Origin of the sequence: Amycolatopsis bullii (assembly GCF_014654205.1) — a bacterium.
Classification (GTDB): Bacteria; Actinomycetota; Actinomycetes; order Mycobacteriales; family Pseudonocardiaceae; genus Amycolatopsis; species Amycolatopsis plumensis.
On record NZ_BNAW01000057.1, the window covers coordinates 1 to 56783 of the forward strand.

Sequence of the window (56783 nt, forward strand, 5' to 3'; positions counted from 1 at the left end):
CGGTGCTCTACCGATCTGTCGTTCGCGGCGGCGGGGCCCGCGGGCTTGCGGCCCGCGCCGCCGGAGAGCAGCGGCGGCGACGCCGTCATGCCACCCGGCTCGGTGCGGGCCAGCGCGGCCAGCCGCTCGCGGGCCTCGGCCATGCTCGGCCGCTCGCCCGGCTCGCTGCGCAGCAGGCTCATCAGCAGCGCGGTGGCCGCACCCGCCTGCACCGGCGGGTTGATCTGGCCGTTCGCCGCCGCGTAGAGCAGCGCGAGCTGGTTGGTCGTGTTGCCGTACGGCGTGGTGCCCTCGATCGCCTGGTAGAGGGTCGCGCCGAGGGCGAAGACGTCGGAGCTGGGCACCGGGTCGGCGCCGCGGGCGAGCTCGGGCGCCAGGTACGCGGGCGTGCCGCCGATCAGGCCGGTCGCGGTCAGCGTCATGTCACCGGCCGCGCGGGAGATGCCGAAGTCGGTGATCTTCGCGGTGCCGGTCCGGTCGATGAGGATGTTGCCCGGCTTGACGTCGCGGTGCACGATCCCGGCGCGGTGGGCGGCCACCAGCGCGGACGCGACCTGCTCGCCGATCCGGGCGACCCGCCCGAGCGGGAGGGTGCCCTCCTCGGCGAGGATCGTGGAGAGGCTGGGCCCGTCGAGGTACTCCATCACCAGGCACGGATCGCCGTTGTGCTCGGCGATGTCGAACACGACGATGGCGTTCGGGTGCTGGAACCGGGCCGCGTTCTTCGCCTCGCGCATCGCGCGCTGGCGCATGTTGTCGCGTTCGGTCTCGGAGACACCCGGCTGCGGGAGGATCTGCTTGATCGCGACGGTGCGTTCGAGGCGCACGTCGGTGGCGCGCCACACGACACCCATGGCACCGCTACCAATGTGCTCGACGAGGCGGTAGTGCCCCGCGATCAGCTGACCGGTGTCGATGGCGACTGCTCCTGACGAAATTCCCGGTGGTGGTGGCCCTGCTCAGCGCGTTACCGCTTCGCGCACCCGATCGAGTGTAGCGGTCGGGCCTGTGCTGTTCTCGTCAGCCAGCCGGTGCGGCGGGCTGCGGTTCGGCCGGTGCCCGCTTCTTGAACACCTTGACCAGCCCGATCGCTCCGGCCAGCGCGAACACGCCGTAACAGGCGAGCAGCGCGGGCGGCGTGTCGCCGGTCAGGGCGTCGCCGAGGACCACCACGGCGACCGTGCCGGGCACGCTCCCGAGCAGCGTACCGGCCAGGTACGGGGCGAGCCGCACCGAGGACACCCCGCAGAGGTAGCTGAAGGGCGCGAACGGCACCACCGGGATCAGCCGCAGCGACGTGACGGCGAGGACGCCGCCGCCGGACAGGCGGTCGTCGACCGTTTTCACCGCGGACCGGTGCAGGTGCCGGGTGACCAGGTCGCGGCCGAGCAGGCGGGCCAGCCCGAAGGAGAGGCCGCCCGCGACGGTGGTGGCGACCAGGCCGATCGCGATCCCGGCCGCGGTGCCGACGAGCAGGCCGGCGGCGAGGTTGAACACCGTCCGCGGGATGGGGACCACGGTGAGCAGCGAGTACGCGACGAACAGCACGAGCGGGGTGGCGGGGCCGGTGGCGGCGGCCCAGGCCCGCAGTTCGGCCGGACCGGGGATCGGCAGCAGCACCGCGGCCGCCGCGAAGACGGCGAGCACGGCGAGCGCGACGATCAGCTTGGTGCGGCCGGACACCGTTCGAGACTACCGGCGGCATTCTCGCGGGCGCCGCGGAGGCGCGATCACCGCTAGCGTGGCCGCATGCCCAAGCACGGAGACCCGGTGGAGTACGAGGTGGGCGGCCGCACGGTCCGCGTCTCGAGCCCGGACAAGGTGTACTTCCCCCAGCGCGGCATCACGAAGCGGCAGGTCGTCGAGCACTACATCACGGTCGGCGGGCCGCTGCTGCGCGCGATCGGGGAGCGCCCGACGACGCTGAAGCGCTACGTCGAGGGCGACTGGTTCTACGCCAAGCGCGTGCCGAAGGGCGCGCCTGCGTGGGTCGACACCGCCGAGATCACGTTCCCCTCGGGCCGCAAGGCGGACGAGGTGTGCCCGACCGAGCCGGCGGTGTTCGCGTGGGCGGCCAACCTGGGCACGTTCGACTTCCACCCGTGGCCGGTCCGCCGCTCGGACGTCGACCACCCGGACGAGCTCCGGATCGACGTCGACCCGCCGGACCGGGCGGGCTTCGCGGACGCGGTCGAGGTGGCCGTGGTGGTCCGTGAGGTCCTGGCGGACGCGGGCCTGACGGGCTGGCCGAAGACCTCGGGCGGCCGCGGGGTGCACGTGCTGGTCAGGATCCGGCCGGAGTGGGACTTCGTGGCGGTCCGCCACGCGGTGATCGCGCTGGGCCGCGAAGTGGAGCGCCGCATCCCGGCCAAGGCGACGATCTCCTGGTGGAAGGAGGAGCGCGGAGGCCGGGTGTTCCTCGACTACAACCAGGCGGCCCGCGACCGCACGGTGGCCTCGGCGTGGTCGGTTCGCGGCACCCCGCGCGCGACGGTGTCGACCCCGCTGACGTGGGACCTGCTGGGCGAGGTGGGCGCGGACGACTTCGACGTGCTGACGATCCCGGCGTTCCTGGTGGAGCACGGGGACCTGCACGCGGGGATGGACGAGGAAGCGTTCGGTCTGGAGACGGCGCTGGAGTGGTACGAGCGAGACCTGCGTGACCACGGGCTGGGGGACCTGCCGTACCCGCCGGACTACCCGAAGATGCCGGGGGAGCCGAAGCGGGTCCAGCCGAGCAAGGCCCGCCCCGAGTGACCGTCACGGCTTGCGGCAGCTGACCGCCGTCACGGTGGCCTTCGGGACCACCTTGGTGCTCTTGGTGGTCATGATCGTGCGATCGACGCGGTAGGAGGTGCCGCCCTGGGCGTAGGCGGTCTCGATGAGGTCGCCGGACTCGTCCCCCGAGATGCTGTAGGTGATGTCGCACTCCCAGAGCAGGGTGCTCGCGCCGAGGAAACTGAGCTTCGGCTCGACGACCACGTTGCACCCCGCCGAACCGAAACACTGCTTGGACTGGACGGCCAGGTCGACCGAGTAGTCCTTCGCCGTGGGCTCGGGCAGGAGCGGCTCCGTCGTGGTCGGAATGGCGAACGCGGGGACCGACGGACTGGTGGTGGCGGGCGCGGCGGCATCACGCGGCCGGGCGGCACCGTCGGCGGAGATCCACGTGCCGCCCGGGCCGACGCACGGGGCGTGCTGCGACTTGTCCTGGCAGGGACTGGTCGAGACCTTGCTGTACGCGAGCGCCAGCACGACGCCGCCCACCAGGGCGGGCAGCACGGCCAGCACGCCCACCACCCACGGCCACTTCCTGCGCTGGCGCTGCGGGGCGACCGGCGGGACGTACGGCATCTGCGGGCCGGGTGAAGCCGGAACGGACATGACCACCTCCGTGACTGCGCTGCGGGGACAGACGCGGCGGCGAAGCCCGGCGTTACGGAGCGACACGAACGAGATCGTCATCCGGCACGAACTGTAATCACGGCCACAGCAGTGGCGGTCATCACCGGATCTCCCGATAGCCGGGAAATGGCTCTCCTCCAAATGAACCAACCGGAACGCCGAGTGATCACACAAGCGCCCGCTGTCGCCTTTCGGGTCACAAAAGTTGCACGGCCGATCGCGATGTCACGATCTTGGTCTCCGACGGCGTAACGTGCGGTCCCGAATCGACGACTCCCCGGGACCATCGGGGAGCGGGTTCGAGGAAGGAGGCCGTCGTGGACGACCTGATCGCTTTCCTCGCGGCGCGCGTGGGCGCGCGGCAGGCGTTGATCATGCAGGCCGTCAACAAGGCGAAGGCCGGCGAGGCGATGAACCGCGGCGAGACCAAGGTCGCCGTGGAGCAGAAGATCCGCGGGCTCACCGATCTGGAGCTCGACGTGGTCAACCAGATGATCAACGAGATCGAGGCGACCCGGCGGATCCTGCTCGCCCACCGCACCACGGTGTCGGAGAAGGTGCCCGGTTTTCCGCTCTACGGCAGCGAATACTGGTGTGACACCTGCCACGTGCCCGCCGACGAGGCCGGCTCCAACTGGTGCCTCACGCTGCGCCTGCTGGCCCTGCCCTACGCCGACCACCCGGAGTACAGCGAGCGCTGGCGGCCCTGACGGGAATCCCGCCGGACGGCGGGCGTTGCACCCGGCGTGAGGTTTTCCGTGCTCGACCGCTCGCCCGTGCGGCGCGACCGCGGCCCCGCACAGGCGCTGCGGGACACCGTCGCCTTCGCCGCCGGCATCGAACGGCTGGGCTACCACCGGTTCTGGGTGTCCGAACACCACGGCGTGCCGGGCGTCGCCGGGTCCGCGCCGACCGTGCTGGCCGCCGCCGTCGCCGGGGCGACCTCGCGGATCCGGGTCGGCACCGGGGGCGTGATGCTGCCGAACCACCGGCCGCTGGTCGTCGCCGAGCAGTTCGGGGTCCTGGAAGCGCTTCACCCCGGCCGGATCGACATGGGGCTGGGCCGGTCCGTCGGCTTCACCGGCGGCGTCCGATCGGCGCTGGGGCACGGCAAAGAGGCCGCCGACGACTTCGGCGCGCAGGTGCGCGAACTGCTCGGGTTCTTCACCGGGGAACACGCCTACCCCGGCGTGCACGCCTACCCCGCCGAGGGGCTGCGCGTGCCGCCGTTCCTGCTGGCCACCGGCTCCGGCGCGGACCTCGCCGCGGAACTCGGGCTGCCGCTGGTGATCGCGCCGGTGCGCGGTGAACGGGCACTGGCCGACGCCGTGACGCGCTACCGGGACGGGTTTCAGCCGTCCGAGTGGGCCCGCGAGCCGTACGTGGTGGTGTCGACGGCGATCGCGGTGGCGGACTCGGCGGCGGACGCGCGCCGCCTGCTCGTCCCGGAGGCCTGGGCCACGGTGTATTCGCGCTCCCACGGCGTCTTCCCGCCGCTGGACCCGCCCGGCGCCGTCCTCGCCGCGCCGATGACCGCGCGCGAGCGCGGGCGGCTCGAGGAGACTTTGGACAGTCAGATTTCTGGTACGCCGGCCGAGGTGGCAGACCGCCTGGGGAAGCTGGTCGCGCTCACGGGCGCCGACGAAATCCTCGCGACGACCGCCGCGTACGACCAATCCGCGCGGCTGGATTCTTTCGCCGCGCTGGCCGAGCTCGCGGGTTTGCGCGTTTCCCTGTCGTGAATTGTCGTCCCGGTGCCGGGTAATCGTGTCGGTTATTGAATGCCGGACAGGGCGAACACCGCGTCAGTCAATTGCGGATCCGTCCGGCAATCCCGCGCGCCACCTCGGCCGGCGTCCGCCCGTCCGTGGGTACCAGCGTCGCCGACCGGCGCAGCCACGGCAGGGCGTCGCCGTAGCGGTCGACGTGGTCGAGCCGCCACTGCCGGGCCACGGTGTCGGCCGACTCTTCGATCCGGCGGCGCAGCTCGGCCGGCTCGGCGTGCAGCACGAAGTGGGCGACCGGGACGCCGCGCTCGGCCAGGCCGTCGAAGATTTCGCGCGCGTACGCCTCCACCAGGAGGGTCTGCGGGATGATCAGCGTGCCGGCGTGTTCGTGCACGCGAGCCGTGTTCTCGACGACGAGCGGGCGCCACAGCGGCAGGTGCTGGAAGTCCCCTTGGTGCTCCGGGAACGCCGTGCGCAGCAGGTAGCCGACGAACTCGGTGTCGAACGTGCGGGCGCCCAGCAGGCCCGCCAGTTCGGCCGCGGTCGTCGTCTTGCCCGCGCCGAACGTGCCGTTCAGCCAGATGATCACCCGAGCACCAGCGGCAGCCGCGCCGCCAGGTCGCCCAGTGCGTCGCGCTCGGCCTCCGTTGCCGCCCGCCGGCCGGTCCCCACCAGCAGGACGTCGGCATCCGAGAACGACGCCGGGAACTTCGCCCCCGCGATCTTCTCCAGCATCAGCCGCGCCCGCGCCAGCCCCTCCGCCGGCGGCCCCGCCACCGAGGACACGTGCGCCACCAGGTCCAAGTGGTGCAGCGTCCACTCCAGTACGTACGCCGACAGGTAGTCGCCCGCGGTCAGGACCATCTCCTGCGTCGACACCCGCTCGCCCGGGTCCACCAGGTCCGCCGCGCGGCCCGCCGCCGCGCCCACGTCGTCCAAGTGGAACTTCAGCAGGTCCGGGTCCTCGTACGCCGCCGCCAGGCGGACGATCAGCGCCGAGAGCGGGTCTTCGCCCGAAGGGAGGGCGGAAGAGACCGCCCAGTACGTGATCGCGTCGTGCGTCAACGCCGAGGACGCCGGCGTTGCGAGGGTGATCAGCACGTCCTGCGCATCGATCACCAGGTGGCAGACCAGGTCCCGGACCAGCCACCCGCGGCAGCCCGAGGGCCGGGAGAACTCCGCGGGGGGAAGGGAAGCGACCGCGGCGCGCAACGCCGCCCACGTGCGCGAAAAGAGATCCACGCGCGCGAAGCTAGCAGCTTCACAACCGCAGCTGCAGCTGAGTTAACAGCCGCTGCGCCGGGTCGTCGAAGTCGACTCCGGACACCTCGGCCGCCCGCCGGACGCGATAACGCACCGTGTTCGGGTGGATGTTCAGCACCCGGGCTGCCGCCCTGACGTCGCCGAACGCGTTCAACCAGGCCAGGACCGCCGGGACCAGGATGCCGCCGTGCTCGGTGTCGTGCTCCACGAGCGAAACCAGCCGGGGGTCGCGGATGCGCGGCTGCGAACCCAGATACGCCAGCACCTCCGACAGCAGCACCTCGGCGCGGACGTCGGCCAGCGAGGCGACGTCCGCCTCCCAGCGGCCGCGGGTCATCGCCGCCAGGACGCGGTCCGCGTCGCCGCGGGAGGCCGCCGCCTCCGACAGCCGGGGGACCACGCCGCCGAGGGCCGCGCGGACCGGGACGTCCAGGTGACGGCGGGCCGTCGCGGTGATTTCGCGGGCCAGCGCCAGCACCGCCGCGTCGGAGTGCTCGGGCAGGTCCGGCAGCAGGGCGTAGACGCGGCCGCCGATCACGCTCACCAGCGCGCTGCGCCGGTAGGCCGCCGTGTGGACGGCGATCAGGTGCACCAGCTCGGCCCGCCGGAGCTGCCGGTTGTCCGAACGCTCCAGGGAGAACGCCAGCACCTGCGCCGGCCGCGCCGGGTCGGCGCCGATGTCGTCGGCGACGGACTCCGCGTCGAGCCGGCCCTCCAGCAGGCTCGCCAGGAGGTCTTCGCGCAGCCGCAGCTCCGGGCTCGGCAGCGTGCGCGCTCGGATCAGCTGCGGCGCCAGGGTGCGGCTCGCCCCGAGCAGCGCCGTCTCGGCCCGTTCGGTGAGCGGCTGCGCGCCCTCCTGGACCCAGATCGTGCCGAGCGGCTGCCGGCCCGCGTGGATGCCCGCCGCGATCCGCCGCCGGATGCCCAGCTCGGGCCGCTCGTCGATCCGGACGATCCCCTCGCCGGCGCGCAGCCGCTGGTAGACGCCCCATTCGCGGAGCATCGCGAGGTAGCGCTCCGGGCCTTCGCGGCCGAGGATCGACAGCCGGCGCAGCTCGTCGACCTCGTCGCCGGCCCGCGAATACGCCAGCACGCGGTTCGCCGTGTCCTCGATGCTGACCAGGCCGCCGGTGAGCGTCGCGATCGTCTGGGCCAGCGCGAACAGGTCGCCGAGCACCTCCCCGCTGGCCGCCTCGCCGCCCGCGCGGGCCGCCTCGACGACGCCGCGGGCCAGCGATTCCACCTGCTCCCACCGCGCCTCCGCGCCGACGGTGAGCAGCGCGACGCCCGCGTCGGCGGCGACGTCCGCACCGGTCGCGCCCTTGACCGCCACCGCGGCCGCCCCGCCGCGCCCGGCCGCGCGGATGGCCGGCGCCGCCGCCCGGCCGCGCGCGCCGATCACCAGGACCAGGTCGCCGGGGGAGGCCTCCAGGGGGTCTTCGGGGTCGAGGATCACGACGTCGGTGACGTCGACGCCGAGGCCGTGCGGCGCCACGACGACCTCGACGAGCGGCTCGCCGAGCGTCGCCAGGACGTGGCGCAGCGACGTCACGAGGGCGTTATTCGATCGGCCAAGATCACAGGCGCGATTTTAGCCGATCGGACAAGCCGCCGAGACGTGTCCGGAGTTACCGTTCGGGGCATCTGGACTACAGAGCAGAGGAGCCGCCGTGGACGCCGTGACCCAGACCCCCGCCCCGACGAACGAGCCGGTGCTGACCTACGCACCCGGCAGCGCCGAGCGCGCCGAGCTCGAGGGTGCGCTGCGTGAGCTGGGCCAGGCGGAACCGGTCGACCTGACCGTCACCATCGGCGGCGAGCAGCGCCCCGGCGGCGGCGAGAAGATCGACGTCGTCCAGCCGCACAACCACAAGCACGTGCTGGGCACCATCCACAGCGCCACCCAGCAGGACGCGACCGACGCCATCGCCGCCGCCGCGAAGGCCGCGCCGGAGTGGCGCGCGCTGTCCTACGACGACCGCGCCGCGATCCTGCTGCGCGCCGCCGACCTGCTCACCGGCAAGTGGCGGGCCACGCTCAACGCCGCCACCATGCTCGGCCAGTCGAAGACCGCGACCCAGGCCGAGATCGACTCCGCCTGCGAGCTCGCCGACTTCTGGCGCTTCAACGTCGAGTTCGGCCGCCGCATCCTCGCCGAGCAGCCGATCAGCTCGCCGGGCGTGTGGAACCGGATGGAGCACCGGCCCCTCGAGGGCTTCGTCTACGCGATCACGCCGTTCAACTTCACCGCGATCGCCGGCAACCTGCCGACCGCGCCCGCGCTGATGGGCAACACCGTGCTGTGGAAGCCGTCGCCGACGCAGTCGTTCGCCGCGCACCTGACCATGCGGCTGCTCGAAGAGGCCGGCATGCCGCCGGGCGTGATCAACCTGCTGCCGGGCGACGGCAAGGCCGTCTCCGAGGTCGCCCTGACCCACCGCGACCTGGCCGGCATCCACTTCACCGGCTCGACCGCCACCTTCCAGCACCTGTGGGGCACGGTCGGCGCGAACATCGCGGGCTACCGCGGCTACCCGCGGCTGGTCGGCGAGACCGGCGGCAAGGACTTCGTGCTCGCGCACGCCTCCGCCGACATCGACGTCCTGCGCACGGCGCTGGTCCGCGGCGCTTTCGAGTACCAGGGCCAGAAGTGCTCCGCCGCTTCGCGCGCGTACATCCCGCGCAGCGTCTGGAACGAGCTGAAGGACGGCCTGGTCGCCGAGACCGAGGCGCTGACCTACGGCGACGTCACCGACCTGTCGCACTTCGGCGGCGCGGTGATCGACCGGCGGGCGTTCACGAAGCACTCCGACCTGTTCGACCGCGTGCGGGGCGACGCTTCGGTGGAGATCCTCACCGGCGGCACCGCCGACGACAGCGTCGGCTACTTCGTGCAGCCGACGATCCTGGTCTCGGACAACCCGAAGCACGAGATCTTCTCGACCGAGTACTTCGGCCCGATCCTTTCGGTGCACGTCTACGAGGACGGCGGCTTCGACGACGTCCTGAAGCTGATCGACTCCTCCGCGGCGTACGCGCTGACCGGCGCGGTCATCGCCAACGACCGCACCGCCGTCGCGAAGGCGTCCGAGGCGCTGAAGTTCTCGGCGGGCAACTTCTACGTCAACGACAAGCCGACCGGCGCCGTCGTCGGCCAGCAGCCGTTCGGCGGCGCGCGGGCCTCGGGCACCAACGACAAGGCCGGCTCGATCTTCAACCTGCTCCGCTGGACGAGCCCCCGCTCGGTCAAGGAGACGTTCGTGCCGCCGACCAGCGTCCGTTACCCGCACCAGGGCTGAGGAGGGAACCGTCATGCTGCGTGCCCCGTTGCTCGCCGCCGCCCGGTCGAAGGGCATCCGGCGGCTCGTGGAGGCCGTGCCCGCCACGCGGTCCGTGGTGCGCCGGTTCGTGGCCGGGTCCGAGACCGCCGACGCCGTCCGCGTGGCCAGGGAACTGGCCGCGGACGGCCGCCGGATCACCCTCGACCACCTGGGCGAGGACACCACCGACGCCGCGCAGGCGGCGGCGACCGTCGCGGCCTACGAGGCGGTGCTGTCGGCGCTGGCCGCGGAAGGCCTGGCCGAGGGCGCGGACGTCTCGGTGAAGCTGTCGGCGGTGGGCCAGTTCCTGCCGTCGAACGGCGAGGACGTCGCCTTGGAGAACGCGCGGAAGATCTGCGCGGCGGCCGAGGCGGTCGGGGCCACCGTGACGCTCGACATGGAGGACCACACCACGACGGACTCGACGCTCGGCGTCCTGCGCGAGCTGCGCGGCGAGTACCCGTGGGTGGGCGCGGTGCTGCAGGCTTACCTGCGCCGCACCGAGCAGGACTGCCGGGAGCTGTCCGGGCCGGGGTCGCGGGTGCGGCTGTGCAAGGGCGCGTACGCCGAGCCGGAGTCCGTGGCGTTCCCGGACAAGTCCGAAGTGGACAAGTCGTACGTCCGCTGCCTGCGCGTCCTGATGGCGGGGCAGGGCTACCCGATGGTGGCCTCGCACGACCCGCGGATGATCGAGATCGCCGCCGCGCTGGCCGAGGAGAACGGCCGCAAGGACGACGACCACGAGTTCCAGATGCTCTACGGCATCCGGCCGGAGGAGCAGGCGCGGATCGCGGCTTCCGGCGCGCGCATGCGCGTCTACGTGCCCTACGGCGACGAGTGGTACGGCTACTTCATGCGGCGGCTGGCCGAACGCCCGGCGAACCTGGCGTTCTTCCTGCGCGGGCTCGCCACCCGGTCCTGAACACGACGAAGGCCGCCCGTGTGGGTTTCCCGGGAGCGGCCTTCGTCGTGTGGTGGTGGTCAGGCCTGGTCGGCCTCGGCTTCGGCGGCCTTGCGCTTGACCTCGTCCATGTCGACCTCGCGAGCCTGCTTGATGAGGTCTTCGAGGGCGGGCGCGGGCAGCGCGCCGGGCTGGGCGTAGATCAGCGTCTTGTCCCGGATGATGGCCAGCGTCGGGATCGAGCGGACGTCGAAGGCCGCGGCGAGCTGCTGCTGCGCTTCGGTGTCGACGCTCGCGAAGACGATGTCGTCGTGCTTCTCGGAGGCCTTCTCGTAGACCGGCGCGAACTGGCGGCACGGCCCGCACCAGCTCGCCCAGAAGTCGATCAGGACGAACTCGTTGTCGGTTACCGTCTGGTCGAAGTTCTCGGCGGTCAGCTCAACGGTGCTCATGTCCTGGTCAACGATCCGCACCCGGCGGGAATTCCCGGGGGCGGGGTAGCGTCTGTCCCCGAGCACCTGCGACAAGGAGGACCAGATGGCCGACGGCGAAATCCTGGGCCGGATCGACGAGCTGATCGCGGAGGAGCACGAGCTCCGGTCGCGCTCGGTCGGCGTGGGGCTGAGCGGCGGCGACAAGGAGCGCCTCACCGCGGTCGAGCAGCAGCTCGACCAGTGCTGGGACCTGCTGCGGCAGCGGCGCGCGAAGACGGAGTTCCACGAGAACCCCGACGACGCCGCGGCCCGCCCGGTGTCCGAGGTGGAGTCCTACCGCCAGTAGGTCCCGGAAATCTCTTCGCCGGCGATGTCGAAACGCCGGAATCGGCTCCGTCCCCGGGGTGCGAGCGGCCAGAATGGGTCGCCACACACCGAGGGAGCACCACGATGGCCAAGTACCTGCTGCTCAAGCACTACCGCGGCGCGCCGGCCCCGGCGAACTGCGACACGACCATCGACCAGTGGACGCCGGAGGAGGTCACGGCGCACATCCAGTACATGCGGGACTTCGGGGACAAGCTCGTCGCCACCGGCGAGTTCGTCGAGCACCAGGCGCTCGCCCCGGAGGGCACGTTCGTCCGCTACGACGGCGAGGGGCGGCCGCCGGTCACCGACGGCCCGTTCCCCGAGACCAAGGACCTCATCGCCGGCTGGACGGTGATCGACGTCGACAGCTACGAGCGCGCCCTCGAACTGGCCGCGGAGCTGTCGGCGGCGCCCGGCCCGAACGGGGAGCCGATCCACGAGTGGCTCGAGCTGCGCCCGTTCCTCGCCGCGCCGCCGACCATCACCGAATGACGGGGAACGCCAGGGGCGAGGGGGTCGGCTGAGCCGTGGACGAAGCCCTGCTCCGGAGCCTCACCCCGGGTGTGCTGGCTGTCCTCGTCCGCCGCGGAGCCGAATTCGCGGCGGCCGAGGACGCCGTCCAGGAAGCGCTCGTCGAAGCGCTGCGCGTGTGGCCGGCCGACCCGCCGCGGGACCCGAAGGGCTGGCTGGTCACCGTGGCCTGGCGCAAGTTCCTCGACGCGACCCGGGCGGACGCCGCCCGCCGCAAGCGCGAGGACGTCGTCGACGCCGAGGTGGCGCCCGGGCCCGCGGCGGCCGTGGACGACACGCTGCAGCTGTACTTCCTGTGCGCGCACCCGTCGCTGACGCCGTCGTCGGCGGTCGCGCTCACGCTGCGGGCCGTCGGCGGGCTCACCACGCGTCAGATCGCGCAGGCGTACCTGGTGCCCGAGGCGACCATGGCGCAGCGGATCAGCCGCGCCAAGCGCACCGTGTCGGGCGTGCGGTTCGACCAGCCCGGCGACGTCGCCACCGTGCTGCGCGTCCTCTACCTGGTCTTCAACGAGGGCTACTCCGGCGACGTCGACCTCACCGCCGAGGCCATCCGGCTGACCCGGCAGCTCGCGGCGGCGATCGACCACCCCGAAGTGGCGGGGCTGCTCGCGCTCATGCTGCTGCACCACGCGCGACGCGCGTCCCGGACGACCGAGGGCGGCAGCCTGGTCCCGCTGGCCGAGCAGGACCGGGCCCGCTGGGACACCGCGCTGATCACCGAGGGCGTCGCGCTCCTGCAGCGGGCGCTCTCGCGTGACCGGCTGGGCGAGTTCCAGGCCCAGGCGGCCATCGCGGCCCTGCACGCCGACGCGCAGGACGCCGCGGAGACCGACTGGGTGCAGATCGTCGAGTGGTACGACGAGCTCGTCCGCCTCACCGGCAGCCCGGTCGTGCGGCTCAACCGCGCGGTGGCCGTCGGTGAAGCGGACGGGCCGCGCGCGGGCCTGGCGGCACTGGCGGAGGTGGACCCCACGGTCCCGCGTTACACGGCGGTCTCGGCCTACCTCCACGAGCGCGACGGCGACCTCGAGACAGCGGCGAAGCTCTACGCCGAAGCGGCGGCCAAGGCGTCCAACCTCGCCGAAGTCGACCACCTCACCCGCCAGGCCGCCCGCCTCAACACCCGCCGCGCGTGACCGAAGGGGCATCTCGTGTGATTGGGCGGGCATCTCGCGTGTCTGGAGGGGCATCTCGTGTGATTGGACCGGCATCACGCTGATGCCCGCTCAATCACCCGAGATGCCCCTCCGATCACGCGTGTGTCCCTTCTGATCACGCGAGATGCCCCTCCGAACACGGGGTCAGGCGGGGCAGAGGGTGCCGTCGGTGGGGATTTTGCCGTCGACGAGGAAGGCGCGGGCCGCCTCGGTGACGCAGGGGGAGACGCCGAGGGCGCCGTGGCCCGCGCCCTGCCAGGTGATCGTCACCGCGGACGGCATCTGGTCGGCCGCACGGGTGCTGCCGACCTGGGGGGTGACCGGGTCGGTCGCGGTGGCCGCGACCAGGATCGGCGGGGTGCCGGGCGCGCCCGGCGCCGGCAGCGGCTCGGTGCGCACCGGCCACGGGCCGCACCAGGCCAGCTGCTGGGCGAGGACCGCGCCGAACTGCGGGTACTTGCCGCGCATCCCGGCCACGACCTGGTCGAGCTGGTCGGCCGAGAGCCGGGTCTGGCTGTCGTTGCAGCGGGTCGCGATGGTGGCGTCGATCCGCGACGGCTGGGCCCGCGAGTCGTTCAGCACCGGCGCGGCGAACGCGGCCAGCGGCGCGATGTTCCCGGCACGCGCGGCGGTGATCGCGTCGGCCAGCTCCGGCCACCGCGCGCGCTGGGTCAGTCCCGTGTAGACGGCGAACATCGCGACGCCCGGGCCGAACGCGACGTCCTCGTCGGTCGACGCCGGTGTGCTCCGCAGCTGGTCGGCGAGCGCGGCCAGCGCCGCCTTGGGGTCGCCGAGGGCGCAGTGCCGCGACGCGCAGTCCGTCGCGAAGGCGTCCAATGTGGACTGGGCGCCGGCGGCGACCGCGTCGAGCACCGCCGCGGTGTCGGCACCCGGGTCGGGGACGCCGTCGAGGACCATGCGCCCGACCTGGCCGGGGAAGCGCACCGCGTACTCGGCCAGCACCTTCGAGCCGTCGCCGTGGCCGAGTGCGTCGAGACGCTCCATGCCCAGCTGCTTGCGCAGCTCGTCGAGGTCGCCCGCGCCGCGCCAGCTGTCCAGCGCGGTCTGGGAGTCGTCGAGCTCGATGGCGCACTGCTGGCCGGCCTTGCGGGCCGCGTCCAGCACGTCGCCGAGGCCGCCCTGCGCCGGGTCCACGTCGACGAGGTCGTGCCGGATGTCGGCGGGGACGCACTGGGCCGCGCCCGACAGCCCGGTGCCGCGCCGGTCCAGGCCGATCAGCGAGAACTTCTCCAGGAACGCGGGCGGCAGCGTCGCGGCCAGCCGCGCGGCGTACACCGTGCCCGGGTCGCCGTCGACGTCGTTGACCACGACCAGCGGCACCGGCCCGCTGCCGACCTTCAGCGCCAGCAGCCGCACCACCGAGCGCCGCGGCTCGCCGGGGGCGTCGAGCGGCGCGGTGACGCGGGCGCAGCTGAAGTGCAGCCCGTCCGGGACGCCGGGGGCGCCGATGCGCTGGCGGGTGTCCTCGTCGCAGTCGGCCCACTTCAGCGTGGCCGACTGCGGCTCGCCCAGCGGCGGCAGCGGGACCCCGGGGGTCCGCGACGGCGCGGCGCCGGTCGTCTTCCCGTCGTTCTCGACCAGCGCCGGGCGGACCGACGGCCCCGCGGCGCAGCCCGCGGCGGCGGTCAGGGCGAGCAGCGCGGCCAGGAGACGGGTACGGCGGCGCACGGGCGGGGTCCTCACGTCGAACGTCGATCAAGGGGGCAGGCCGAGCTTCGCACGGCCGGTGTGGGACGCGGGTTAGCGGGTCCGCACCACCTGGCCGCGGAAGACGGCGTCGAGGTCGTAGCGGGCCGGCTCGTCGAGCTGGCCGTAGTCGCACGACGCGGGTTCGCGGTCGGGCCGCCACCGCACGAACCGCGCGTTGTGCCGGAACCGCGACGGCATCCCGCCTTCGGTGTTCTCGTAGGCGACCTCGACGACGCGCTCGGGCCGCAGCGGCACCCATTCGTGCTCGGTGGCGCGCCAGCGGGTGATCCCGCCCGGGATGCGCTGCGCCTCGCCGGTGGCCCGGCCGCCCCACGGGTGGTCCTCGCCGTCGGTGATCAGGGGCGCCAGCTCTTCGGCGAGCTCCCGGCGGCGGTCCTTGGGGAACGACCCGACGGTCCCGACGTGGTGCAGCACGCCGTGGTCGTCGTGCAGGCCGAGCAGGAACGAGCCGACGAGTTCGCCGGGGCCGCCGTCGACGTGCCAGCGCAGCCCGGCGAGCACGCAGTCGGCGGTGCGCAGGTGCTTGTACTTGAGCATCGCGCGCTTGCCGGGGGTGTACGGCTCGTCGAGGGGCTTGCCGATGACGCCGTCGAGACCGGCGCCCTCGAACAGCTCGAACCAGTGCCGGGCGGTGTCCGGATCGGTGGTCGCGGGGGTGAGCGGGAAGCGGTCACCGGCCAGTTCCACCAGGCGTTCCCGGCGCACGGAGGTCGGCTCGTCGAGCAGCAGGTCGTCGTCGAGCGCGAGGACGTCGAAGGCGACGAACTCGGCGGGCTGCTCGGCCGACAGCAGCTGGATCCGGCTTTCGGCGGGGTGGATGCGTTCGGTGAGGGCGTCGAAGTTCAGCCGCCCGTCCCGCGCGACGACCAGCTCACCGTCGAGCACCACCCGCGGCGGCAGGATGTCCAGCAGCCGGGCGACGGCCTCCGGGAAGTACCGGTTGAGCGGCTTTTCCGCGCGCGACTGCAGGTACAGCTCGTCGCCGTCGCGGAAGACGATGCAGCGGAAGCCGTCCCACTTGGGCTCGAACAGCAGGCCCCCGGAGTCCGGGATGGCCTTGGCGGGCTTGGCGAGCATCGGCTTCAGCGGCGGCTGCAGCGGTAGGGGCATGCCCCGCATTCTGCGGAAAACCCCGGCTCAGCGCACGCGTTTGGCGGGGCTCGTGTCGAGTTCCATGCGGACCGCGGTGGGCAGCGACGCCAGCCCGAGCGATTCGCGGGCCCTGGTCAGCACCCGCGCGTCCAAGTCCGACCACACCGCCTTCAGGTCCGTGCCTTCGTGCAGCCACACCGTGACGCGCAACGCCGGGGAGGTCCGCGAGCCGACCGCCCGGACGCGGGCCCGGCTGACGCCGTCGAGCTGTGCCGCGTCCGCCTCGACCGCCCCCGCGATCGCGGCCGCCGTGACCACCAGCTCCGCGCCCTCCGTGCGGTCGAGGTCCAGGTCGGGCCGGGGTTCCGGGCGCAGCGAACGCACCACCCACCGCAGCCCGAGCACGAACAGCAGCACCCCGAGCACGATCGCCGCGATGCGGGCCGGTGTCGCGTGCGAGCCGAGCCACTCGAGCGCGATCGGGTCCAGCAGGGGGCGGCGGCCGCGGAACTCGCCGAGCCCGCCGAAGCCGACCACCAGGGCCAGCGCCCCGCCGAGGAACGCGAGCAGGCCGACCAGGAACGTCAGGGTGCGCTCGCCGGTGTACGACCGGGAAAGGGCCTTCGTGGCGACCGATCGGCTCATCGGCGGTCCTTCGGCGAGTCGACGACGACCGTGACCTTCGGCCGCCGTACCAGCGGGATGTCGTCGAGCAGCGTGGACACCGTCGCGAGCAGCCGTGGCCGCAGCTCGGCTTCGGCCTCGAGGGTGCTCTTCGCCCGGACGCGGATGCGGCGGGCGCTCGCGGTGACGGACGCGCCCGCGACGTTGTCCTGCGCGCGCACGGTCATCCCGACCAGCCGGGCCAGCGAGCGCGGGGACGTCGAGACGCTGACGTCGGCGGCCGGGTCGGTCAGCCGCACCGCGCGGTTGCCGGCGGCGAGCGCGCACCCCACCAGGACCAGGCCCGCCGCGGCCAGCACCCCGGCACCGACGCGCACCGCGTAGGCGTCCCAGCCCAGCGACGCCAGGCCGGCCTGCCAGCGCGGCCACGGCACCACCAGCGGGGCCGAACCCGGGCGCCACCAGTGCCAGCCGACCTCCAGGGCCAGCAGTGCGCCGGCCACCGCGAAGGCCAGACCCAGCAGGGTGGCGAGGATGCGGACGAACGGGCGCACGGCTACCGCACCCTCGGCGCGACGGCCGGCAGCAGCGCGGACACCGTCACGGCCATGCTCCGCACGCGGTAGCCGGTGATCAGCTCGACCTCTTCGGTGACCTTCTCGCGCACGTCGCCGACGACCGCGCGGACCGCCGCCGGGTAGTGCAGGGCCAGGTCGAGCGCGAGGTCGACGTCGTTGTCGTGGCCGCCGACCTTCGCCTTCGGGCCCTTCTTGCCGTCGCGGGCGGTGCCGGGCACCCGGCCGGCCGCGTGCTGGGCGACCTTGCGGACCACGGCGTGCCCGATGGTGAGGGTGCCGCGCTCGGCCGGTTCGGCGAGCTCCCGCGGCACGTCCAGGGCCGGGCTCACTTGTCGCGGCCCTTGCCGAACAGCTCGCCGAGGTCGAGTTCGCCGTCGAGGACCCGGCCGGCGACCAGGCCGATGATCCCGACGGCCAGGGTCACCAGGAACGCCGTGAACCCCTGGGTCGCGGCGAGGCCGAGGATCAGCCCGGCCAGTAGCCCGGTCTGCGTTGCGTTCACATGTCCTCCTTGGACGGGACGGAAGGCCGGCGGGTCATTCCACCCGCGTCGATTCGGGTTCTTCCTCGCCCGGCAGGAAGATGTCGTTGACCGCGATGTTCACCTCGATCACCTCGAGGCCGGTGATCTGCTCGACCGCGGTGATCACGTTGCGCCGCACCGTGCGGGCGACGTCGGTGATGCGCGCGCCGTACTCGACGACGACGTCCAGGTCGATCGCGGTCTGCTTCTCGCCGACCTCCACCGACACGCCGGTGGTGGTGACCGTGCCGGAGCCGGGGATCCGCTCGCGCAGCGCGCCGATCGCGCGGGACACCCCGCCGCCGCCCAGCGTGTGCACGCCGGCCACTTCGCGGGCGGCCAGGCCGGCCACCTTCTGCACGACCAGCGAAGAGATGGTGGTGCGGCCGGCGGCGCCCTCTTCGTTGAGCGGGGTGACCGTGCCGGGGCTTTCGGTCCGTTCCGGGTGCATGCGTGCGGGCTCCTCTCGGCGGGGTTCTCGCCCTTACGATGCCCGGCGGTGCGAAACCCTCACGCAAGGTCCCCCGATCGGGTCAATCTCACCCCGGGTGCACGTCCACGACGTGCACGTTCACCACCGCGGCGATCCCCAGGTGCCGGGACAGTCCGGCGGCGATCTCCCGCCGGAGCGCTTCGGCGGCCGCGTCGGCGATCAGGCCGAACCGGACCGACACCAGCACCTGGACGACGCCGCTCTCGACGGCGACGGCCGAGATCCGCACGCCGAACGGGCCCCGGTCCGCGGCGATCGTCCGGGCCAGCCGGTCGACCACGCCTTCGGCGACCCGCAGCCCGCCCGCTTCGCCGGGCACCTCCACCGCCGTCCGCCGGCCGCGCGCAACGGCCCGCAGCACGCGTTCGACCAGGCCCGGCGGGGTCGGCACCCGGTGCCGGGCGGCGGCGCGCACGGCGTCCCAGCGGGGGTCCCGCTCGGGATCCGCTACCTCGGCCATCACCGCTCCCTCAGCTCGGCGAGCAGCGCCACCCTGGCCCGGTGCAGCCGGGAACGCAAGGCGGTTACGTTCACGTCGAGCACTTCGGCGACCTCTTCGTAGCTGAGCCCCTCCAGTTCGCGCAGCACGAGCGGGACGCGCTGGGACACCTCCAGCCGGCCGACCGCCCGCAGCACGGCGTCGACCTCTTCGGCCCGCACGACGCGGCCTTCGGGGCCGGGCACGGCCGCGGCCAGCAGCGCGCTGTCCACAGTGGACTGCGGTGCGGGGTCGTCGAGCGACACCGTCGGACGGCGGCGGCGCAGCACGGCGAGCGCGCTGTTGGTGACGACCCGGTAGAGCCATGTCGACACCGCCGACTCCTGGCGGAACCCGGCCAGTGACCGCCACGCGGCGAGCCACGCCTCCTGCACGACGTCCTCGGCCTCGGCCGCGCTGCCGGTGATGCGCAGGGCCACCCGGTACATCCGGGGCGTGTGCTCCCGCACCAGCGCCCCGAACGCGGTGGCGTCGCCGTCCGCGGCCCGGGCGAGCAGCTCGGTGTCGTCGCTCACCCGGCGTCCCGACGATAGCGAAGGAGCGTGAAGCCGTCCTCGACGAGGATCGACGCCAGCGCGAGCCGGCGCGGCACGGCGGGCGTGGCGCCCGCGGCGATCCGGCCCGCGGTCCCGGCCACCAGCAGCGGGGCGACGGTCAGGCACAGCTGGTCGACGAGGTCGGCGGCGACGAGCCGGGCGAACAGGCCGGGGCCGCCTTCGCAGTCGATCCGGCGCAGGCCCCGGGCGGCCAGCAGGTCGAGGGCCCGGGCGAGGTCGACGTCGTCGCCGCCCGCCCGCAGAATCTCAGCCCCGGCGGCTTCGAGGGCGCGCGTGTCGGCCGTGTCCGTGGTGACGACGATCGGGGGCACGGCGGTTTCGGTGAACAGCCGGGAAGCGGGGTCGAGATCCGCCGTGCGGGTCACGACGGCGATCGGCGGGACACCGGTGAAGCCGAGCCGTCGTCGGCGCTCCAGGCGTTTCGCGCCCGCGACGACCCCGCGGTAGTTCTCGGCGCGGACCGTCCCGGCGCCGACCAGGATGACGTCGGCGAGGTCGCGGCCCAGCAGGAAGACCTTCCGGTCGGCGGCGTGCGAGAGCCCCGCGGACGTCGTGTCGATCTCGACGGCACCGTCGGCGGACGCGACGAAGTTCACCTGCACCCAGGGCCGGTCCAGGTTTTCGGGGTAGGCGTAGATCTCTTCGAGGTCCGAAGCGCTCAGCTCGCCCGTCCGATCGGGCCACACACTCTGCACCCGATCATCCCAACACGAGCGTGAAACACGTCTCTACCGGGGGATATCCCCGCTGATCGGGACCCGGGGCGCGGATAGGCTCTGCGACCATGCCCGCGCACCTGACCGATCGCCGTCCCGAGCTGTCCGCCGACGAGCTGATCGGCGCGCTGGTTCCGCCGCCGCGCTTCGGCGCCGTCCGGTTCGAGACGTACCTCCCGAACCCGGACGAGCCCAGCCAGGCCGCGGCGGTCGAGGCGTGCTCGGCGTTCGCCGCCAAGATCGGGGCGCGCAAGGAGAAGAAGCGGTTCAAGCTGTTCGGCGGGCCGCCGGAGCCGTCGGGGCCGATGGGGCTCTACCTCGACGGCGGCTTCGGCGTCGGCAAGACCCACCTGCTCGCTTCGACGTGGCACGCGGCGCCGTCGCCCAAGGCGTACGGCACGTTCGTCGAGCTGACCCACCTGGTCGGCGCGCTGGGCTTCGCCGAGGCCGTCCGTCGGCTGTCGGCGCACCGGATCCTGGCCATCGACGAGTTCGAGCTGGACGACCCGGGTGACACCACCCTGGTCACCCGCCTGCTGCAGGAGCTGATGGACGCCGGGGTGTTCATCGCGGCGACGTCGAACACGCTGCCGGAAAAGCTGGGCGAGGGCCGGTTCGCCGCCGAGGACTTCCTGCGTGAGATCCAGACCCTGTCGGCCCGCTTCGGCGTGGTCCGCGTCGACGGCCCGGACTACCGCCACCGCGGCCTGCCGGACGCGCCGCCGCCGGTTTCGCCGGAGGAGCTGGCGGCGTCGGCCGCGACCCACGAAGGGTCCACTGTGGACGACTTCGACGCGTTGTGCGCACACCTCGCGGAGCTGCACCCGTCCCGCTACGGGCGGCTGCTCGACGACGTCGGCCGCGTGCACCTGCGCGGCGTCCACCCGGCGCCGGACCAGAACGTGGCGCTGCGGCTGGTCGCCTTCGCCGACCGGCTCTACGACCGGGCCATCCCGCTGGTCGTGTCGGGCGAGCCGCTGCCGTCGCTGTTCACCGAGGAGATGGTCGAAGGCGGGTACCGCAAGAAGTACCTGCGCGCGGTCAGCCGGTTGACGGCGCTGGCTCGTGACGCCGTGCCGGCCAGCTGACCAGCACGACCGCGACGGCGAACAGCGTCCCGCCGACGACGTCGGTCAGGTAGTGGTAGCCCAGGCCGACCAGCCCGGCGGCCGCGGCGAGCAGCGCCACCGCGGACAGCACCACCACGACGACCCGGCGGGTGACCAGGACGAGCACGGTCAGCACCGCCACCAGGCTCACCGTGTGGCCGCTCGGGTAGACCAGGGTGTTGTTCTTCCACCGGTCGTACAGGGGCTTGAGCAGCCAGCTCGTCAGCAGGATCGCCAGCACCGGGACGGCCAGCGCGAGCCCGGCCTCCAGCCGCCGTCCGGCGCGCAGGCACAGGAAGACCCCGAGCAGGCCCAGCGCGAGCACGACGTACGGCTCGGTCGGGAGGACCAGCGCCCGCAGCACGCCGGGGCTCAGGTCCGCGACGGCCCCGGCAGCGGCGGCGTCGACCGCGCCGGGCGTGGTCCCGCCGGCGAACGGCAGGCCCAGCAGCAGCGCGAGCAGGCCGCAGACGGCGGCGATCGTCCTCACCCGCGCGAGGGTAGCCGGGCCCCCGGGACGACGCCGGGGCCGCGGGTGCGTCACGATGCGGGGATGCGAGTGACAGTCGCCGGGGCCGGGATCATCGGGCTCAGCAGCGCGTACCGGCTGGCGGAAGCGGGATGCGAGGTCACGGTGGTGGCGTCGGCCCCGCCGCGGGAATCGACGTCGGCGGTCGCGGGCGGAGTGCTCTACCCGCCGGGGAAGCGCCTGGACGAGCGCGTGGTGCGGTGGACCGAGGCGAGCCTGGCGGTGTTCCGCGGCGGGGACGCGCCGGGCGTGCGCTTCCGCCGCGGCCGGGTCCTGCTGGCGCCGGGAGCGCCGGACCCGCAGTGGCTCCGGGCGGTGGACGGCGTCCGCGACGGCGACGCGGTGGAGTTCACGACGGCGGTGGTCGACACGCCGGTGTACCTGGAGTGGCTGCTCGCCGGGGTGCGCGCGCTGGGCGTGCGGGTCGAGTACCGGACGCTGACGTCACTGGCGGACCCGGCCGCGGACATCGTGGTCAACGCGGCGGGCCTGGGCGCGGGCGCGCTGGCGGGCGACGACACGATGGTCCCGGTCGGCGGCCAGGTCGTGCACGTGCCCGACCCGGGCCTGCCGGAGTTCGTGGTCGACGAGACCGGCCCGGGCGTCGCGTACGTGATCCCGCACGGCACCCACGTGGTCTGCGGCGGAACGGTGGAGCCGGGCCGGGCGGACACCGACCCGAACCCGGCGGTGACGGCGGACATCCTGCGCCGCTGCCGCGAACTGGAGCCCCGCTTGGCCGGCGCGGAGGTGCTGCGGTCGCGGGTGGGCCTGCGCCCGTCGCGGCGGGAGGTGCGGCTGGAGCGGGTGGGGGAGGTCGTGCACTGCTACGGACACGGGGGAGCGGGGATCACCCTGGCCTGGGGCTGCGCGGCGGACGTCGCGAAGCTGGTCACCGGCTGATTGCCCGCTGCTTCGGGTGGTCGGCGCTCGACCCGCCGCCCGTCCCCGGTCAGCTCCGGGAGAAGGCGGCGTGGTCGGCCTCCGTCCGGTCGGCGTACCGCACCGCATACGCACCCATCGCCTCGTCCAGTTCCGAGTCGTCGGCGAAGTAGCCCGCGAGCAGTTTCGGGTGCAGCGATCGCGTGTGGGCGCGGGCGAGCAGCGCCCCGGCGAGCCTGCCGTAGTCGTCCAGGTGGTCCCTCTCCAGTTCCGCCGGGTCGATGTCGCCCTTGAGGTTGCGGAACTGCCGGACGATGAACGGGACGCCGTCGATCGTGGTCCAGCCGAGCAGGATGTCGGTCTCCGCCTGCACCAGCCGAGCGCCGTCGACGATGCGCTGCCCTTCGTGCGCCGCCGGTGGCAGATCGAGGTACGGCGCCAGTGCCGGCCGCTGGGCCTGTTTCACCTGCAGGATCAGGTCTTCGTCGTCGTTGCCGTGCAGCAGGGCGACGTAGCTGCGCAGGCCGACGCTGCCCGTGCCGACCACGCGGAAGGCGACGTCGGCGAGCCGGTACCGCGCGATCAGCGTGCGCCGCGACTCGCGCAGGCTGTCCACATAGGACACCAGGCCGGCGGCGACGGCTTCGGCGGTCTGCGCGTCGACGTGCGTCAGCACCGGCGGGTCCGCGACGAACCGGTGGCGGGCCAGGCCGGTCTCGTGATCGTCGACGCGTTCGGTCCACTTCGCGGAAACCTTCGCGCTGTCGTTCCTGCGGGCTTTCTCGGCGGCGTCGGCGAAGTCGTCGATCAGCTCGTCGGCTCGCGCCTTGGACAGCACCGACGAGTCCGGCAGCGCGTTCCAGCTGCGCAGGAACGGCAGCTCGGCCAGCGCGCGGACGGTCCGGCGGTAGGACTTCACGGCGTCTTCGGCGGCTTCGCGGCAGCCGGACTCGCCGATCCCGCCCTCGCGGCCGGCGAGCACGAGGCTGGCGGCGAGCCGCTTGAGGTCCCACTCCCACGGGCCCGGCACGGTCTCGTCGAAGTCGTTGATGTCCATCACGATCTGGCCCTCGGGCGTGCCGTAGAGCCCGAAGTTCGCCGCGTGGGCGTCACCGCACAGCTGCGCGGTGAGGCCCGAGGCCGGTGTCCCGGCGAGGTCGGCGCCCATCAGTCCGGCCGCGCCGCGGAAGAACGTGAACGGCGAGGCGAGCATGCGTTCGCGTCGCCGTTCCACCAGCTCCGGCAGCCGTCCGGCGTTGGTGGCCTCGAAGTACTGCTTCGCGCTCGGCCGGTCCTTCGCTGCGGCCTCGTGGTCGTGCACCGCGGCCGGGGTTTTCTCCCGGAGCCGCTTTCCCTGCTCGTACAGCTCGGCCGGTGTCACGCATCCCGTGCCCACCAGCGGGCGTTCCCCTGCTCCCATACCGGGCACAACGTCCGAAGGGGACCATCTTCTCCCGGGAGCTTGTGCTCCCGGACGCCGCCGGGGCGGGAGGCTCACCCGGCGGCGTCCGGGTGGTTTCAGGGGCGGACGACCTCGGCGATCGCGTCGATGCCGCGGTCCAGCTCCTCGCGGGTGATCACCAGCGGCGGGGCGACGCGCAGGGTGCGCTCGTGCGTCTCCTTGCACAGCACGCCGCGCGCGATCAGCGCCTCCGACGCCGCCCGGCCCGACGGCCCGCCCGGAGCGAGGTCGATGCCCGCCCACAGCCCGCGGCCGCGGACCTCCGACAGGCCCTGCCCGATCAGCTCGTTCAGCCTCGTGTGCAGGTGGGCGCCCAGTCCGGTGGCCCGCTGCTGGAACTCGCCCGTGTTCAGCAGGCGGACGACCGCGCGCCCGACCGCGCAGGCCAGCGGGTTGCCGCCGAAGGTCGAGCCGTGCTCGCCCGGCTTCAGCACACCCAGCACGTCCCGGCGGCCGGCCACCGCGGACACCGGCAGGATGCCGCCGCCGAGGGCCTTGCCGAGGGTGTAGACGTCCGCGCGGACGCCCTCGTGGTCCAGCGCCAGCACGGTGCCGGTGCGGGCCAGCCCGGACTGGATCTCGTCGGCGATCAGCAGCACGCTGTGCTCGTCACACGCCTCCCGGACATCGGCGAAGTAGCCCTCCGGCGGCACGATCACGCCGGCCTCGCCCTGCACCGGTTCCAGCAGCACCGCGGCGGTGCGCGGGGTGATCGCGTCGCGCAGTGCGGCCGCGTCGCCGTACTTCACCGTGACGAAGCCCGGCGTGAAGGGGCCGAAGTCGGCGCGCGCGGTCTCGTCGGTGGAGAAGGACACGATCGTGGTGGTGCGGCCGTGGAAGTTCGAGCCGGCGACGATGATCTCCGCCGTGCCGTCCGGGACGCCCTTGACCCGGTGCGCCCACTTGCGGGCGATCTTGACCGCGGACTCGACGGCCTCGGCGCCGGAGTTCATCGGCAGCACCAGCTCGGTGCCGGTCAGCTCGGCCAGCTCGCGGCAGAACAGCCCGAGCTGGTCGTGGTGGAACGCGCGCGAGGTCAGCGTGACGCGCCCGAGCTGCTCGACGGCCGCCGCGACCAGGTCCGGGTGGCGGTGGCCGAAGTTCAGGGCCGAGTAGCCGGAGAGGAAGTCGAGGTAGGACCGGCCCTCGACGTCGGTCACCGAGGCGCCGGAGGCTTCGGCGATCACGACGGGCAGCGGGTGGTAGTTGTGCGTGCTCCATTGCTCGTCGAGCGCGATGAAGCTCGCGGCGGTGGGGGCGGCGGTCTCCCGGCCGGCGAACGTCGTCATGTGTTCAGGTTAGAGGCAGAACACGCAGAGTTCAGCCGGGAATCGTTGCTTTGACCAGGTATTCGTTGCGCAATATCGCGTTCACACCCCCGAAACAGTGCGCACCCGTTGACGGTCGTATCGGTAAGCCGTAGCTTACGGTTCGTGGCGACTTACGGAAGCGACCAGCTGGCCGTGCTGGCCGACCCGTCGCGGCGCGCGATCTTCGAAGCGCTGCGGGACGGGCCGCGCGCGGTCGGCGAGCTGGCCGCGGACCTGCCGATCAGCCGCCCGGCCGTGTCCCAGCACCTCAAGGTGCTCAAGGCGGCCGGCCTGGTCACCGACCGGGCCGTCGGCACCAGGCGGCTCTACCGGCTGGAACCGGCCGGGATCGCCGCGCTGCGCGCCTACCTCGACGGGATGTGGTCGGACGCGCTGAAGGCCTTCGCCGAACTGGCGGAACAAACCGAAGAGGAGCAGTCATGAGCTGGGAACCCATCCGCAAGACGATCACCGTCGCCTGCTCGCGGGAGCACGCGTTCAAGACCTACACCGAGGCCTTCGACAGCTGGTGGCCGCGGCAGCACCACATCGGCGCGGGGGAGCTCGCGGAAGCCGTCCTCGAGCCGAAGGAAGGTGGACGCTGGTACGAGCGGACGGTCGACGGCACCGAGTGCGAATGGGGCGAGGTGCTCGTGTGGGAGCCACCCGCCCGGGTGGTGCTGTCCTGGCGCATCGACGGCGACTGGCAGATCGACCCGGACCCCGCGCACGCCAGCGAGATCGAGGTCAGATTCATCGAGGAAGGACCGCGCAGCACCCGCGTCGAGCTGGAGCACCGCGGCTTCGAACGGCACGGCGAAACCGGCGCCAAGGTCCGCGAAGGCGTCTCGGGTGAGGGCGGGCACGGCGCCCTGCTGAAGCTCTTCGCCGAGAAAGCCGCCGCCTGAACGGGTAGTTTCGGTGGATGGCGAAGAAGGACGACGGAAGCCGGGTCCGGGACGCGCTGCGCGTCGGCGGTGAGCTGCCGGACCCGGGCTCGACCCCGGTCGGGCCCGGCAAGAAGGCCAAGGCCCTCGCCGGGCTCGAGAGCGCGGGGGAGCGGCTCTCCGCGCTGCAGGAGGCGCTCTACGCCGAGGGCGTCGGCGGCGGCACCCGCCGGGTGCTGCTCGTGCTGCAGGGCATGGACACCTCCGGCAAGGGCGGCACGGTCTCCCACGTGCTCGGCCTGGTCAACCCGATGGGCGTCCGGTACGCGGCGTTCAAGAAGCCGACTCCGGCCGAGCTGCGCCACGAATACCTGTGGCGGATCCGCAAGCAGCTGCCCGCGCCCGGCCAGATCGGCGTCTTCGACCGCTCGCACTACGAGGACATCCTGGTCCCGCAGGTCAGCGGCCTGCTCACCGCGGCCGAGCGCCGCCGCCGCTACGCCGAGCTCAACGCCTTCGAAGCCGAGCTGGCCGAGGCGGGCACCACGGTGCTCAAGGTGTTCCTGCACATCTCGCCGGAGGAGCAGCTCAAGCGGCTCAAGGCCCGGCTCGTCACCCCCGAGAAGCGCTGGAAGTACAACCCGGGTGACCTGGAGGCCCGGTCGCACTGGGCCGCCTACCAGGAGGCCTACGCCGGCATCTTCGAGAAGACGTCGACACCGGACGCGCCCTGGTACGCGGTGCCCGCCGACCACAAGTGGTACCGCAACTGGGCCGTCGCCGAACTGCTCATCGAGACGCTCACCGAGCTGAAGCCGCGGTTCCCGGCGCCGGACTACGACGTCGACGCGGAGCTGGCCAAGCTGAAGGGTGTTGGCGTCCGGTCGTGACCGTCTGGAAGAGTGCGGGCGTGACCGATGTCGACGACCTCCCGTTCCTCCGCAAGCAGGCCCGGACCCAGCGCTTCACCCTCGGTGCGCCCAAGGAGTTCCGGGTCGCCCCGGACGGCTCCCGCGTGCTGTTCCTGCGCGCGGAGTCGGGCACCGACCCCCGGCACAGCCTCTGGTCGGCCGACCTGGCGACCGGCGCCGAGACCAAGCTCGTCGACGCCGCGGAGCTGCTGCCCGGCGAAGAGGAGCTGCCCGCCGAAGAGCGTGCGCGGCGCGAACGGGCGCGGGAGACCGGCGGCGGCGTCGTGCACTACGGCGTCGACACGGCCTTCACCGTCGCGGTGTTCTCGCTGTCGGGCAAGCTCTACACCCTGGACCTCGCTTCGGGCGAGGTGACGCTGCGCGTCGACGGCGCGGTCATCGACCCGCGGCCGAATCCGGCCGGCACGCACGTCGCCTACGTGCAGAACCGGCGGCTGCACGTGCTCGAGCTGGCCACCGGCGACGACCGGGTGCTGGTCGAGGAGGACGGCGAGGACATCGCCTGGGGCCTCGCCGAGTTCATCGCCGCCGAGGAGATGGACCGCACCCGCGGCTACTGGTGGGCCCCCGACGGCCGCAGCATCCTCGCCGAACGCTCCGACCGCGGCCCGGTGCCGCGCTGGACCATCGCCGACCCGGCCAACCCGCAGCACCCGGCCACCGTCGTCGCCTACCCGGCCTCGGGCACCGCGAACGCCCTCGTTTCCCTGGCGGTGCTCGGCCTGGACGGCTCGCGGGTGGACGTCGAGCCGGGCGAGTGGGAGTACCTGGCCTCGGTGCACTGGTCGGCCGGTGGCGCCCCGCTGCTCGCCGTGCAGCCGCGCGAACAGAAGCGGATGGACGTCCTTTCCGTGGACGTCACCGACGGCTCGACGTCGGTCGTGCACACCGCGACCGACCAGCACTGGATCGACATCGTCGGCGGCGTGCCGGCGTGGACGCCCGACGGCCGCCTGGTCGTCGAGGGCATGGTCGACGGCGACCACCGGCTGTTCGTCGGCGGCGAGGCCGTCACCCCGGCCGGGCTGCAGCTGCGGGCCGTGCTCGACGTCGGCGACGAGATCCTGTTCAGCGCGTCCGAGGACGACCCGACGCAGATCCACGTCTTCCGGACCGAGGGCTCGTCGGTGCGGCGCCTGTCCACTATGGACGGCGTGCACGTCGGCGCCGGGTCCGCGGCGGTCACCGTGCTGTCGTCGTGGAGCCTGGAGCACAGCGGCCCACGGGTCTCGGTGCTGCGGGACGGCGCCCCGGTGGCGACGATCGAGTCGTCCACTGTGGACCCGGACATCGTGCCGAACCTGACCTGGCTGACGCTGGGCGAGCGGAACCTGCGCGCGGCGCTGCTCCTGCCGCGCGGGTACGAGCCGAGCGAGGGCAAGCTGCCGGTGCTGCTGGACCCGTACGGCGGGCCGCACGCCCAGCGCGTCCTGCAGAGCCGCAACGCCTTCTTGACGTCGCAGTGGCTGGCGGACCAGGGCTTCGCGGTGCTCGTCGCGGACGGCCGCGGCACGCCGGGCCGCGGCGCGGTGTGGGAGCGGGAGATCCACGGGCGCCCCGCCGACGTCACCCTGCAGGACCAGGTGGACGCGCTGCAGGCGGCGGCCGCTCAGTTCCCCGAGCTGGACCTGGAGCGGGTGGCGATCCGCGGCTGGTCCTACGGCGGGTACCTGGCGGCGCTGGCGGTGCTGCGGCGCCCGGACGTCTTCCACGCGGCGGTCGCGGGCGCGCCGGTGACCGACTGGTCGCTGTACGACACGCACTACACCGAGCGGTACCTGGGCAAACCCCAGGACGAGCCGGAGAGCTACGCGCACAACTCGCTGATCGAGAGCGCGGGCGAGCTGAGCCGCGCGCTGCTGATCGTGCACGGGCTGGCCGACGACAACGTGTTCGTCGCGCACGCGCTGCGGCTGTCGTCGGCGTTGCTGGCGAAGGGGCGGCCGCACGTCTTCCTGCCGCTGGCGGGCGCGACCCACATGACACCGCAGGCCGAAGAGGTCGCGGAGAACCTGATGCGCACGCAGGTCGATTGGCTGCTGCGTGAACTGTCCGCCGTCGAGAAGGAGACTGCATGAGCCGCTGGGGCCTGACGATTCCGCTGACCGGGGTGCCGCTGACGGCGCACAAGGAACTGGTCGAGCAGCTGCCGGACCTGGGCTACACGGACGCGTGGACGGCCGAGACGGCGGGCACCGACGCGTTCACGCCGCTGGTGCTGGCCTCGCAGTGGGCCCCGCAGCTGCGGCTGGGCACGGCGATCGTGCCGGTGTACACGCGCGGCCCCGGCCTGCTGGCGATGCAGGCGGCGACGGTCGCGGAGCTGGCACCGGGCCGGTTCGTCCTCGGCATCGGCGCGTCGTCCCCGGTGATCGTCTCGTCGTGGAACGCGGCCGACTTCTCGGAACCCTTCGCCCGCTCTCGCGACACGCTGCGCTTCCTGCGTACGGCGCTGGCGGGGGAGAAGGTCAGCGAGAAGTACGAGACGTTCGCGGTGTCGAAGTTCCGCCTGGAGCGCCCGGCCGATCCGCCGCCGTCGATCATGCTGGCGGCCCTCCGCCCGGGCATGCTGCGCCTGGCCGCGCGCGAAGCGGATGGTGCGATCACGAACTGGCTGGCGGCTTCGGACGTGCCCCGGGTGCGGTCGGTCGTCGGTCCCGACGTCGAGCTGGCGGCCCGCATCTTCGTCTGCCCCACGGAGGACGCCGAGGCGGCCCGGGGTCTCGGCCGGATGCTGATCTCGAGCTACCTGACGGTCCCGGTGTACGCGGCGTTCCACGAGTGGCTGGGCCGCGGTGAGGCGCTGGCCCCGATGCACGAAGCCTGGGCGGCCGGCGACCGGCAGAAGGCGAACCGGGTGATCCCGGATTCGGTGGTGGACGAGCTGGTGATCCACGGGAGTGTCGAGTCGTGCCGCGAGCAGGTGCAGGCCTATGTGGACAACGGGCTGACGACGCCGGTCATCGCGCTGCTGCCGACCGGGGAGGACCCGTTCGAGCAGGTGCGCGGGCTGGCGCCGCGTTGATATTGCGTTGCCTCTCTCCGGGGCCGGGTGTTTCCTGGCCCCGGAGGAGGGCCGGATGAAACGGAAGACGCCGCAGGAGAAGAAGCGGCTCAGTTACCTGAAGGACCGCCGCGACGACTACGGCGAGAACGCCAAGTCGACGCGCAAGAACCTGCCCCGGAGCAAGGCGTTCGCCCGCCGCGCGAACCGCGCACGGGAGAGCCTCGCGCTGCGGGCGGCGACCGGTGTGCCCGACGCCTCGCGCGCCGAGGCGGCCGAGCTGCGGCTGCTGCGGAGCCGTCGCCGGGTGAAGCGCAAGTGGGCGGACACCACGCTGGCCGAGTACGTCGAGTGGAAGCTCGAGCGCCGTGCGGGCCGGGAGAACGGGCAGGCCAGGCGGCTCGACGAGGCACTCGGCCGCGTGGAGCGGCGGATGCGGCGTCCGAACCGCTAAGGGAAGACGCCCGTGGCGAGCAGCAGGCCCAGCGCGCCCGAGGTCAGGCCCGCGAGGACGGTGGCGACCACGTTCAGCACCGCGTATAACCGCGTCTTCTCCAGGAACAACCGGACCGTCTCGTAGCCGAACGTCGAGAACGTCGTCAGCCCGCCGCAGAACCCCACGGCCACCAGCGCGCGCACCGACGACGGCTCCGCGCCGTGCAGGAGCCAGCCGCTCAGGAACCCGAGGATGAACGAGCCCGCGATGTTCACCGTGAGCGTCCCGAACGGAAACGGCGAGTCGCGCCACTGCTGGATTTTCCGGTCGGTCAGGTAGCGCAGGATCGAGCCCGCCGCGCCCCCGAGGGCCACCAGGACCACGGTCACTCCGGTCGGCCCTTCCGGAGCATGCGCGTCGCCGCCAGGCCGGCCGCGACCGCGGTCAGGCACAGCAGCAGCGACGCGGCCACGTACGCCAAGGATCCCACGAGACGCCCGGTCGTGGCCGCGTCGAGGGTATCGGTCACGAACGTGGAGAACGTCGTGAAGCCGCCGAGGATCCCCACGCCGAGGAACGGGCGGAGGAGGTGGTGCGGACGCGCGGTCGTCGTGAGGACGGCCATCAGGACGCCGATGAGCAGGCAGCCGAGCGCGTTGGTGAGCAGCGTCGCGACGGCGAACTCGCCGCGCGCGTGCGGGATCGCCACCGACAGGCCGTAGCGGGCGAGGCTGCCGAGCGCGCCGCCCGCGCCGATGGCGAGCAGGACGTCCCAGCGGGGCACGTCGATCACCTCCTCGCGGTGAACCTACTCCCGATGGCCGACGCGTCACCGCCACCCGGTCGAGCATGCTGGACGGGGATGACAGGCAACCGCCGGTCGCCGTACTGTTGCTCAGCGTAGGCAAGGCAACCCTAAGGAAGGCGGGCACATGCGGGCAGACGGGCTGGCCGGTGGCCACGGCGGCGCGGACCGGCTCGGCGAGCTGATCCCGGTGGCCCTGCGCGGAATGGCGGCGGGTGTCGCCGAACGCGGCGGCCCGGTCCCGGCGGGCGGCCCGGCCGCGGTCGCGGCGGCGCTGGTCGCGGAGGGTGGCGACCTCGGGGCGGCGGATCACCGCGCCGGACCCGAAGTTCCCCCTCCGGATGCGGACGAGCAGGACAACACGGATCCACTGTCCGAAACCGGTCGCGCTGCCCTGCCCCGCCGTGGCATCGGGGCCGAAGCCGCGCTCGAACAGCTCAGCCGCCTGCTCGCCGCCGGGTCCGCGGATCCCGCCGATCCCGCCTGCGCCGCCCACCTGCACTGCCCGCCGCTCGCCGTCTCCGTGGCCGCCGATGTCGTCGCCGGTGCCCTCAACCCCTCCATGGACTCCTGGGACCAGGCCCCCGTCGCCAGCGAACTCGAACGCGAATTCACCGCCGGGATCGCCCGGTTGTGCTATCCCGACGCAGGCAATCCCGACGCCGTCGTCACCACCGGTGGCACCGAATCCAACCTCCTCGGCCTCCTCCTCGCCCGGGAAAACGGCATCGTCCAGCCGGTCTGCGGGGCCAACGCCCACCACAGCGTCGCCCGCGCCGCCTGGCTGCTCGGCCTGCCCGCCCCGATCGTCGTCCCGTGCGAGGGCGACCGGCTGCTCCCCGAAGCGCTCGACGAGATCCTCACCCCCGGCTGCGTCGTCGTCGCCACCGCCGGGACCACCAACACCGGCACCCTCGACCCGCTGCCCGAAATCGCCCGGATCTGCCGCCGGCACAACGCCCGGCTGCACGTCGACGCGGCCTACGGCGGGATGGCGCTTTGCAGCGACACCCTCAAAACCAAGCTCGCCGGGCTCGATCACGCCGACTCCGTCGCCCTCGACCTGCACAAGTTCGGCTGGCAACCGGTCGCCGCCGGGCTCTTCGCCGCCCGCGAGGCCGCCGATCTCGGGGCGCTCACCGTTCGCGCCGAGTACCTCAACGCCGACGACGACACCGAAGCCGGCCTGCCGGACCTGCTCGGGCGATCGATCCGGACGTCACGGCGGCCGGACGCCTTCCGGATGGCCGTCACCGTGCACGCGCTCGGCACCGACGGCCTCGGCGCGCTCGTGGAACGCTGCTGCGCCACCGCCGCCGAGGTCGCCCGGCACGTCGAGGAGCACCCCGGCCTGCGGCTCTGGGGTCCGCCCGAACTGTCCACAGTGGTCCTGCGGCCGGTCGTCGCCGACGAGAGCGGCGGCGACGAGCTCGTCGCGCGCGTCCGCCGGGCCCTCCTGGAAGCGGGTACCGCCGTCATCGGCCGGGCCGCGCTGCCGACCGCGCCCGGCGGCGGGAACCAGCTGTGGCTCAAGCTGACGCTGCTGCACCCGCACACCACCGCCGCCGACTACCTCCCGCTGCTCGACCGCATCGTCGCCACGGCAGGCGCCGAGCTCGTGGCCGGCCGGGAAAGCCCGGTCGCTTCGTGAGGCGCCACCACCTCGCCGGCGTCGGGATCGGGCCGTTCAACCTCTCGCTCGCGGCGCTGGCCTCCGGCGTCGACAGCCTCGACGCCGTCTTCTTCGACACGCGCCCGGAGTTCCGCTGGCACCCCGGCCTGCTCGTCGAGGGCGCGACGCTGCAGGTGCCGTTCCTGGCCGACCTGGTGACGCTGGTCGACCCGACGAACCCGTTCTCCTTCCTCAACTACCTGCGCGACCGCGGCCGCCTGCTGCCGTTCTACTTCGCCGAGCGGTTCCACCCGCTGCGCGCCGAATACGACGACTACGGCCGCTGGGCCGCCGCCCGCCTGCCGTCGTGCCGCTTCGGCCACGAGGTGACCGGCATCCGCTGGGCCGGCGACGCCTTCGAGCTCACCATCGACGGCCGGGAACCGGTGCTCGCGGACCACGTCGTGCTCGGCATCGGGTCGGTGCCTTCGGTGCCGGAGCCGCTGCGGGACCTGGTCGCCGACCCCGGCGTCCTCGCGCTGCATTCGGCCGATTACCTGACGCACCGGGACGAACTGCTCGCCGCCGAGAGCGTCACCGTCGTCGGCTCCGGGCAGTCGGGCGCCGAAGTCGTGCTCGACCTGCTGCGGCACAGATCCACTGTGGACGGACTGCGCTGGCTCGCCCGGACGCCGGCGTTCGCGCCGATGGAGTACTCGAAGCTCGGTCTCGAGCAGTTCACGCCGGACTACACCGCGTACTTCCACGGCCTGCCCGAGTCCGTCCGCGACCGGCTGCTGCCCGCGCAGTGGCAGCTCTACAAGGGCATCGACGCCGAAACGATCGGCGCGATCCACGACGAGCTCTACCGCCGCAGCGTCACCGGCCCGCCGGGCGCCGTGCTGACCCCCGGCGTCGAGGTCCTCGGAGCGTCCACAGTCGACAAAGAGATCGAACTGCTCGTGCGGCACGCGCAGCAGGGCCGCGGCGCCACCCTGCGCACCGCCGCCGTGGTCGCGGCCACCGGGTACGCGGAGGCGCCGGCCGGGCCGCTGCTGGCCGGACTCGGCGACGCCGTCCGCCGGGACCGGCGGGGGCGCATCGAAGTCGGCGCGGACTACCGCGTCGCGCTCGACGTGCCCGGGTCGCTGTTCGTGCAGAACGCCGAACGGCACACCCACGGGCCCGGCGCCCCCGACCTCGGGCTCGGCGCGTGGCGGGCGGCCGTGATCCTCAACGCCGTGTGCGGCAAGACCGTGCACGAGCTGCCCGACCGCACCGCGTTCACCACGTTCGGCCTGGAGGACCTGTGACCCTGGACGATGCTGCCGCCTGGCGCGCGGCCGGCGCCCTGATCACGCACAAGATGCTCGGTGAGCTGTCCTACGAGCACATGCTGGAGCCGGTCGCCGACGGCGACGTCCACCGGCTGGAGCTGCCCGGCGCCGGCTACACGTTCCGGGCGCGGCGGGGCGCGTTCGACGCCTGGACGGTCGAGCCCGGCAGCGCGCACCGCAACGGCGAACCGGCCACCGACCCGCGCACGCTCGTCGTCGACGCCCGCGAAGTCCTGGGCCTGAGCGGGCTGCGGCTGGCCGACGTGCTCGCCGAGCTGACCTCGACCGTCGCCAACGAGGCCGCCCGCCTGCGCCGCGCGCCGACCGCGGCCGAACTGTCCGCCATGGACTACGACCTCGCGGACGGTCACCTCACCGGCCATCCCCGGCTCGTGCTCAACAAGGGCCGCGTCGGGTTCTCCGCGCGCGACCGGGCCCGGTACGCCCCCGAGGCGGGGGCGGACCTCCGGCTGCGCTGGTTCGCCGTCCACCCGGACCACGCCGAGTTCCGCTGCGTCGACGAGCTGAGCCGGGACGCGCTGCTGGCCGCCGAACTCGGCGACCAGCGCGAAGAGTTCGCCGCCAAGGCGCCCGGGGACTACGTCTGGGTGCCCGTGCACCCGTGGCAGGCCGACGAAATCCTCGGCACGCTCTACGCCGCCGAGCTCGCCACCGGCGTGGTGATCGAACTGGGGGAGAGTGCCGACGCCTACCGCCCGCACCAGACGGTCCGGACGCTGGCGAACGTGAGCACGCCCGGCCGCCACGACGTCAAGACCGCCGTTTCGGTGCGCAACACGCTCGTCTACCGCGGGCTCAACTCCGCGGCCACACTCGCCGGGCCCTCGGTGACGACCTGGCTGCGACAGGTCTCCGCGGGCGATCCGCTGCTGACGGAGGAGTACCGGTTCGGGCTGCTCGGCGAGGTCGCGAGCGTGTCGGTGCAGCACCCGCTGTTCGGGCACCTCGAGGAACTGCCGTACCGGTTTCACGAAACCCTGGGCGCGCTGTGGCGCGAGCCCATCCGGCTCGCGGCCGGGGAGCGCGCGATTTCGTTCGCCGCGCTGCCGTACCGCGGACCGGACGGTGTCTCGGTGCTCTCGCACCTGATCGGCGGCGGGGACGCGACAGCGTGGCTGACCCGGCTGTTCGACCTGGTGCTGACGCCGTTGCTGCAGTGGCTGCTGCGCCACGGCGTCGGGTTCTGCCCGCACGGCCAGAACCTGATCCTGGTCGTGGACGACACCGGCTTCCCGCAACGAGTGCTGATCAAGGACTTCGCCCAGGGTGTCGACCTGCTCGACGAACAGCTGCCGAGCTACGCGTCGCTGCCGCCCGAGGCGGCCGCGGACATGCTGCGCTGGCCCGCGCACCTGCTCGCCCAGTCGCTGTTCAGCTCGGTGTTCTCCGGCCAGTTCCGGTTCTGGGCGGAGCTCCTGCTCGACGAGCTGGGCCTGCCGCGGGCGGCGTTCTGGGCGCCGGTGCGGCAGATCGCCGGCCGCTACCGCGACGAGAACCCCGACCTGGCCGCGCGCTTCGACGCCTGCCGCCTGTTCGCCCCGGACGTCGAGCGCGTGACGCTCAACCGGGAGCACTTCGCCGGCCAGGGCTTCGACAAGGTGGAGCGCGACGACGAGTTCGACGTCCGCTGGGGCCGGGTGCCGAACCCGCTGCACGCCCCGGATCCGGGCGGCGCGTGGTGATGCCGTTCGCGCGGCCGGCGGGCCCGCGGTCCCTCGCGGCCCGGCGCGCGGCGGCCGCCGAGGGCGAGGCGGTGCTGCGCGGCGTGCTGGCCGAGGACGACGCCCGGCTGCTCCTGCTGGTCCCCGACCCGCACGCCCGGTTCGCCGCGGTCGAGCTCGCCGCGCCGTTCGCCGCTTCGGTGCTCGAAGACGGCTACGGCGTGTGCAGCTACGTCTTCGCGTGGACGCCGTCGCGGGAGCCGCTGCCGGCGTCCGGCGTGCTGGGCGGGTACCTCGAAGGGTTCGGTGACCTGCGGGTGCGGCCGGACGCGGCGTCGGTGATCCCGCTGGGGGACCGGACGTGGGCGGTGGTCGGCGACGTCGAATGGCCGTCCGGGGCGGCCGCGGAACTCGCCCCGCGGGAGGTGCTGCGTACCCAGCTCGCCGCGTTGGAAGGGCTGGGGCTGGTGCCGTCGGTGGGCATCGAGCACGAGGTCGTGTTCCGGGATTCCTCCGGGGTGCCGCTCACCGCGCACGGTGTCGATTACGCGGTCGGGGGTACCGAACGGCTGGCGCCGCTGCTGCGTGACCTGCGGACCGATCTGGCCGACGCCGGGCTCGGCGTCGAGTCGGCCCGGGCGGAGTGTCATCCCGGGCAGTACGAGATCGTGCTGCGGCACCGGGACGCCCTGGCGGCCTGTGACGACGTCCTGCTGCAGCAGCTGATCGTGCGCCGGGCTTGCGCCCGGCACGCGGTCGGTGCCGACTACCTGGCGGCTCCCGAGCCGGGTCAGGGGAACTCCGGGCACGTCCACCTGTCGCTGTCCGCTGTGGACGGTTCGGAGCCCGATCTGCTGGGCGGGTTCCTGGCCGGGGTCCTCCGGGATGCCCGGGCGTTGACGGCGGTGTGGGCGCCGACTTGGAACTCCTACGTCCGGCTTCGGACCGCGCCGTTCTCTCCACGCGAGGTGCGGTGGGGGTATGACGACCGGACCGCTTCGGTGCGGGTGGCCGGGGGTACGTCGAGTCCGCGGCTGGAGTTCCGGTTCGCCGGGGCCGACGCCCAGCCGCACCTGGTCGTGGCCGCGCTCTTGGCGGCCGGGCGGTTCGGGTTGGAGGAGGGGCTGAAGCCGCCCGAGCCGGGGGTGGCCGCCGGGTCTTTGGCGGGCTCGCCGTGGGAGGCGTTGTCGCTGCTGGAGCGGCTGGGGGAGGTGCTCGGCCCGGATGTCGCCGCACAGCTGGCGGCGATGCTGAACGAGGAAATCGACGCCGGGCTGGACTCCGTGACCGATTTTCAGCGGCTCCGGGGTGCGCTGCGGGCTTGATCGGGTGCCTGGCCGGGTGGGAGTCCGGCGGGACCGTGCGCGGATCTTCACCGCCGGGGGGTTGCGCCCGGCCCGCCGGGTGCGCAGGCTCGACGTCGTGAGCGAGCACGAGTACGACCTCATCGTCATCGGTTCGGGCCCCGGCGGGCAGAAGGCCGCGATCGCCGCGGCGAAGCTCGGCAAGAAGGTGGCGGTCGTCGACCGGCACGACATGGTCGGCGGGGTGTGCGTCAACACCGGCACGATCCCGTCCAAGACCCTGCGCGAGGCCGTGCTCTACCTGACCGGCATGAACCAGCGCGAGCTCTACGGCGCGAGCTACCGCGTCAAGCAGGACATCACCATCGCCGACCTGCTCGCGCGGACCCAGCACGTCGTCGGGCGCGAGGTCCAGGTCGTGCGCGCGCAGCTGATGCGCAACCACATCGACCTGATCGACGGCACCGCCTCGTTCGCCGACCCGCACACCGTGCTCGTCGAAGGCCGTCACCGCGGCGACCGGCGGACCCTGTCGGCCGACCACGTCGTGATCGCCACCGGCACCCGGCCCGCGCGGCCGAAGCAGGTCGACTTCGACGCCGCCCGCGTGCTCGACTCCGACGAGATCCTGCGGCTGGAGCAGATCCCGTCGTCGCTGGTCGTGGTGGGCGCCGGGGTGATCGGGATCGAGTACGCGTCGATGTTCGCCGCGCTCGGTTCGCGGGTCACCGTGGTCGAGCAGCGCGACCACATGCTCGACTTCTGCGACCCGGAGATCGTCGAGTCGCTCAAGTTCCAGCTGCGCGACCTGGGGGTCACCTTCCGGTTCGGCGAGAAGGTCGCGGACGTGGCGGTCTCCGACCACGCGACGATCACGACACTGGTCAGCGGCAAGCGCATCCCGGCCGACGGCGTCATGTATTCCGCCGGCCGTCAGGGCATGACCGGCGAGCTCAACCTGGAGGCGGCGGGCCTGACCGCGGACGAGCGCGGCCGCCTGGTCGTCGACGAGAACTACCGCACGGCCGTGCCGCACATCTACGCGGTCGGCGACGTGATCGGCTTCCCCGCCCTGGCGGCGACGTCGATGGACCAGGGCAGGCTGGCGGCGTACCACGCGTTCGGCGAGCCGGCGCACGAGCTGGGCGCGCTGCAGCCGATCGGCATCTACACGATCCCGGAGATCTCGTACGTCGGCGCGACCGAGGCCCAGCTGACGTCGTCGTCGGTGCCGTACGAGGTCGGCATCGCCCGCTACCGCGAGCTGGCCCGCGGCCAGATCACCGGCGACAGCTACGGGATGCTCAAGCTGCTGGTGTCCACCACGGACCGCAAGCTGCTGGGCGTCCACGTGTTCGGCACGGGCGCGACCGACCTGGTCCACATCGGACAGGCGGTGATGGGGTGCGGGGGCACGGTCGACTACCTGGTGGACGCGGTGTTCAACTACCCGACGCTCTCGGAGGCGTACAAGGTGGCGGCGCTGGACGCGACCAACAAGATCCGGGCGCTGGAGCGCTTCTCGTCCTGAAAACCCATCAGTCACAGCAGCACCACCTGATCCACTCGTCCCGAACCGGTTTGACACTCGTCTAGAACATATGTTCGACTGGCGCCGTGCGATGGGATCGGCAGCGGACAGGGGAGGGTGAACCGGCACTGCCCGGGCTCGAGGGCCTGGTGCGCTCGGTGCGGTCACCGGAATTCGACGGCGTCACCTTTCACGAGGTGCACGCCCGGTCGGTGCTGAACAAGGTGCCCGCCGGCTCCGGCGTGCCCTTCGGCTGGACCGTCAACCCCTACCGCGGCTGCTCACACGCCTGCACCTACTGCCTCGAAGGCGGCACCCGGATCCTGATGGCCGACGGCCGGACGAAGGCGCTGTCGGACCTGAAGGTCGGCGACGCGATCTACGGCACCCGCGGCCACGGTGCCTCCCGGCGGCTGGTGCCGACCACGGTCGAAGCGCACTGGACCACCCTGCGCGCCGCCTACCGCGTCACGCTCGAAGACGGCACCCGGCTCGTGGCCGGCGGTGATCACCGGTTCCTCACCAGCAAGGGCTGGAAGCACGTCACCGGCAGCAAGTTCGGCGCCGCCCAGCGGCCGCACCTGGAGCCCGGCGCCGAGCTGATCGGCGTCGGCCGGTTCGCGCCGACGCCGGACGAGACGCTCGGCTACCGGGCCGGCTACCTGTGCGGGATGCTGCGCTCCGGCGGGTTCGCCGCCGAGCCGGACGCCGCCGCGCGGGCGCTGCGCTACCTGCCGGACTTCGGGGCCTCGGTCGGCTTTCTCAAGGTGCCGCCGGATCCGGACGCCCATTGGCAGCGCGGGTTCCTCGCCGGCGTCTTCGACATCGCGGGCGACTACGGCCGCGGTGTCCTCGCGGTGGCGCACGACGAACCCGAGATCGCCGAGGCCTTCACCGCCGCGCTCGCCCGCTTCGGCTTCACCCACCAGCTCGACGAGGTGCCGAAGTTCCCGACGCGCCAGGAAGTCCGGCTGCTCGGCGGCGTCGGCGAGGTCCTGCGGTTCTTCCACGTCAGCAACCCGGCCGTGACGTGGAAGCGGTCCCTCGAGGGCGCGGTGATCGGCGCGAGCCGCCGCCGCGTGGAGGCGATCGAGCCGCTGGGCCTGCAGCTGCCGCTGTTCGACATCACCACCGGCACCGGCGACTTCGTGGCCGACGGCATGGTGTCCCACAACTGCTTCGCCCGGAACACCCACACCTACCTCGAATTCGACGCCGGCCGCGACTTCGACACCCAGGTGGTCGTCAAGATCAACGCCCCGCAGGTGCTGGCCGCGCAGCTGAAGAAGCCCTCGTGGCGGCGCGAGCACGTCGCGATGGGCACCAACACCGACCCCTACCAGCGCGCCGAGGGCCGCTACCGGCTGATGCCCGGCATCATCACGGCACTGGCGCGCTCGGGCACACCGCTGTCGGTGCTGACCAAGGGCACGGTGCTGGCCCGCGACCTGCCGCTGCTGAAGGACGTCGCCCGCGACGTGCCGGTCGGGCTCGCGGTGTCGATCGCGCTGCTCGACGAAGAGCTGCAGCACCGCATCGAACCCGGCACGCCGAGCCCGCGGGCGCGGCTGGAACTGGTGCGCAAAGCGCGCGAGGCCGGGCTGCCGTGCTCGGTGCTGGTGGCGCCGGTGCTGCCATGGCTGACCGACTCCGAAGAGGCGCTGGACGCGCTGTTCGCCCGGCTCGCCGACGTCGGCGCGACGAGCGTCACGGCGTTCGCGCTGCACCTGCGGCCGGGGGCGCGCGAGTGGTTCGGCCGCTGGCTGGCGGGCACGCACCCGGAGCTCGTCCCGCGGTACCGGGAGCTGTACGCGCGGGGCAGTTACGTGCGGAAGGCCTATCGCGAGGGGCTCGCGGAGCGCGTCGGGCCGCTGCTGCGGCGGCACGGCCTGGACCGCAAGTCCGCGTTCGACGCGCGCGGTCCGGAGCTGCCGGCGGCCGAGGCCGCGCCCGCGGAGCAGCTGCGCTTGCTGTGACTCGTGGGGGAGTTGCGCGGGGAGGGGCCGGAGGAACTGCTGCGCCGGTCCTCTGTGGATCCACCGGGTGACGTACTGGGCCGTTCGGGGCGTTCGGGGCCCGGTGTCTTCGGTTTGCGGCAAAATGTCCGGTCGTGTCGTTGTCGTCCCGCCGCACCGGCGCCTAACGTCGAAGGGATCGATCCCGAAAGGAGCCGGACGTTGACGACCTCGCAGACCGACCGTGTCGCGGCCGCCCGGCTCGCCTGGGCCGCCCTCAAGCTGACGCGGGCCGGCCGGCACCCGGTGGGGGTCGACCGGCTGGCCGCGACCGTCGGCGTCACCCCGGCCGAGGCCCGCCGGCTGGTCGAACTGATCGGGTTCACGCTGCACCGCGACCTCGTCTCGACCGGTCCGGCGCCCCGCGGCGCCCACCACCGCCTCGAACCGGCCGAAGGCACCCTCGGTGCGGGCCCGGACGGCACGGTCGACATGTTCCTGCTGGCCATCGCGACCGGCGAGCGCGTCCACGCCGCGGCCGTCTGCCCGGTCACCGGGACGCACATCCGCATCGAGCTGATGCCGCAGGGCATCCTCCTGGTCGACCCGCCGGCGGCGGTGGTCGCGGCCGTCGACCTGGGCTTCGGGCTCGACGGCGTCGACCCGGTGGCCTGCGCGGGGCAGCCGTTCTTCGCCTCCGCGTCCGCGGCCGCGAGCTGGCTGGTCGCGAACCCGGGCGGCCGCATCTACCAGGTGGCGGCCTACCTGGCCCAGGCCCACCGCCTGGTCGCCGCCCTGGAAACCCGCCCCAGATACGTCCTCTGACACACGGGCCGGGCACTTTCACGGGGGAGTGCCCGGTGACCACCGCGCCGGGCCAGCCTGCCGACGTCGTACGCTGGGCAGTTCGTTAGCCTTTCCAGCAGCGAAGACCACCCATGTCGAAGGAGAGCAGTCGCAGTGCTCCGCACCCACAACGCCGGCACCCTGCGTGCCGAGCAGGCCGGACAGACCGTCACCCTCACCGGATGGGTGGCCCGGCGGCGCGATCACGGCGGCGTCATCTTCATCGACCTCCGTGACGCCAGCGGCGTCGCCCAGGTCGTCTTCCGCGAAGGCGAGATGGCCGAGCGCGCCCACGCGCTGCGGTCGGAGTTCTGCGTGAAGATCGTCGGCGAGGTCGCCGAGCGGCCCGAGGGCAACGCCAACGCCGAGATCCCCACCGGCGAGATCGAGGTCCTCGCGACCCAGCTCGAGGTGCTCTCCGAGGCCGCGCCGCTGCCGTTCCCGATCGACGACCGCGTCGACGTCGGTGAAGAGGTCCGGCTCAAGCACCGCTACCTCGACCTGCGCCGCAGCGGCCCGGCCGCGGCCATGCGGCTGCGCAGCGAGGTCAGCCGCGCCGCGCGCGAGGTGCTGCACGCCCAGGACTTCGTCGAGATCGAGACCCCGACGATGACCCGCTCGACGCCCGAAGGCGCCCGCGACTTCCTGGTGCCCGCGCGGCTCAAGCCCGGCTCCTGGTACGCGCTGCCGCAGTCGCCGCAGCTGTTCAAGCAGCTGCTCATGGTCGGCGGCATGGAGCGGTACTACCAGATCGCCCGCTGCTACCGCGACGAAGACTTCCGCGCGGACCGCCAGCCCGAGTTCACCCAGCTCGACATCGAGATGAGCTTCGTCGAGCAGGACGACGTCATCAAGCTCGGCGAGGACATCGTCTCCGCGCTGTGGAAGCTGATCGGGCACGAGATCCCGCGGCCCATCCCGCGCATCACCTACCACGAGGCGATGGCCAAGTACGGCTCGGACAAGCCGGACCTGCGCTTCGACCTCGAGATCACCGACATGACGGAGTTCTTCGCCGACACGCCGTTCCGCGTGTTCCAGGCCCCGTACGTCGGCGCGGTCGTCATGGCGGGCGGCGCCGACCAGCCGCGGCGCCAGCTCGACGCGTGGCAGGAGTGGGCCAAGCAGCGCGGCGCCAAGGGCCTCGCGTACATCCTCGTGAACGAGGACGGCACGCTCGGCGGCCCGGTCGCGAAGAACCTGTCCGAGACCGAGCGCGAGAACGTCGCCGCGGCGGCGGGCGCGAAGCCGGGCGACTGCATCTTCTTCTCCGCGGGCAAGGCGTCGTCGACGCAGCCGCTGCTCGGCGCCGCGCGCGACGAGATCGGCAAGCGGCTCGGCCTGATCGACGAGAACGCCTGGTCGTTCGTGTGGGTCGTCGACGCGCCCCTGTTCGCGCCGGTCGAGGACATCGGCGACGACGTGGCCGTCGGCTCCGGCAAGTGGACCGCGGTGCACCACGCGTTCACCTCGCCGACCCCGGAGTGGATCGACAAGTTCGAGCAGGACCCGGGCAACGCACTGGCCTACGCCTACGACATCGTCTGCAACGGCAACGAAATCGGCGGTGGCTCGATCCGTATCCACCGCGGCGACGTCCAGAAGCGCGTCTTCAACCTCATGGGCCTCGGCGAGGAGGAGGCGCAGGAGAAGTTCGGCTTCCTGCTCGACGCCTTCCAGTTCGGCCCCCCGCCGCACGGCGGCATCGCGTTCGGCTGGGACCGCATCGTCATGCTGCTGGCCAAGGCCGACTCGCTGCGTGACGTGATCGCGTTCCCGAAGACCGGCGGCGGCTACGACCCGCTGACCGCGGCGCCGGCACCGATCACCGCGCAGCAGCGCAAGGAGGCCGGGATCGACGCGAAGCCGGCCACCCCGCCGCAGAACTAGTGCTGCACCTCAGGGCCGTGTGCCCGCCGGACGAGACCGCCGAGGCGCTAGACATCCTGCGGGCACACGCCGGCAGCGCGCACCTCGTCGTGCACCGCGGCGCCGCCGTGGAGCCCGCGGGCGACCTGATCGAGGCCGACATCGCCCGTGAGGCGGCGGACGAGATCATCGACGCGCTGTGCGGCCTCGGTCTCGACCACACCGGCGGGATCACGTTGGAAGCGCTCGACACCGCGCTGTCCGACGCCGCCGACCGGGCGGAAGAGGCCGCGCCGGGCGAAGCCGCGGACGCCGTCGTGTGGGAGGAGCTGGTCGCGCGCACCGGAGAGGAATCCCGGATGAACGTGACGTTCCTGGCCTTCCTCACCATCGCCTGCCTGCTCGCCGCGGCCGGCGTGCTCACGAACTCCGCGGTCACGATCGTCGGCGCGATGGTCGTCGGCCCGGAGTTCGGGCCGCTGGCCGCGTTCGCGGTCGGGCTCGTGCTGCGCCGCTGGGACCTCGTCCGCCGGGCGGCCGCCGCGCTGGGTGCGGGCTTCCCGCTGGCGATGGTCGTGACGCTGGGCGGCGCGCTGCTCGTGCGCGCGACCGACGTCTTCGGCGAAACGGCGTTCCGGCTGGAGAACAACCACGAGGTCGACTTCGTCTTCTCGGTCGGCGTGCCGTCGCTGGTCGTCGCGATGCTGGCCGGCGCCGCGGGGATGCTCGCGATGACGTCGGCGAAGTCGGCCGCGCTGGTGGGCGTGTTCATCTCCGTGACCACGGTGCCGGCCGCGGGCTACGCGGTCGTCGCGGCCGTGGCGGGGGAGTGGAGCCGGTGTCTCCAGTCCGTCGGTCAGCTGCTGGTCAACCTTCTCGGAATCGTTGCAGCTGCGGCCATTGTGTTGATCGTGCGCCGGAATGGGCAACGTTCACCGGTGGGAACGCGTCCGCTTTCACGCGGGTGATGCGTTTCCGGCCGGGATGCTCCTTCTTGTCCGGATGTCAGTAGTCATGGTTGCTCAGTCACGAGTAGGGTCGGTGACAATGACAGTCGACACCTCCTCCGCCGGCGACGCTGGAGTCGGGGCAGGAGCCGAGCAGCTCGCCATCGCCGCGGCGGTCGCGGCGGGCGAGTCCGTTCTCTCGCGCCGGTTCGGCAGCGCGATCACGTTGGTCGGGCCCGAGGACCTGGCGGGAAGCGGCCCGGCCACGGTGGTCCGCGCGCGGGTGGTGTCGTCGTTCGCGCTGCCGCGCACGCTCGTCATCAAGCACTACCCGGACCCGCCGGAGTCCGGCGCCGACCCGTTCGCCCAGGAGGCGGTCAGCTACCAGCTGTTCACGGCGCTGGCCCCGGACGAGCGGATGTGCCCGGAGCTGGTCGCCCACGACGGCCGCGACCGCGTGCTGGTGCTGGAGGACCTCGGCCGCACGCCGACGCTGGAGGACAAGCTCTACGCCCGCGACTCCCGCGCGGCCGAGCGGGCGCTGCTGTCCTGGGCCCGGTCGCTGGGCCGCCTGCACGCGAGCACGGCCGGCCGGGAAGCGGACTTCAACGCGTTGCTGCGGCGCCTCGGCGGCCCGGCGAAGGGCGACTCCGACGGCGTCGACGAGCTGTGTGCGCGGGTCCCGCCGCTGATCCAGAAGCGCTTGGGCATCCCGGTGCCGGACGAGGTGCGCACCGAGGTGACGACGGCGGTCGAGCACTCGCGGGCGGCGGGGTTCCGGGCGTTCAGCCCGGTCGAGCTGAGCCCGGACAACAACCTGGTGACCGGGCAGGGGGTCCGGTTCCTCGACTTCGAGAACGGCTGCGTGCGGTCGGCACTGGTGGACGCGGCTCACCTGCGGTTGCCGTTCGCCGGCTGGCCGGACGCGCTCGCCCTGCCGGCGGGGATGAGCGAGGCGATGATCGCGGCGTGGCGGGCCGAGGTGGTCGGGGTGTGGCCCGCGTTCGCGGACGATGACGTCCTCGCGACGCACTTGACCGCCAGCGAGCTGGTGCGGGTCTGGCTGATCACGGGCGAGGAGCTGGGGTCGCTGAACCTGTCCCGCCACGCGGCGCCGGTCAGCCGGGAGGCGGCTTTCGTGACCTGGTGGCGGGATCTGGCGAAGCATGCCGGGTACGTTCGGATGACGGCGGTGTCCGAGTTTGCGGCTCGGGTGGCGGCGGCGTTGGCGGCGCGGCTGGGGCCGCATGCTGATTTGGCTTTTTATCCAGCGTTCCGGTGAGTCGGGGTGTTGTCCACAAGCTTGGCGGGGTGTGGACAACCAGGGTCTGATCAGCGGTTTTGTCGGCGGTCGCCGGTAGACTGGAACTGGGACCGGCCCCTGGGGTGGGTGGGTTCTGTGTCGGGGGAGGGGGCTGCAGCCTCTCAGGTGCTCGATCGGCGTGAACGGGACGCTGACGCCCAAAACCTGCACCCCACCCAGACCCCTCCCTGCACCCCGATCCGAAGCCAGAACACGGCCGGTGGCGCCGGGTCAAGGCACGCTTTCCCGCCTCGACGCGGTGCTACCGGCCGTCGTCACAATCGCGGCTTCGGGGTGGTGGGCACCGAACTACCAACCGGCCCGCTTTGCCGGAAACTCTGCCAGAGGGTGCTGCCGGGCTTCTGTCTGCCGGGGTTTCCCCGCCGGCCCGAACGCCGGATTGTTCAACGGCCGCCAGGTTGTGTCAAGGCGGGAAAGCGTGCCTTGACACAACCTGGCGGCCGTTGAGGCGGCTGCGTATCGGGTCGGCAGGGGGGTGTGGTTGGTGGGGCGCTGCTGGTGTCGCTCGCTCCCTTCGCCTGCGCCGGTCCCCGCGTCTTGAATGACTCATTCCTGACTTGGGATGACATGAATGACTCATTCCTGGCGTTCGCGCTCCCCGCCCCGCCGCCCCGAACAGGACATATCCGGCTCCTGTGAGCTGCGCGTCAAGAATTAGGCCCGGTGTCGCAGGCGTGTTACCTCGTCCTCACCGGGTGTGAGCCTGGGTGGCCGATGGTCGTGCACGTGACCGTGATGAGCGTCGATGTCACCGCCCGGCCCGAGCCGCCCGAACCCTCGCTCAAACGAGCTCGGCGGCTGGCCGTCCTCGGGGACTCCACCGCCGTCGGCCTCGGGGATCCCCTGCCGCGGCGGGGTGGCTGGCGCGGGGTGGGCCCGTTGGTCGCCGCCGCTCTCGGTATTGAAAACAGCGGCTATCTCAACCCCTCCTTCGCCGGGGCGCGGATGCGGTGCGTGCTCACCGAACAACTTCCCGCCGCCGTCGCCCACCGGCCCGATGTCGCCCTGGTCGTCGCCGGCATGAACGACACGCTTCGGCCGGACTTCGACGCCGGCCGCGTTGCCGCCGACCTCACCGAAGTCATCCAGCGCCTGCGGGCGACCGGGACCACCGTGGTGCCCGTCCGCTTCCACGACCACAGCAAGGTCTTCCGCCTGCCGCCGTCGCTCAAACGCGCTCTCAGCGCCCGCGTCGCCGAACTCAACTCGGCCATCGACGACGTCGTCGCCCGGGAACGCGTGCCCTGTCTCGACCTCGACCGGCTGCCCGGCGCCTACGACCTGGTGTCCTGGAGCGTCGATCGGCTGCACCCCTCCGAACTGGGCCACCGCATGCTCGCCGACGGCTTCACCGGACTGCTCGCCGACGCCGGGTTCGCCGTGCCGGAACCGGTGAGCCTCACCTGCAGCGGCGGCGCCGAACCGAGCACCACCGGACACGTGGGCTGGCTGGTGCTCAAGGGAATCCCGTGGCTCTGGCGCCGCGGCCGCGAATTCCTGCCCTACGCCGCCGTCATCATGTGGAACTCGTTCCGCGCCCGCTGAACACCCGCAGCGCTTCGACGTCCGACGCCGGATGGCGGACGAAGGAGTCCGCCCACTCCTCGATGCCGGGATAGCCCGACCGCGAAACGAGGAACCGGCACGCCGCCTCGACGTCGTACTCCGTGCGCCGCAACTGGACGCCGTCGCCGAGCAGCGCCCAGTGCGCACCCGTTGCCCCGTACGGCATTCCGACGCTGCCGGGGTTCACCACCAGCCGCCGGTCCACGAGCCGCACGAACGGCATGTGCGTGTGCCCGCAGACGATCGTCGGCTCGGCCACGCCCTCCAGGACCTCCGCCCAGCGCTCCGGGGACGAGTCGACGAGCACGATCTCCGTGTCGTTGCGCGGGGTAGCGTGGCAGAACAGCACGCCGTCCAAGGTCTCCGTCAGCGGCAACGCGTCGAGCACCGGGAGATCCGCCGGACGCAGCTGCTGCGCCGCCCACGGGAAGATCGGGTCCGGGACGAACGTGCCGCCGGTGCGCGCCGATTCGGCCAGTTCGCGGTCGGCGTTGCCGCGCACCCACACCGCGCGGTCGCCGAGTGCCTGGAGCCGCTCGAGGGTTTCCACCGGCATCGGCCCGGCGAGCAGGTCGCCGAGCAGCACGATCTTCTCCGCCGCCCGGACGTCCGGCTCCGCCAGGACCGCCTCCAACGCGGGGAGGACCCCGTGGACGTCCGCCAGCACCGCCACCTGCACCGGTCCACCATGGGCCACGCCGAGCGCCCCGGGCGAGCGATTTCGCCCAGGGCGCAACCGGCCTACTTCGTCGTGAGCGGCAGCTCACGCACCCCGGTCATGTTCGGGTTGACCTGGAACTTCGGCGGCTCGCCCGGGATCGTGCGCAGCACCGGGTAGCGGTCGAACAGGATGTCCAGCGTCACCCGGCCCTCCAGCCGCGCGAGCGGTGCGCCGATGCAGAAGTGGATCCCGCGGCCGAACGCCAGGTGCGGGTTCTCCGCGCGCAGCGGGTCGAACGTGTCCGGGTGGGGGAACACCCGCTCGTCGCGGTTGGCCGCCGCCACCCAGCAGAGCAGCATCTGGTCCGCCGGCACGGTGACGCCGCCGATTTCCGCCTCCCGCGTGGTCGTGCGGGCCACCGCCGCGAACGGCGTGAGGTACCGCAGCGACTCCTCGATCATCGGCGGCACGAGCGAGCGGTCCGCGCGCACCCGCTCGTCCCACTCCCGGTGCGTGTCCAGGCACAGCACCGCGTTGCCGAGCAGCATCGTGGTGGTGATGTGGCCGGCCAGCAGCAGGATGTTCGCGAAGTTGACGACGTCGGAGTGCGACAGCCGTTCGCCGTCCAGCTCGGCCTCGACCAGTTTCGTCAGCAGGTCTTCCCGCGGCTGCTTGCGCCGCTCGTCGACGTGCACGCCGAGGTAGTCGGCGAGCGCCTTCTGGCCTTCCATGGACGACCGGATGGCCGCGTCCTGGTTTTCGTCCTTCTTCACCAGCGAAACCTGGTTGGCGGATTCGAACATCTTGTCCACCCAGCCCTTGAACAGGGTCCGGTCGCCGGCCGGGACGCCCAGCAGTTCGGCGATCACGATCACCGGGAGCGGGTAGGCCAGGTGCTCGACCAGCTCCAGCCGGTCGCCTGCCGGGACGGCGTCCAGCAGCTCGTGGGTGATCGCGGCGATCCGCGGCTCGAGGTCCGCCACCACCTTGGGCGTGAACGCGCGGCTGACGAGCTTGCGCATCTTGTTGTGCAGCGGCGGGTCCAGCTGCAGGATGCTGCCCGTCGACATGTCGTAGTCGGGGTCCGGCATCAGGTCCTTCGGGATCAGCCGCGTCGTGTCGGACGAGAAGGTCGCCGGGTCGCGGAGGATCGTTTCGATCTCCGGGTGCCCGTAGACGTTCCACATCCCCAGTTCCGCGGCGAACTCGATCCGCTGTTCCGGCTGCTTCCCCCGCAGCCAGAACTGGGCCTCGTGGAGTCCCCAGGTGTCGGCCAGTGTGCTGGTCATTTCCGCCCCTTTCCCCGGTGTGGCCCCCGGATCAGCCGGAGGCCCTGGTGGGATCGTGTGCGTAGATCCCGTTGCGGTAGCCCGAGACGAGCTCCTCGAGCGTCGAACTCAGTTCCGCCGCCACTTCCGCGACCGCCGCGGGATCGGGCTCGCCGGGCGGTTCGAACGCGGCACGGATGACGTGCGCGAGGGCTTCGGCCCTCGCCTCCAGCGGGATGTCGTCGAACTCGTCGCTGAGCGTTCCGCCGACGTAGAAGCCGACCGAAGTGGCGTTGAGCGCGAAGGACAGGTTCGGGACGTCCGTCCGGACCAGGCCGTGCCGCAGCATCGTTTCCTCGAACTGCGCGCGCAGTTGGTCCTGCTGCTTCCGCAGGGCGAGATCGCCCATCGAGCCGAACATTTCGGCGTTGCCGCGCAGCATGGCCATCACCAGCGGACGGCGGTGGGTGGTGAGGAACGACGTCGAGATCATCCGGTGCGGGAGGATCATCGCCGGGTCGGCCTTGATCGCGCTCAGGATCTCGTCGGTGAGATCGGCCGATTCACGCAGCATCAGCGCCTGGAACAGCAGCTCCTTGTTGCGCCAGTGCAGGTAGACGGTGCCCTTGCCGATCCCGACCGCGCGCGCGATGTCGTCGATCGCCACCTTGCGGTAGCCCATGCGCAGCAGCAGCTCGCCCGCCGCGTCCAGGATCCGGTCGGCGCGCTCGCGGTTGGGATGGCTCATGCGTTTCCACCTGTGGTTTCGTTGAGCATTTGACCGGTTGACTCAAATCGCACTTTCGGTCAACCGGTCATCCAGACGGTAGCGCTCTTGTGGAGGCCGGGGCAAGAGGTTCTGTCGGTGGGGTCGGTTAACGTCATCGGTGTGGCACAGGACGAGCTCTTCACCGTGAACGCCGACATCGCGCCTCCGCCGGAGCGCACGACGTCGAACGCGGGCGCGGAACCGCAGGCGGACCCGGCCAGCTCGCCGCTGGCCGTGCGGATGCGGCCGCGCTCGCTCGACGAGGTCGTCGGCCAGCAGCACCTGCTGCGCGAAGGCGCCCCGCTGCGGCGGCTGGTCGAGGGCGCCGCGCCGGCGTCGGTGCTGCTCTACGGGCCGCCCGGCACGGGCAAGACGACGCTGGCCAACCTCGTCTCGATCGCCACCGGCCGCCGGTTCGTCGCGATGTCCGCGCTTTCGGCCGGCGTCAAGGAGGTGCGCGGGGTCATCGAGGAGGCGCGGCGGCGCCGTCAGTACAACACCGAGAACACGGTGCTGTTCATCGACGAGGTGCACCGGTTCTCCAAGACCCAGCAGGACGCGCTGCTCGGCGCGGTCGAGGACCGCACGGTGCTGCTGGTCGCGGCGACGACCGAGAACCCGTCCTTCTCGGTCGTGTCGCCGCTGCTGTCGCGGTCGCTGGTGCTGCAGCTGCGCCCGCTGACCGACGCGGACATCACGGAGCTGATCGAGCGCGCGCTGGCCGACGAGCGCGGCCTCGGCGGCGAGCTGACCCTGACCGAGGATGCCCGCGCCCACCTCGTCCGGCTCGCGGGCGGGGATGCGCGCCGTGCGTTGACGGCGCTGGAGGCGGCCGCCGACGCGGCGTCGGCCACCGAGGCGAAGACGATCGACCTGGCCATCGTCGAGTCCACAGTGGACAAGGCGGCGGTGCGCTACGACCGCGACGGCGACCAGCACTACGACGTGATCAGCGCGTTCATCAAGTCGATCCGCGGGTCCGATGTGGACGCCGCCCTGCACTACCTGGCCCGGATGATCGAAGCGGGCGAGGACCCGCGTTTCCTCGCGCGGCGCCTGGTCGTGCACGCCAGCGAGGACATCGGGATGGCCGACCCGACGGCCCTGCAGTCGGCAGTCGCGGCGGCGCACGCGGTCCAGTTCATCGGCATGCCGGAGGGCAGGCTGGCGCTGGCGCAGGCCACCGTGCACCTGGCGACCGCGCCGAAGTCGAACGCGGTGATCAAGGGCATCGACGCGGCGCTGGCGGACGTCCGCGCGGGGCTGGCCGGAACGGTGCCCCCGCACCTGCGCGACGGGCACTACGCGGGAGCGAAGAAGCTGGGCAACGCGCAGGGGTACCGCTACCCGCACAACGTGCCCGAGGGGGTGCTGGCCCAGCAGTACCCGCCGGACGAACTGGTCGGCCGGGACTACTACGAGCCCACGCAGCGCGGTGCCGAGCGCACGCTGGCCGAGCGCGTTCCCAAGCTGCGCCGGACGATCCGCGGGGAGTGAGGCGTCCGGGGCCCTTTTGAACGCCGTTCACGCGGAACATGGGCCGCGGCGGCCAAGATCATCGGAGTTCGTAAACTTCCCCCTTCAGGTGGCCCGAACACCGCGAAGGCCCCGCGACGGCAGGAGGCGTGCCCGTGCCCGCGACGCTGCAGTGCATCGTCCTGGACTGCCCGGAACCCCTGTACCTCGCCCGCTTCTACCAGGCCCTGCTCGGCGGCGAGGTGGACCGGCCCGACCCGCGGTGGCGCGTGGACGAAGACTGGTCGACCCTGCACGTCGGCGGAATGGTCCTGGGTTTCCAGCGGGCCCCCGACCACCGGCCGCCGAGCTGGCCGGACCCCTCCTTCCCGCAGCAGTTCCACCTCGACTTCGAGGTCGACGACTTCCGCGAGTCGCACCACGTCGTCCTGGCCAACGGCGGCCGGCTGCTCGACCCCGACCTCGGCGGCCGGGGCTGGCGCGTCTACGCCGACCCGGCGGGCCACCCCTTCTGCCTGCTCGGCGACTACTGAGCGCGCGGCCGCGGCCCGGCTCGGCGACGATGGCGGCATGACTGTCGCGTTTCTCGGAACCGGGATCATGGGCGCCCCGATGGCGGCCAACATCGCCGAGGCGGGCCTCGACGTCCGCGTCTGGAACCGGACCCGGGCCAAAGCCGAACCCCTGTCCGACGTCGCCACGGTGGCCGATTCGCCGTCCGCCGCGGCCGACGGCGCGGACATCCTCGTGACGATGCTCGCCGACGGTTCCGCCGTGGCCGAAGCGTTCGAAGCCGCTTCGCCTGCGTCGGGAACGTTGTGGCTGCAGATGAGCACGGTCGGCCTCGACTGGACCGACCGCCTCGCCGCGATGGCGGAGGAGGCGGGGGTCGTGTTCGTCGACGCCCCGGTGCTCGGCACCCGGCAGCCCGCGGAACAGGCCCAGCTGCTGGTGCTGGGCTCGGGCCCGGAGGAGTCCCGGCCGGCGGCGACGCCGGTGTTCGACGCGGTCGGCATGCGCACGATCTGGCTCGGCCCGGCGGGCCGCGGCAGCCGCCTGAAGCTGGTGATGAACGCGTGGGTGCTCGCGCTGACCAACGCGACGGCGGAGAGCCTGGGCCTGGCCCGCGCCCTCGGCCTGGACCCGGCCCTGTTCCTGGAGACGATCAAGGGCGGCGGCCTCGACGTCGGCTACGCGCACGTGAAGGGCGGCGCGATGCTGGCGGGCGAGTACCCGGCGTCGTTCCCGGCCGGGCTGGCGGCGAAGGACGCCCGCCTGGTGGTGGAGGCCGCGGGCGAGGAGGTCGACGTGGCGGGGGCGAAGGCGGTGCTGGCCCACCTGGAGGCGGCGGTCGAGGCCGGGCACGGAGACGAGGACATGGCCGCGCTGTACCGCGCGGTGCTGAAGGAGCGGTAGAAAACCGGCCCCGGTCGCCGGGGTGCCCCCCGTTTCCACTCTACCGGCGGGCACCGACAGTTTCCGCGGCCCGGGCCGCGCTCCGCCGGCCGGACCGGCTCCCGGGCGAGGACGTTTTCCGGGCCCGGCGGGGTGACACGGTCGGGGACCGGCCCAGGCGGTAACCTCAGGCGGCATCCCGACCCCTGAACCGAGGAGGGCCCGTGTCGGCAGGGCAGATCGCCGCGTTGATCGCCGCAGGAGCATTCGTGGTGCTGGTCGTCCTGCTGGCGATCCCGCTGATCAAGCTCGGCAAGACGCTGGACGCGGCCACCGAGGCGATCGAGCGCACCAACAGCAACACCGATCCGCTGCTGATCGGCGCGAACGAGACGATCACGCACGTCAACACCCAGCTCGAGCGGGTGGACGGGATCACCGCGAACGCGCAGGCGGTCACCGGCAACGTCTCCGCGCTGGCGTCGGTGTTCACCGCGACCCTGGGCGGCCCGCTCGTCAAGACCGCGGCGCTGTCCTACGGCCTGTCCAAGGCGATCAAGGCGCGCAAGAAGAAGAGCGCCTTGAAGGCCGCGCGGAAGGCCGGCAAATGAAGCGGCTGTTCTGGCTCGGCGTCGGCGTCGTCACCGGGGTCGTGCTCTCCCGCAAGGCCGCCGAAACCGCTCGTCAGGCCACTCCGGCCGGGTTAGCATCGAACCTGGGGGACGCCGTGCGCGAGCTGGCCGGCGCCGTGGGTTCGTTCGGCGCCGAGGTGCGCGCGGGCATGAACGAGCGGGAACAGGAGCTGCACGACATGGTCGAGGAGCGGACGGGCGTGACTGCGCCCCGCGCCGAGGGACGGCACGCGGCCGCCCGGCGCCCGGTCCGGCGAGCTCGCCGGGCGGAGGGCTGATCCGGGCCTGCCCGGAACCCTTCCGCCGTCGCCGCCACTCCGCTGCCGAACCACAGCCACAAGGACTGACCCGTGGACACTCACGAAATCACCGACCGTTTCCTGCGCCATTTCGAAGGCCGCGGCCACACGCGCGTGCCCAGCGCGCCGCTGATCCTCGACGACCCGAACCTGCTGTTCGTCAACGCCGGCATGGTGCAGTTCAAGCCGTACTTCCTCGGTGAGGCGCCGCCGCCGTACCCGCGCGCGACCTCCGTGCAGAAGTGCGTGCGCACGCCGGACATCGACGAGGTCGGCAAGACCACCCGGCACAACACGTTCTTCCAGATGGCCGGCAACTTCTCCTTCGGCGACTACTTCAAGGAAGGCGCCATCGAGGCGGCCTGGGAGCTGATCACCAAGCCGCAGAGCGAAGGCGGCTTCGGCCTCGACCCGGACCGCATCTGGGCGACCGTCTACAACGACGACTCCGAGGCGGCCGGCCTGTGGCGCAAGCTCACCGGGCTGCCCGGCGAGCGCATCCAGGCCCGCGACGGCAAGGACAACTACTGGGACATGGGCGTGCCCGGTCCCGGCGGCCCCTGCTCGGAGATCTACTACGACCGCGGCCCGGCGTACGGCCGCGAGGGCGGCCCGGTCGCCGACGAGGACCGCTACATCGAGATCTGGAACCTCGTCTTCATGCAGGACGTCCGCGGCGACCTGAGCCCCAAGCTCGGCCACCCGCCGATCGGCGAGCTGCCGAAGAAGAACATCGACACCGGCATGGGTGTCGAGCGCGTCGCGACCATCCTGCAGGGCGTCGAGAACGTCTACGAGACCGACCTCGTGCGCCCGGTGATCGGCCGCGCAGAGGAGTTCTCGGGCCGCCGCTACGGCAGCAACCACGCCGACGACGTCCGCTTCCGCGTCATCGCCGACCACGCCCGCACCGGCGTCATGCTCATCGGCGACGGCGTCACCCCGGGCAACGACGGCCGCGGCTACGTGCTGCGCCGCCTGCTGCGCCGGATCATCCGCTCCTCGCGCCTGCTGGGCGTGCACGAGCCGGTGCTGCAGGCGTTCGCGGCGGTCGTGCGCGACACGATGGGCCCGACCTACCCCGAGCTGGTCTCCGGCTTCGACCGCATCAACGAGGTCGTCCGGATCGAGGAGGAGGCCTTCCTCTCGACCCTCACGAGCGGTTCGCGCATCTTCGACCTGGCGGCCGAGGAGACCAAGCGCGGCGGCGGCGACGTGCTGGCCGGCGACAAGGCGTTCCAGCTGCACGACACCTACGGCTTCCCGATCGACCTCACCCTCGAGATGGCGGCCGAGCAGGGCCTGACCGTCGACGAAGAGGGCTTCCGCACGCTCATGAACGAGCAGCGGACCCGCGCGAAGGCGGACGCGGCGGCCCGCAAGACCGGCCACGGCGACCTCTCCGAGTACCGCAAGGTCCTGGAGCAGCACGGCGAGACCGAGTTCCTCGGCTACACGGACCTGCAGGCCGAGGCGAAGGTCGTCGCGCTGCTCGAAGACGGGCAGCCGGTCCGCAGCGTCTCCGCGGGCAAGAAGGCGGAGCTGGTCCTCGACCGGACGCCGTTCTACGCCGAAAGCGGTGGCCAGGTCGCCGACACCGGTGTCCTGCTCGGCGACGGCGTCGAGCTGAAGGTGCTGGACGTCCAGAAGATCGTGCCCGGCCTGTACGTGCACCGCGTCGAGGTCGTCGACGGCGAGATCGGCCTGGACTCCAAGGTCACCGGCTCGGTCGACGCGCACCGCCGCCTGTCCATCGAGCGTTCGCACTCCGCGACGCACCTGGTGCACGCGGCCGTCCGCGGCGCGTACGGCAAGCGCGCGGCGCAGGCGGGTTCGCTGAACTCCCCGGGCCGCATGCGGTTCGACTTCACCACGCCCGGCTCGGTCTCCTCCGACGTGCTGACCGAGGTCGAGGAGGAGGTCAACGACTACCTCCAGACCAACGTCGAGGTGCAGAGCTACACCACGACCAAGGACAAGGCCCTCGAGCTCGGCGCGGTCGCGCTGTTCGGCGAGAAGTACGGCAACGACGTCCGCGTGGTCGACATGGGCGACTACTCCCGCGAGCTCTGCGGTGGCACGCACGTCGACCGGATCGGCCAGCTCGGCCTGGTCAAGCTCGTCTCCGACGCCTCCATCGGCTCGGGCGTGCACCGCGTCGAGGCGCTGGTCGGCACGGACGCGCTGAAGTACGTCCGCAAGGAGCAGCTGCTGGTGTCGCAGCTGGCGAACACCTTCAAGGTCCCGTCGGACCAGCTGCCGGGCCGCATCGACGACGTCCTGACCCGGCTGAAGAACGCCGAGAAGGAGATCGCCCAGCTGAAGACCCAGCAGGTGCTGGGCTCGGCGGGCGCGCTGGCGGGCAAGGCCGAGGAGATCGGCGGCTTCTCCGTCGTGGCCGAGGTCGTGCCCGACGTCGACGGCAACGGCCTGCGCGCGCTGGCCTCGGACATCCGCGGCCGCCTCGGCACCCGGCCGGGTGTCGTGGCGCTGTTCTCGCCGTCCGGCGACAAGCTGAGCTTCGTCGTCGCGACGACCGAAGCGGCCCGCGACAAGGGTGTGGCCGCGGGCAAGCTCGTCCCGTCGTTCGCCGAGAAGATCGGCGGCCGGGGCGGCGGCAAGCCCGACATGGCCCAGGGCGGTGGCACGAACCCGGCCGGCGCGGCCGAGGCGGCCACGGCCTTGCGCGCGGCGATTGCCGGCATTGGTTAACCGCGGAAACCGCGGTCCGGACCGCCCCGGCGTGGGCGATCCGGGCCGCGGCCGTCGGCTCGGAGTGGATGTCGGATCCGTCCGGGTCGGAGTGGCGCTGAGCGATCCGGCCCCCCTGCTCGCCTCGCCATTGGTTACCCTCTCCCGCGATGCGACCGACGACACTGACCTGGACCAGCTGGCCGCCCTCGTCACCGAGCACGAGGTGGTCGAGGTGATCGTGGGCCTGCCGCGAACCCTCGCCAACCGGCAGGGTCCGGCGGCCGAGCTGGCGATCGCGTATTCTGAACGCCTGGCCGGGCGGATAGCGCCCGTGCCG

Annotated in this window: 59 protein-coding genes (1 of these 59 running past the window's edge); 34 read left to right on the top strand and 25 right to left on the bottom strand. The window is 72.6% G+C overall.

The features are described from left to right. Both IE317_RS38260 and IE317_RS38265 read right to left on the bottom strand, forming a co-directional pair. On the bottom strand, positions 1-854 hold an 854-nt coding region (locus IE317_RS38260), incomplete at its 3' end, for a serine/threonine-protein kinase (RefSeq protein WP_229903140.1). Positions 855-1020: 166 nt separating this feature from the next. Beyond that, a complete protein-coding gene (locus IE317_RS38265; protein ID WP_191316259.1) occupies positions 1021-1683 on the bottom strand; it encodes a TVP38/TMEM64 family protein in 663 nt (220 codons plus the stop codon). A gap of 66 nt (positions 1684-1749) precedes the next feature. Here IE317_RS38265 and IE317_RS38270 point away from each other — a divergent pair, with 66 nt between their 5' ends. After that, complete coding sequence (locus tag IE317_RS38270; RefSeq protein ID WP_191316260.1) at positions 1750-2757, top strand: DNA polymerase domain-containing protein; 1008 nt, start codon at positions 1750-1752, stop codon at positions 2755-2757. Between the two features lie 3 nt (positions 2758-2760). On the opposite strand, the gene IE317_RS38275 is transcribed toward IE317_RS38270, so the two are convergent. Continuing rightward, complete coding sequence (locus IE317_RS38275) at positions 2761-3384, bottom strand: hypothetical protein (RefSeq protein ID WP_191316261.1); 624 nt, start codon at positions 3382-3384, stop codon at positions 2761-2763. Between the two features lie 338 nt (positions 3385-3722). Between IE317_RS38275 and IE317_RS38280 the strand changes: the two genes are divergently transcribed. Further along, entirely contained in the window at positions 3723-4115 is a 393-nt protein-coding gene (locus IE317_RS38280) for a DUF6221 family protein (protein WP_191316262.1), read from the top strand. A 36-nt stretch (positions 4116-4151) separates the two neighbouring features. Next, positions 4152-5147, top strand: coding sequence for an LLM class flavin-dependent oxidoreductase (locus IE317_RS38285; RefSeq protein ID WP_229903141.1), 996 nt, complete (start codon positions 4152-4154; stop codon positions 5145-5147). Positions 5148-5214: 67 nt separating this feature from the next. On the opposite strand, the gene IE317_RS38290 is transcribed toward IE317_RS38285, so the two are convergent. The 3 genes from IE317_RS38290 to IE317_RS38300 are packed head-to-tail and all read right to left on the bottom strand — an operon-like array spanning position 5215 to position 7947. Then, a complete protein-coding gene (locus IE317_RS38290; RefSeq protein ID WP_191316263.1) occupies positions 5215-5721 on the bottom strand; it encodes an AAA family ATPase in 507 nt (168 codons plus the stop codon). Continuing rightward, on the bottom strand, positions 5718-6374 hold the full coding sequence (locus tag IE317_RS38295; RefSeq protein ID WP_191316264.1) for a maleylpyruvate isomerase N-terminal domain-containing protein: 657 nt from the start codon (positions 6372-6374) through the stop codon (positions 5718-5720). The genes IE317_RS38290 and IE317_RS38295 overlap by 4 nt, the downstream gene beginning before the upstream one ends. A 19-nt stretch (positions 6375-6393) precedes the next feature. Beyond that, complete coding sequence (locus IE317_RS38300; protein WP_191316265.1) at positions 6394-7947, bottom strand: PucR family transcriptional regulator; 1554 nt, start codon at positions 7945-7947, stop codon at positions 6394-6396. A gap of 118 nt (positions 7948-8065) precedes the next feature. On the opposite strand from IE317_RS38300, the gene pruA reads away from it, so the two are divergent. Together pruA and IE317_RS38310 are read left to right on the top strand one after the other, a co-directional pair. Beyond that, positions 8066-9694 (top strand): L-glutamate gamma-semialdehyde dehydrogenase, encoded by a 1629-nt coding sequence (gene pruA / locus IE317_RS38305; RefSeq protein WP_191316266.1) that lies wholly within the window; start codon positions 8066-8068, stop codon positions 9692-9694. Positions 9695-9707: 13 nt separating this feature from the next. Further along, complete coding sequence (locus IE317_RS38310) at positions 9708-10637, top strand: proline dehydrogenase family protein (protein WP_191316267.1); 930 nt, start codon at positions 9708-9710, stop codon at positions 10635-10637. A 59-nt stretch (positions 10638-10696) separates the two neighbouring features. Here the strand turns inward: IE317_RS38310 and IE317_RS38315 are convergent, their stop codons facing one another. Next, positions 10697-11068 carry a thioredoxin family protein gene (locus IE317_RS38315; protein WP_191316268.1) on the bottom strand — a complete coding sequence of 124 codons (372 nt, stop codon included), beginning with the start codon at positions 11066-11068 and terminating at the stop codon, positions 10697-10699. Between the two features lie 85 nt (positions 11069-11153). On the opposite strand from IE317_RS38315, the gene IE317_RS38320 reads away from it, so the two are divergent. From IE317_RS38320 to IE317_RS38330, 3 genes are all read left to right on the top strand, one after another. Further along, entirely contained in the window at positions 11154-11396 is a 243-nt protein-coding gene (locus IE317_RS38320; protein ID WP_191316269.1) for a DUF2630 family protein, read from the top strand. 104 nt (positions 11397-11500) lie between these two features. Continuing rightward, the gene (locus IE317_RS38325) at positions 11501-11911 is read left to right on the top strand and encodes a YciI family protein (protein ID WP_191316270.1); all 411 of its coding nucleotides are present in this window, start codon (positions 11501-11503) and stop codon (positions 11909-11911) included. A gap of 35 nt (positions 11912-11946) precedes the next feature. Continuing rightward, complete coding sequence (locus IE317_RS38330; protein WP_191316271.1) at positions 11947-13089, top strand: RNA polymerase sigma factor; 1143 nt, start codon at positions 11947-11949, stop codon at positions 13087-13089. Between the two features lie 165 nt (positions 13090-13254). Here IE317_RS38330 and IE317_RS38335 read toward each other — a convergent pair whose 3' ends face one another. The 10 genes from IE317_RS38335 to IE317_RS38380 form a co-directional block, all read right to left on the bottom strand. Continuing rightward, positions 13255-14799 carry an alpha/beta hydrolase gene (locus tag IE317_RS38335; protein WP_191316272.1) on the bottom strand — a complete coding sequence of 515 codons (1545 nt, stop codon included), beginning with the start codon at positions 14797-14799 and terminating at the stop codon, positions 13255-13257. 72 nt (positions 14800-14871) lie between these two features. After that, positions 14872-15951: an ATP-dependent DNA ligase gene (locus tag IE317_RS38340; protein ID WP_191316273.1), complete on the bottom strand. Its 1080-nt coding sequence runs from the start codon at positions 15949-15951 to the stop codon at positions 14872-14874. Between the two features lie 27 nt (positions 15952-15978). Then, positions 15979-16578 carry an alkaline shock response membrane anchor protein AmaP gene (locus IE317_RS38345; RefSeq protein ID WP_191316274.1) on the bottom strand — a complete coding sequence of 200 codons (600 nt, stop codon included), beginning with the start codon at positions 16576-16578 and terminating at the stop codon, positions 15979-15981. Then, positions 16575-17111: a DUF6286 domain-containing protein gene (locus tag IE317_RS38350; protein ID WP_191316275.1), complete on the bottom strand. Its 537-nt coding sequence runs from the start codon at positions 17109-17111 to the stop codon at positions 16575-16577. Before IE317_RS38350 ends, IE317_RS38345 begins: the two co-directional genes overlap by 4 nt. 2 nt (positions 17112-17113) lie before the next feature. Next, positions 17114-17464 carry an Asp23/Gls24 family envelope stress response protein gene (locus IE317_RS38355; protein ID WP_191316276.1) on the bottom strand — a complete coding sequence of 117 codons (351 nt, stop codon included), beginning with the start codon at positions 17462-17464 and terminating at the stop codon, positions 17114-17116. Next, entirely contained in the window at positions 17461-17637 is a 177-nt protein-coding gene (locus IE317_RS38360) for a hypothetical protein (protein ID WP_013224542.1), read from the bottom strand. Before IE317_RS38360 ends, IE317_RS38355 begins: the two co-directional genes overlap by 4 nt. Before the next feature lie 34 nt (positions 17638-17671). After that, complete coding sequence (locus tag IE317_RS38365) at positions 17672-18109, bottom strand: Asp23/Gls24 family envelope stress response protein (protein ID WP_191316277.1); 438 nt, start codon at positions 18107-18109, stop codon at positions 17672-17674. An 88-nt stretch (positions 18110-18197) separates the two neighbouring features. Further along, positions 18198-18611, bottom strand: coding sequence for a hypothetical protein (locus tag IE317_RS38370; protein ID WP_191316278.1), 414 nt, complete (start codon positions 18609-18611; stop codon positions 18198-18200). Then, positions 18611-19165: an RNA polymerase sigma factor gene (locus IE317_RS38375; RefSeq protein ID WP_191316279.1), complete on the bottom strand. Its 555-nt coding sequence runs from the start codon at positions 19163-19165 to the stop codon at positions 18611-18613. The genes IE317_RS38370 and IE317_RS38375 overlap by 1 nt, the downstream gene beginning before the upstream one ends. Beyond that, on the bottom strand, positions 19162-19902 hold the full coding sequence (locus IE317_RS38380) for a pyrimidine reductase family protein (protein WP_191316280.1): 741 nt from the start codon (positions 19900-19902) through the stop codon (positions 19162-19164). The genes IE317_RS38375 and IE317_RS38380 overlap by 4 nt, the downstream gene beginning before the upstream one ends. 89 nt (positions 19903-19991) lie before the next feature. Here IE317_RS38380 and zapE point away from each other — a divergent pair, with 89 nt between their 5' ends. After that, entirely contained in the window at positions 19992-21011 is a 1020-nt protein-coding gene (gene zapE, locus IE317_RS38385; RefSeq protein WP_191316281.1) for a cell division protein ZapE, read from the top strand. On the opposite strand, the gene IE317_RS38390 is transcribed toward zapE, so the two are convergent. Beyond that, positions 20965-21522 (bottom strand): phosphatase PAP2 family protein, encoded by a 558-nt coding sequence (locus IE317_RS38390; RefSeq protein ID WP_229903142.1) that lies wholly within the window; start codon positions 21520-21522, stop codon positions 20965-20967. The two genes, zapE and IE317_RS38390, sit on opposite strands and share 47 nt — an antisense overlap. 63 nt (positions 21523-21585) lie before the next feature. Here IE317_RS38390 and IE317_RS38395 point away from each other — a divergent pair, with 63 nt between their 5' ends. Beyond that, the gene (locus IE317_RS38395) at positions 21586-22464 is read left to right on the top strand and encodes an NAD(P)/FAD-dependent oxidoreductase (RefSeq protein ID WP_191316282.1); all 879 of its coding nucleotides are present in this window, start codon (positions 21586-21588) and stop codon (positions 22462-22464) included. 49 nt (positions 22465-22513) lie between these two features. Here IE317_RS38395 and IE317_RS38400 read toward each other — a convergent pair whose 3' ends face one another. Next, on the bottom strand, positions 22514-23863 hold the full coding sequence (locus IE317_RS38400; protein ID WP_191316283.1) for a DUF2252 domain-containing protein: 1350 nt from the start codon (positions 23861-23863) through the stop codon (positions 22514-22516). 98 nt (positions 23864-23961) lie between these two features. Continuing rightward, positions 23962-25194, bottom strand: a complete 1233-nt coding sequence (gene rocD / locus IE317_RS38405) for an ornithine--oxo-acid transaminase (RefSeq protein WP_191316284.1) — start codon at positions 25192-25194, stop codon at positions 23962-23964. A gap of 144 nt (positions 25195-25338) precedes the next feature. Between rocD and IE317_RS38410 the strand changes: the two genes are divergently transcribed. The 6 genes from IE317_RS38410 to IE317_RS38435 are packed head-to-tail and all read left to right on the top strand — an operon-like array spanning position 25339 to position 30492. Then, positions 25339-25659 carry an ArsR/SmtB family transcription factor gene (locus IE317_RS38410; RefSeq protein WP_191316285.1) on the top strand — a complete coding sequence of 107 codons (321 nt, stop codon included), beginning with the start codon at positions 25339-25341 and terminating at the stop codon, positions 25657-25659. Next, positions 25656-26123 carry an SRPBCC family protein gene (locus tag IE317_RS38415; RefSeq protein ID WP_191316286.1) on the top strand — a complete coding sequence of 156 codons (468 nt, stop codon included), beginning with the start codon at positions 25656-25658 and terminating at the stop codon, positions 26121-26123. The genes IE317_RS38410 and IE317_RS38415 overlap by 4 nt, the downstream gene beginning before the upstream one ends. A gap of 17 nt (positions 26124-26140) precedes the next feature. Next, positions 26141-26992, top strand: coding sequence for a PPK2 family polyphosphate kinase (locus IE317_RS38420; protein ID WP_191316287.1), 852 nt, complete (start codon positions 26141-26143; stop codon positions 26990-26992). 20 nt (positions 26993-27012) lie between these two features. Continuing rightward, on the top strand, positions 27013-29112 hold the full coding sequence (locus IE317_RS38425; protein WP_191316288.1) for a S9 family peptidase: 2100 nt from the start codon (positions 27013-27015) through the stop codon (positions 29110-29112). Then, positions 29109-30059, top strand: coding sequence for an LLM class F420-dependent oxidoreductase (locus IE317_RS38430; protein WP_191316289.1), 951 nt, complete (start codon positions 29109-29111; stop codon positions 30057-30059). The genes IE317_RS38425 and IE317_RS38430 overlap by 4 nt, the downstream gene beginning before the upstream one ends. Before the next feature lie 55 nt (positions 30060-30114). Further along, positions 30115-30492: a hypothetical protein gene (locus IE317_RS38435; RefSeq protein WP_191316315.1), complete on the top strand. Its 378-nt coding sequence runs from the start codon at positions 30115-30117 to the stop codon at positions 30490-30492. Here IE317_RS38435 and crcB read toward each other — a convergent pair. Together crcB and IE317_RS38445 are read right to left on the bottom strand one after the other, a co-directional pair. After that, positions 30489-30863 carry a fluoride efflux transporter CrcB gene (gene crcB / locus IE317_RS38440; RefSeq protein WP_191316290.1) on the bottom strand — a complete coding sequence of 125 codons (375 nt, stop codon included), beginning with the start codon at positions 30861-30863 and terminating at the stop codon, positions 30489-30491. The genes IE317_RS38435 and crcB overlap by 4 nt on opposite strands. After that, positions 30860-31267 carry a fluoride efflux transporter FluC gene (locus IE317_RS38445; protein WP_191316291.1) on the bottom strand — a complete coding sequence of 136 codons (408 nt, stop codon included), beginning with the start codon at positions 31265-31267 and terminating at the stop codon, positions 30860-30862. Before IE317_RS38445 ends, crcB begins: the two co-directional genes overlap by 4 nt. Positions 31268-31406: 139 nt before the next feature. Here IE317_RS38445 and IE317_RS38450 point away from each other — a divergent pair, with 139 nt between their 5' ends. The 11 genes from IE317_RS38450 (at position 31407) to IE317_RS38500 (ending at position 47231) form a co-directional block, all read left to right on the top strand. Then, positions 31407-32930 (top strand): pyridoxal phosphate-dependent decarboxylase family protein, encoded by a 1524-nt coding sequence (locus tag IE317_RS38450; RefSeq protein ID WP_191316292.1) that lies wholly within the window; start codon positions 31407-31409, stop codon positions 32928-32930. After that, positions 32927-34204, top strand: coding sequence for a lysine N(6)-hydroxylase/L-ornithine N(5)-oxygenase family protein (locus tag IE317_RS38455; RefSeq protein ID WP_191316293.1), 1278 nt, complete (start codon positions 32927-32929; stop codon positions 34202-34204). The genes IE317_RS38450 and IE317_RS38455 overlap by 4 nt, the downstream gene beginning before the upstream one ends. Further along, entirely contained in the window at positions 34201-35931 is a 1731-nt protein-coding gene (locus IE317_RS38460; RefSeq protein WP_191316294.1) for an IucA/IucC family protein, read from the top strand. The genes IE317_RS38455 and IE317_RS38460 overlap by 4 nt, the downstream gene beginning before the upstream one ends. Continuing rightward, positions 35928-37235 carry a glutamine synthetase gene (locus IE317_RS38465; protein ID WP_191316313.1) on the top strand — a complete coding sequence of 436 codons (1308 nt, stop codon included), beginning with the start codon at positions 35928-35930 and terminating at the stop codon, positions 37233-37235. The genes IE317_RS38460 and IE317_RS38465 overlap by 4 nt, the downstream gene beginning before the upstream one ends. A 97-nt stretch (positions 37236-37332) precedes the next feature. Next, positions 37333-38745, top strand: a complete 1413-nt coding sequence (gene sthA, locus IE317_RS38470) for a Si-specific NAD(P)(+) transhydrogenase (protein WP_229903143.1) — start codon at positions 37333-37335, stop codon at positions 38743-38745. Between the two features lie 86 nt (positions 38746-38831). Next, positions 38832-40721 carry an intein-containing Rv2578c family radical SAM protein gene (locus IE317_RS38475; protein ID WP_191316295.1) on the top strand — a complete coding sequence of 630 codons (1890 nt, stop codon included), beginning with the start codon at positions 38832-38834 and terminating at the stop codon, positions 40719-40721. Between the two features lie 201 nt (positions 40722-40922). Next, the gene (gene merB / locus IE317_RS38480) at positions 40923-41525 is read left to right on the top strand and encodes an organomercurial lyase (RefSeq protein WP_191316296.1); all 603 of its coding nucleotides are present in this window, start codon (positions 40923-40925) and stop codon (positions 41523-41525) included. Between the two features lie 135 nt (positions 41526-41660). Then, positions 41661-43436, top strand: coding sequence for an aspartate--tRNA ligase (gene aspS, locus IE317_RS38485; protein WP_191316297.1), 1776 nt, complete (start codon positions 41661-41663; stop codon positions 43434-43436). Further along, positions 43436-44383 (top strand): DUF389 domain-containing protein, encoded by a 948-nt coding sequence (locus IE317_RS38490; RefSeq protein ID WP_191316298.1) that lies wholly within the window; start codon positions 43436-43438, stop codon positions 44381-44383. Before aspS ends, IE317_RS38490 begins: the two co-directional genes overlap by 1 nt. Before the next feature lie 79 nt (positions 44384-44462). Then, on the top strand, positions 44463-45644 hold the full coding sequence (locus IE317_RS38495) for a phosphotransferase (RefSeq protein WP_191316299.1): 1182 nt from the start codon (positions 44463-44465) through the stop codon (positions 45642-45644). A gap of 756 nt (positions 45645-46400) precedes the next feature. Then, the gene (locus tag IE317_RS38500) at positions 46401-47231 is read left to right on the top strand and encodes an SGNH/GDSL hydrolase family protein (RefSeq protein ID WP_191316300.1); all 831 of its coding nucleotides are present in this window, start codon (positions 46401-46403) and stop codon (positions 47229-47231) included. Here IE317_RS38500 and IE317_RS38505 read toward each other — a convergent pair. From IE317_RS38505 to IE317_RS38515, 3 genes are all read right to left on the bottom strand, one after another. Continuing rightward, positions 47203-47931, bottom strand: coding sequence for a metallophosphoesterase family protein (locus IE317_RS38505; RefSeq protein WP_191316301.1), 729 nt, complete (start codon positions 47929-47931; stop codon positions 47203-47205). The two genes, IE317_RS38500 and IE317_RS38505, sit on opposite strands and share 29 nt — an antisense overlap. Positions 47932-47993: 62 nt before the next feature. Continuing rightward, complete coding sequence (locus IE317_RS38510) at positions 47994-49202, bottom strand: cytochrome P450 (RefSeq protein WP_191316302.1); 1209 nt, start codon at positions 49200-49202, stop codon at positions 47994-47996. Positions 49203-49233: 31 nt separating this feature from the next. After that, the gene (locus IE317_RS38515; RefSeq protein ID WP_191316303.1) at positions 49234-49929 is read right to left on the bottom strand and encodes a TetR/AcrR family transcriptional regulator; all 696 of its coding nucleotides are present in this window, start codon (positions 49927-49929) and stop codon (positions 49234-49236) included. 141 nt (positions 49930-50070) lie between these two features. Between IE317_RS38515 and IE317_RS38520 the strand changes: the two genes are divergently transcribed. The 7 genes from IE317_RS38520 to ruvX all read left to right on the top strand — a co-directional run. Further along, a complete protein-coding gene (locus tag IE317_RS38520; RefSeq protein ID WP_191316304.1) occupies positions 50071-51447 on the top strand; it encodes a replication-associated recombination protein A in 1377 nt (458 codons plus the stop codon). A gap of 134 nt (positions 51448-51581) precedes the next feature. After that, positions 51582-51959: a VOC family protein gene (locus IE317_RS38525; RefSeq protein WP_191316305.1), complete on the top strand. Its 378-nt coding sequence runs from the start codon at positions 51582-51584 to the stop codon at positions 51957-51959. Between the two features lie 37 nt (positions 51960-51996). Beyond that, complete coding sequence (locus tag IE317_RS38530) at positions 51997-52842, top strand: NAD(P)-dependent oxidoreductase (RefSeq protein ID WP_191316306.1); 846 nt, start codon at positions 51997-51999, stop codon at positions 52840-52842. A 203-nt stretch (positions 52843-53045) separates the two neighbouring features. Then, positions 53046-53432 (top strand): DUF948 domain-containing protein, encoded by a 387-nt coding sequence (locus IE317_RS38535; RefSeq protein WP_013224580.1) that lies wholly within the window; start codon positions 53046-53048, stop codon positions 53430-53432. Then, positions 53429-53731 (top strand): hypothetical protein, encoded by a 303-nt coding sequence (locus IE317_RS38540; RefSeq protein ID WP_191316307.1) that lies wholly within the window; start codon positions 53429-53431, stop codon positions 53729-53731. The genes IE317_RS38535 and IE317_RS38540 overlap by 4 nt, the downstream gene beginning before the upstream one ends. Positions 53732-53803: 72 nt before the next feature. Next, positions 53804-56464 carry an alanine--tRNA ligase gene (gene alaS, locus IE317_RS38545; RefSeq protein ID WP_191316308.1) on the top strand — a complete coding sequence of 887 codons (2661 nt, stop codon included), beginning with the start codon at positions 53804-53806 and terminating at the stop codon, positions 56462-56464. A 31-nt stretch (positions 56465-56495) separates the two neighbouring features. Continuing rightward, positions 56496-56783: the 5' portion of a Holliday junction resolvase RuvX gene (gene ruvX / locus IE317_RS38550; protein WP_191316309.1), read on the top strand. 174 nt of this gene lie beyond the right edge of the window; 288 of the gene's 462 nt are visible here — the first part of the coding sequence; the start codon lies at positions 56496-56498; the stop codon falls past the right edge of the window.

Bases quoted from the DNA above. Each gene is read 5' to 3' on its own strand.
- IE317_RS38340 (WP_191316273.1), bottom strand. From the start codon at position 15,951: ATGCCCCTACCGCTGCAGCCGCCGCTGAAGCCGATGCTCGCCAAGCCC.
- IE317_RS38540 (WP_191316307.1), top strand. From the start codon at position 53,429: ATGAAGCGGCTGTTCTGGCTCGGCGTCGGCGTCGTCACCGGGGTCGTG.
- IE317_RS38515 (WP_191316303.1), bottom strand. From the start codon at position 49,929: ATGAGCCATCCCAACCGCGAGCGCGCCGACCGGATCCTGGACGCGGCG.
- IE317_RS38435 (WP_191316315.1), top strand. From the start codon at position 30,115: ATGAAACGGAAGACGCCGCAGGAGAAGAAGCGGCTCAGTTACCTGAAG.
- IE317_RS38415 (WP_191316286.1), top strand. From the start codon at position 25,656: ATGAGCTGGGAACCCATCCGCAAGACGATCACCGTCGCCTGCTCGCGG.
- IE317_RS38500 (WP_191316300.1), top strand. From the start codon at position 46,401: ATGGTCGTGCACGTGACCGTGATGAGCGTCGATGTCACCGCCCGGCCC.
- IE317_RS38400 (WP_191316283.1), bottom strand. From the start codon at position 23,863: ATGGGAGCAGGGGAACGCCCGCTGGTGGGCACGGGATGCGTGACACCG.
- IE317_RS38325 (WP_191316270.1), top strand. From the start codon at position 11,501: ATGGCCAAGTACCTGCTGCTCAAGCACTACCGCGGCGCGCCGGCCCCG.
- IE317_RS38315 (WP_191316268.1), bottom strand. From the start codon at position 11,068: ATGAGCACCGTTGAGCTGACCGCCGAGAACTTCGACCAGACGGTAACC.
- IE317_RS38370 (WP_191316278.1), bottom strand. From the start codon at position 18,611: ATGGCCGAGGTAGCGGATCCCGAGCGGGACCCCCGCTGGGACGCCGTG.
- IE317_RS38345 (WP_191316274.1), bottom strand. From the start codon at position 16,578: ATGAGCCGATCGGTCGCCACGAAGGCCCTTTCCCGGTCGTACACCGGC.
- IE317_RS38510 (WP_191316302.1), bottom strand. From the start codon at position 49,202: ATGACCAGCACACTGGCCGACACCTGGGGACTCCACGAGGCCCAGTTC.
- IE317_RS38275 (WP_191316261.1), bottom strand. From the start codon at position 3,384: ATGTCCGTTCCGGCTTCACCCGGCCCGCAGATGCCGTACGTCCCGCCG.
- IE317_RS38450 (WP_191316292.1), top strand. From the start codon at position 31,407: ATGCGGGCAGACGGGCTGGCCGGTGGCCACGGCGGCGCGGACCGGCTC.
- zapE (WP_191316281.1), top strand. From the start codon at position 19,992: ATGCCCGCGCACCTGACCGATCGCCGTCCCGAGCTGTCCGCCGACGAG.
- IE317_RS38310 (WP_191316267.1), top strand. From the start codon at position 9,708: ATGCTGCGTGCCCCGTTGCTCGCCGCCGCCCGGTCGAAGGGCATCCGG.
- IE317_RS38365 (WP_191316277.1), bottom strand. From the start codon at position 18,109: ATGCACCCGGAACGGACCGAAAGCCCCGGCACGGTCACCCCGCTCAAC.
- IE317_RS38270 (WP_191316260.1), top strand. From the start codon at position 1,750: ATGCCCAAGCACGGAGACCCGGTGGAGTACGAGGTGGGCGGCCGCACG.
- IE317_RS38420 (WP_191316287.1), top strand. From the start codon at position 26,141: ATGGCGAAGAAGGACGACGGAAGCCGGGTCCGGGACGCGCTGCGCGTC.
- IE317_RS38495 (WP_191316299.1), top strand. From the start codon at position 44,463: ATGACAGTCGACACCTCCTCCGCCGGCGACGCTGGAGTCGGGGCAGGA.
- IE317_RS38530 (WP_191316306.1), top strand. From the start codon at position 51,997: ATGACTGTCGCGTTTCTCGGAACCGGGATCATGGGCGCCCCGATGGCG.
- IE317_RS38430 (WP_191316289.1), top strand. From the start codon at position 29,109: ATGAGCCGCTGGGGCCTGACGATTCCGCTGACCGGGGTGCCGCTGACG.
- IE317_RS38395 (WP_191316282.1), top strand. From the start codon at position 21,586: ATGCGAGTGACAGTCGCCGGGGCCGGGATCATCGGGCTCAGCAGCGCG.
- rocD (WP_191316284.1), bottom strand. From the start codon at position 25,194: ATGACGACGTTCGCCGGCCGGGAGACCGCCGCCCCCACCGCCGCGAGC.
- IE317_RS38320 (WP_191316269.1), top strand. From the start codon at position 11,154: ATGGCCGACGGCGAAATCCTGGGCCGGATCGACGAGCTGATCGCGGAG.